The organism is Bacillus sp. JJ1609 (assembly GCF_036967045.1).
Lineage (GTDB): Bacteria > Bacillota > Bacilli > Bacillales > Cytobacillaceae > Mesobacillus.
Genome location: NZ_JBALSS010000001.1, coordinates 137,549 through 195,219, shown reverse-complemented (window position 1 = coordinate 195,219; position 57,671 = coordinate 137,549). Strand labels below are relative to the sequence as shown.

The following is a 57,671-nucleotide window of genomic DNA, read 5'->3' as shown; positions in this document are numbered from 1 at the left end:
AAAGCCGGCAGTTGGGCTTTTTCATAATTCTTTCGCGGAAAGCGAGTGCCTGGAGCGGAAATCAACAGTCTAATTTAACATAGTTTTAAATATACGATGCTCACACAGGAATCCATCAATGATATATTTAGATATTTCAGAAGGCTTTAACCTGCAAAATTACAATCAAAGATGTTAGTCTTTTATGGAATGGGTACAGCCGGTAAAGAGGGGATTGAAAATGGACAAGGGGAAAATCGTCTCAATAGAAGACCGAATTCCAAAACTAAAACATCAAAGACGCAAGAAAGCAAATCGTAGGCTAATCATGCTGCTGGCTTTGTTTTTTGTATTGATTGCCGGTGTAATCTATTTTCAATCTCCACTCAGCAAGGTGAAAAGCATTACAGTGTCAGGCAATGAATCCTATACCATTGAACAAATTGTCGAGGAGAGCGGGATTTCACTCCAAACGAATGTATGGCAGATAAACAAGGAAGAGACTGAAAAAAAACTGGAGAAGATCCAGGAAATCAAGAACGCAACAGTCAAAGTCAAGCTTCCCAATACTGTTGCGATTGAGCTTGTAGAATTCAGACGTCTTGCTTACATATCAAAAGGCAAGAATTTTTATCCGGTCCTTGAAAATGGACATATTCTTAGTGAAAAACAAATCGATGAAATTCCTGTCAACGCACCAATTTTAATTGGCTTTAAAGAAGGAAAAGTTTTGGATGAAATGATTGATTCACTCGAGACCCTTCCCGGAGTGGTGATTAATTCGATTTCGGAAATTCATTCAAAGCCGGACAAGACGGATAAGTTCCTAATTAAGCTGTATATGAATGACGGTTTTGAAGTGAATGCTAGCTTGAGGACTTTTTCGGAAAAAATGGCACACTATCCTTCGATTGTCAGCCAGCTCGACCCTGATAAAAAGGGTGTGATCGACCTCGAGGTTGGCTCTTATTTTAAAGCTTATGAAGCAGAGGAAGCTGAGGAAGTTGAAATTGAAAAAGAAAGTGAACAGTAATCGTGTGATCCTTTCGCTCGTTTCCCTGGTGCTTGGCTTTATGGTCGCTTTTTCATATCGTGTTACACAGGATGAAAGTAACAATGGCAAAGGCTTGACAAACAAGCAGTGGGAGCAGCATTTAAACCTGAGGAACGAATTAATTGATCAGGAAGAGAAAAACCGCGAACTGCAAAAAGAGTTAAATGCTAAGCAAGAAAAGGTAAGGAAAATTGAAACAAACCTTTCGAAAGAAGCACAGGTATTTTTTAACATGGCAGAAGATGCAGAAAAATACCGAATGTTTCTTGGCAAGGTGAAGGTCAGTGGAAAAGGTGTCAAAGTAACTCTTGCAGATGGAGAGTATGATCCTGACGAAGAGAATATCAATAACTATCTCGTTCATGAGCACCATGTTTTCAAGGTAATTAATGAGCTTTACATTTCAGGAGCAGCTGCTATCGCCGTAAATGGGCAAAGAATTTCTCATAATTCCTATGTCTTATGCACCGGGCCTGTCATTACTGTAGATGGCTACCAGCATCCTGCCCCCTTTGAAATTACTGCTATTGGAGACCCCAATGTTCTTTCTTCCGCATTAAATATTACCGGTGGGATAAAAGATCAGCTTGTAAACGATCAAATTGTTTTTTCAATGGAAGAAATGGATGATATCAAGATGGATCCGATTCTTGGGAATTGATGCCTGAAAGATCATCATGCTTCCTAATTGCGGAATTAATGTATGGTTATGAATGTTTATAGAGGCTTTTTCATACGGAGGATCCATTTCAGAGCAGCATTTTGCAGAATTGGCATCGTATATAGCCTTACAGAAAGCAAGGTGAATACTTTTGGGCCGCCCTAAAAATCTAAGTTTTAGCATCATTGCCGCTATAATCGGATTGATGGTCGCCATCCAGTTTCAGACCGTAAGGGAACCTGAAGTCAGGGACACGAGGGACACCTGGCAGCTTCGAGAGGATTTAATGAAAGAGAAGGAAATTCAATCCAAGCTGCTTCTTGAAATCAGGTCAAATGAAGAGAAAATCGCGAAGTATGAAACTGAGCGGCAGCAGAGCAAAGAAGAAGTACTCCGGGAAACATTGAATGAATTAAAGGTTGAGGCAGGATTAACGGAGATAACAGGCCCAGGGATCACCCTGTCAATCGCCCCGGCTTTCAATTTGATTGTAGATGGAGACGATGCTCCTACCATTTCTCCGGACATGCTGAAAAGGCTTTTAAATGAGTTGAATATGTATGGTGCCCAGCATGTCTCCGTTGATGGGGAAAGGATTATCAATACAACGGTCATCCGTGACATCAACAGAGAAACGAAAATAAATGGGCACTCCCTGAACCGTTTTCCTATTGAGATCAAAGTTATTGCCGAGAATGCCCAGACAGCTGAAAAGTTATACAATCGTATGAAGGTATCGACAGTTGCCGAGGATTTCTTCATTGATAACCTTGAAGTAAAGGTGAACAGGCCAGAAAGCAAATTGGTTGTTCCTGCTTATCAGGATACAATCAGGATTCGGTACATGGATCCCGTTAATAAAGATAAAGGAGGAGGCAACGGATAATGTGGCTTCCAATAATGGGGTTGATAATCGGTGTGATCATCGGGCTGTTGACCGATATAAAAATTCCGGATGAATACTCGAATTACTTGTCGATCGCAATCCTTGCTGCCCTCGATACTTTGTTCGGAGGAATTCGTGCCCAGCTTCAAAATATATACGATGAAAAGGTTTTTGTATCAGGTTTCTTTTTTAATATAGTATTAGCTGCAAGTTTAGCTTTTCTAGGTGTTCATCTTGGTGTAGACTTGTATTTAGCAGCAGTTTTTGCCTTCGGGGTGAGGCTGTTTCAAAATATCGCCGTGATTAGGCGGATATTATTAACAAAATGGTCCACTACAAGTGAAAAGTAGAAAAAAAAATGATATTTTAAAAGGGAAATATTTAATTGTGACGAATAAAGTAATGTAATTAAATGTGAAACGAAATTAGAAGTGCGGCAGCAAATTGTTGTTCAAACATTAGGAATTGTTGAAGGAGGTGCCACAGAATGAACAGCAATGATATATATGTCAGTCTTGACATCGGTACATCCAGTGTGAAAGTTATCATTGGTGAAATGGTCAACGACTCTTTAAACATAATTGGTGTTGGCAATGTGAAGTCCGAAGGATTAAGAAAGGGCTCCATTGTTGATATAGATGAAACCGTTCATTCTATTAAACGGGCAGTAGAGCAAGCTGAAAGAATGATAGGTATGAAGATTAACCAGGTGATCGTAGGAGTCACCGGGAACCATGTATCGCTCATGCCATGCCATGGCGTGGTTGCAGTATCAAGTGATAATCGCGAAATCACGAATGAAGATGTTGCGAGAGTCATTGACGCTGCACAGGTGGTTTCAATCCCGCCTGAGAGAGAGATAATAGACGTGATTCCAAAGCAATTTATCGTGGATGGCCTTGATGAGATCAATGATCCAAGAGGCATGATCGGTGTAAGGCTTGAAATGGAAGGAACGATTATTACAGGTTCTAAGACCATCTTACATAATACACTTCGCTGTGTAGAGCGTGCTGGCCTTGAAATTTTGGATATTGGCCTGCAGCCGCTTGCAGCTGGAGCTTTCGCCCTTTCTAAGGACGAAAAAAATATGGGTGTCGCGATGATTGATATCGGCGGTGGTTCTACAACAGTCGCTGTTTTTGAGAACGGGCATTTAAGAGGGACATCTGTTATTCCTGTAGGCGGGGACCATATTACAAAAGACTTGTCAATCGGCCTGCGTACAACAACGGAAGAAGCAGATAAATTGAAAATTAAACATGGACATGCTTTTTATGACCATGCTTCCGAAGATGAATTTTTTGAAGTCCCAATCATTGGCAGTGACCAGCAGCAGCAGTTCAACCAGCTGGAAGTTGCCGATATTATTGAAGCAAGGATGGAAGAGATATTCTCCTTGGTTCAGGACGAATTGAAAATCATGAACATCAGGGACCTTCCTGGGGGGTTTGTCCTTACGGGAGGCATAGCAAATATGCAGGGTGTTCTGGAGCTTGCCCAAGATATATTCCAGAGCCGTGTGAGAATTGCGATTCCTGATTATATCGGTGTAAGAGAACCACAATACACGACTGCAGTCGGATTGATACAATTTGCGTATAAAAACGCAAAATTAAAAGGAAAGAAAATGGAAGCTGTTTTCAGTGAATTAGAACCAAAAGAAAAAAGAGTTCAGAAACAGCCGCATCCAAAATCGAAGCCTGAGAAACAGCCTGAAGAAAAAGTGTCATCAAGAATGAAGAAATTTCTTGGCTACTTTTTTGAATAATCAGTGCTAACAGGAGATCGACGAATTAGGAGGATTTGTCATGTTGGAATTTGATACTAATTTAGATTCACTTGCTACTATAAAAGTTATCGGTGTTGGCGGCGGCGGAAATAATGCGGTTAACCGAATGATTGAACACGGTGTTCAGGGTGTTGAATTTATCGCGGTAAATACAGACGCACAGGCATTAAATCTTTCCAAAGCTGAAATCAAAATGCAAATCGGCGCAAAGCTCACTCGTGGACTTGGTGCTGGCGCTAATCCTGAGGTTGGCAAAAAGGCTGCCGAGGAAAGCAAAGAGCAAATCGAAGAAGTGCTTAAAGGCGCAGATATGGTATTTGTTACTGCTGGAATGGGCGGAGGAACAGGAACTGGAGCAGCCCCAGTAATTGCTCAGATTGCAAGGGACCTAGGCGCCCTAACAGTTGGTGTAGTTACACGTCCATTCACGTTTGAAGGACGCAAGCGCGCTGGGCAAGCTGGCGGCGGAATCGGCGCAATGAAGGAAGCGGTAGATACGCTCATCGTCATTCCTAACGACCGTTTGCTTGAAATCGTTGATAAGAGCACTCCTATGCTCGAGGCATTCCGTGAAGCGGATAATGTTCTTCGTCAAGGTGTACAGGGTATCTCCGATTTGATCGCTACTCCAGGATTGATTAACCTTGACTTTGCTGATGTTAAAACAATCATGTCCAATAAAGGTTCAGCCTTGATGGGTATTGGTGTAGCAGCTGGTGAAAACCGTGCTACAGAAGCAGCTAAAAAGGCTATTTCATCACCATTGCTTGAAACATCACTTGATGGAGCACAAGGTGTACTTATGAATATTACTGGCGGAACGAACTTAAGCTTATATGAAGTTCAGGAAGCTGCAGATATTGTTGCATCCGCTTCAGACCAGGATGTAAACATGATCTTCGGTTCCGTAATTAATGAGAACCTAAAGGATGAAATCATTGTTACTGTTATCGCAACAGGTTTCAATGAAGAAGTCGTCCAGCCTAAGCCAACAAGACCAGGTTTTGGTGGCCAGCAGAAGCCTCAGATCGGTGCAATTAAGCGTGAACAGCCAAAGCGTGAAGAAATCCAGCAGGAAGCACCAAGAAGCAACCCTTCACCACAAGGCGAAGACGCTCTTGATATCCCAACATTCCTTCGCAACAGAAACAGAAGACGCTAATAGTCAGGATATATTGTAAAAAGGCACAGCCAACAGGCTGTGCCTTTTTCGCTTTAAAGCGCCGGGGGTCAGACCCCCGGCGCGGTGGTGCGTTAAAGTGGGTCTTTTTTATTTCTTCTACAAAACCTTAAAAAAAAGTTTTTCTTTCCTTAGTTAGGTAGTGATCTACTTTAAAAGTTAATAATCTGAAAATTGACAAAATCCGAATGTAAAAGTGAAAATCTCTGTTGTTTTGTATACATAATGTGACACACTTCATGAAGCAATGACGATATACTTTTTCGTAACGGAATGATAGAGCAGTCAGCGAAGGGACATTCACCTTAAAAATGTTTTTGGTTTTGGACTGGGGGAGGCAAGGTGAAGATCTATCTTGATGTAATTTGGGCTCTGAATCTATTATTTGATGCATTCCTCCTGTATTTGACTGCCTTGATCCTGAAGAGGCAGGTTAAGCTTTGGCGAGTTGCAATTGGAGGGTTCATTGGTTCATTGCTCATTATATTGTCTATTACTCCGTTACATGCAGCAGCGGGGCACCCTGCAGGAAAATTATTTTTTTCGATCTTTATGGTGCTATCAGTATTTGGGTACAAGAGATTGCGATTTTTCTTTAAGGCTTTAATGACATTCTATGTAACGACCTTTTTGCTCGGAGGGACGCTGACGGGTGTCCATTATTTTATCCAATTTGATATGGATCTCGCCTCGAATGTGGCTCTGAATCATATAAAAGGTTATGGCGATCCGATTAGCTGGCTGTTTGTACTATTAGGGTTCCCGCTGGCATGGCATTTTTCCAGGAGAAATATAGAACAGTTCGAAATGACCAAGATTCAATATGAGTCATTGGCTGACGTGGAGATCCAGTTCATGGGAATGTCATTTAATATCAGGGGTTTGATAGACAGCGGGAATCAGCTGTATGATCCAATCTCTAAAATGCCGGTGATGATCCTGTCCATCGTCAAATTAATGGAACAGATGCCTAAGGATATCAGGAGGATTGCTGAGAACCCTGATTGTGTTTTGTCAGGGGAAGGGGATTTTTCTCAAGAGCTGGAAAATAAGATGAGAATAATTCCGTGCAAGGTGGTTGGACAAGAACATCAATTAATCATAGCTTTTCATCCAGAGAGCATCAAAATCACAAATGGCAATGAAATTTATATTGCAGAAAAGGGGCTGATTTCATTTACCGCCCAGGAACTGTCTGCTGATGGCAGCTTCCAGTGTATCATTCACCCGAAGATGATGGCAGGTATGGCAAAGGCTGATTCAACCGTGAAGGTAAGTTAATATTACTATACTCAGAAATACATAATTTAGAAGGAGGACAATCAATGAAAAATTTACGGCTTCGGTTATCCTATTACTGGTATAAACTATTAATAAAACTTGGATTGAAAACAGATGAAATATACTATATCGGCGGAAGCGAAGCGTTGCCACCTCCTTTAACGAAAGAAGAGGAAGAAGTACTCCTAAACAAACTTCCCAATGGGGACAAAGCTGCGAGGTCTATCCTGATCGAGAGAAATCTGCGGCTGGTTGTTTACATTGCCAGGAAATTTGAAAACACTGGCATTAACATTGAAGATTTAATCAGTATTGGAACGATTGGTCTAATTAAAGCAGTCAACACCTTCAATCCTGAAAAGAAAATCAAACTCGCTACGTATGCATCTAGATGCATAGAGAATGAAATATTGATGTATCTGCGCAGGAACAATAAACTGCGTTCAGAAGTGTCTTTTGATGAGCCATTGAATATTGACTGGGATGGGAACGAACTTCTTCTTTCAGATGTTCTCGGAACAGATGATGATATCATCACGAAGGACTTAGAATCGAATGTTGATAAAAAATTGCTTGTAAAAGCACTCCAGCAGCTGTCAGACCGAGAAAAACAAATCATGGAATTGCGGTTCGGACTTGGAAGCGGCGAAGAAAAGACGCAAAAAGATGTAGCTGATATGCTGGGCATCTCCCAGTCTTACATTTCACGCCTGGAAAAAAGAATCATTAAGCGTCTTCGAAAAGAATTCAATAAGATGGTATAGCAATATAGGGTTTTTCATTCGACGTAAAAAAATTTTTTTCTTGCTTAACATTGATAATCTGCGGTTTTTCTGGTGGTTTCTTCCTTTTGACTGCCAGGCACCCGGTAAATAGTGCATATTTTTCCTTCCTGCGGAGATACTGAATTTTGACAGCAGCTCCTGTGAGGAGGGAAAAGATTGACACGAAACAAAGTTGAAATTTGCGGTGTTGATACATCAAAGCTTCCCGTTCTAAAAAACGAGGAAATGAGAAAACTGTTTAGAGAAATGCAAAGCGGTGACATCACAGCTAGAGAAAAACTTGTGAATGGGAACCTAAGGCTTGTTTTAAGTGTAATCCAGCGTTTTAACAACCGGGGCGAGTTTGTCGACGATCTGTTTCAGGTCGGATGTATAGGCCTTATGAAATCCATTGATAATTTTGATTTGGGACAGAATGTAAAGTTTTCAACATATGCCGTCCCGATGATAATAGGCGAAATCAGAAGGTATTTAAGAGATAATAACCCAATCAGAGTATCACGCTCGTTAAGGGATATAGCCTATAAAGCTTTGCAGGTAAGGGAAAGGCTGATGAGTGAGGCATCAAGGGAGCCAACTGCTGAAGAAATCGCAAAAGTTCTTGAGGTTCCCCATGAAGAAATTGTTTTTGCGTTAGATGCAATCCAAGATCCTGTTTCTCTTTTTGAACCAATCTATAACGATGGTGGAGATCCAATTTTTGTGATGGACCAGTTAAGCGATGAGCGGAACAAGGATACCCATTGGATTGAAGAAATAGCGCTAAAAGAAGGAATGAGACGCCTGAACGAAAGGGAAAAACTAATTTTAAGGAAAAGGTTTTTCCAGGGGAAAACGCAAATGGAGGTTGCTGATGAAATCGGCATCTCACAGGCCCAGGTTTCCCGGCTTGAGAAGGCGGCAATTAAACAAATGAATAAAAATATCCAAAGCTAAAGCTGCCTCCCCGGCAGCTTTTTATTTTGCCTGCGCTTCCCCCGTAAATCATACATCCTATTTCTCCTCATATATTTTATATAGGCTCAATTTTTAAAATGAAGGATGAAGAAGATGGATTGTAAAATCGATGGCGGCGATACTTTCATTTTGATAAATGTTATTTTCTAAAAGGTTGCTGTTTTAAATGGATTGTTTGAAAGCAAAACATTGATAAATAAGTTGGTTGGATCGGATATGGGAGACTCCTGCGGGAGCGGCGGGACAGGTGAGACCCACAGGCGCTATAGCGCCGACGAGGCTCACCGCCCGCCCCGTGGAAAGCGAGCATCCTGGAGTGGAAATTAACTTATTTAAAGCAACAAAGTAAACGAAAACAGACATGAATGTTAAGACGAAATCCGGGGGGATCTGAATGGTTAAGGTAACTGAATTCCAGGTGAAAGATGTCGTTAATGTTTCTGATGGAAAAAGACTTGGGAATATTGAGGATTTCGAAATCAATTTAAATACAGGGAAAATTGAAGCAGTGGTCATTGGAAGTTCTGGTAAAGTCCTAGGTTTTTTTGGTAAAGAAGATGAGGTCATCATTCCGTGGAAGAACATTCTTAAAATCGGAGAAGACGTTATACTTGTCCGCTACAGGGACAGCGGAGAATACATTGAACATGATGGAGGGGGACAATAGCCGTATCACTGTTGTGTTACAGCCTTGTTATGATAAACTAGACAAAAACAGCGAGAGGTATGAAAAAATGGAACCATTCATCTTAACCAATAAAGAATACTTTTCCATTAAAGAGTGGATGGACCGTTATCCCGGCCTTGAAGTTGGTTTTACGACGAAAAATGGCGGTGTCAGTGAGCAGGCTTTCTCTGGATTGAACTTTGGGTTTCATGTTGGAGATCAGAAGGATGCTGTATGTCAGAACCGCCTCCTGCTGGCGAATAAGATTTACTTTCCACTTGAAAGCTGGGTTGGCGCGGAGCAAACCCATGAAATTCACATCGAAAAAATCTCCAAAAACGATCAAGGAAGAGGCTCTGATGACTATGCTACCTCTTTTTCTGGAACAGATGGTTTTTTAACAAATGAGGCAGGTATTTTGCTTACACTTTGCTATGCTGACTGTGTCCCGCTTTATTTTATCGAGCCGGATAAGAGACTGATTGGTGTGGCCCATGCTGGCTGGAAAGGCACGGTCAACGGTATTGGAGCTGAGATGATTAGCAAATTTCAGCAAAATGGGGCAAATTTAGAAAAAATTTCTGCAGTAATTGGCCCATCAATATGCAAAAAATGTTATATTGTTGATGAGAGAGTGATTCTTTTAGTAAAAAATGTACTAGAAGGTGTCGAAAATTTACCATATAATCAAGTAAGTGAAGGGCAATATTCTCTCGACCTAAAGGAAGTCAACCGGCAGATCCTATTAAAAGCCGGCGTAAAAAGTGAAAATTTATTTGTCACCGATTATTGCACAAGCTGCCACAGTGAGCATTTTTATTCTCACAGGCGGGATAAGGGCAATGCGGGCAGAATGATTGCCTACATAGGGTGGAAGGAGGATAGCCGTCCATAAATGAAAGTATCTAAAAATCTGGAGGTTATCCAGAGTCAAATAGCAGAAGCCTGTCAAAAGGCCAATCGCAGTCCGGAAGATGTGAAGTTAATCGCGGTCACTAAATACGTATCGGCGGAACGGGCTCAGGAAGCCATTGAAGCTGGTGTTGTCAATTTAGGTGAAAACCGTGATGAGGGACTCCTTGAAAAGATTAGCCTTCTAAAGGACAAGCCCGTCTGGCATTTTATCGGTACGCTGCAGACCAGAAAAGTAAAGAATATTATTGAACATGTTACATATATCCACTCGCTTGACAGACAGTCGCTTGCAATGGAAATTGATAAGCGTGCTAGCGCTAAAATAAATTGCCTGATTCAGGTCAATGCATCTGGAGAGGAAAGCAAGCACGGATTAAAGCCTGAGGAGGTAGCGGGATTCATCTCTGAAATGAAAGATTACCCAAACATCATTGTTAGTGGATTAATGACAATGGCTCCTAATACAAAGGACGAGCTAGTTATCAGAGAGTGTTTTAAAACACTTAAAAAGCTTCAGGGAGAAATCCAGGGTCTAAACCTTGATTATGCTCCTTGCACTGAGCTGTCAATGGGAATGTCAAATGATTTTCAAATCGCAGTTGAAGAAGGTTCTACCATGGTCCGCATCGGCACTGCGCTGGTAGGTAACGAATCGGAGGTGCAATAATATGAGCTTAAAATCAAAAATTAAGACATTTTTTTTCCTGGAAGATGAATATGACTATAATGATGAGGAAATGCTCGAAGAGGAAGCTGAGCCATTTAAGCCAAGCAAGCAGCCGGCTCAGCAAAAGCAGAATGTTGTAAGCCTCCAGAGTGTACAAAAATCATCTAAAGTAATCCTGATGGAGCCTAGGATGTATGCAGAGGCTCAGGAAATCGCTGATCACCTGAAAAATCGCCGAGCCGTAGTTGTTAACCTTCAGCGGATTGACCACGATCAGGCTAAGCGGATTGTGGATTTCCTTAGCGGAACAGTCTATGCGATCAGCGGTGATATTCAGCGTATTGGCATGAATATCTTTTTATGTACCCCGGATAATGTGGAAGTGACAGGGAATATTTCTGAACTGATGCAGGAGCGGGATATTCAAGAGTCGAGGTGGTAGGAATAAATGGATGTAGTAGTTGGTATTGTAGCTCAATTAATAAGTCTTTACCAGTGGGCATTGATTATCTATATTTTCATGTCATGGTTCCCTAATGCAAGAGAGACTGCGATTGGCCAGTTTTTAGCCCGAATTTGTGAGCCATTTCTTGAGCCGTTTCGCAGGATTGTCCCTTCAATCGGGATGATCGATATTTCTCCGATTGTAGCATTCCTTGTTTTAAAGTTTGCAGTTTCTGGTTTATATCAGCTTGCAAATTGGTTTTAACAACTGGTTGTGATTGCGAATTTTTTTATAGTAACCATTATTACAGGGTCTGAATCAGACCCTGTTTATTTTCTATTAAGCTGTTTTTGATAACAATACGGGTGGCCAAAATTCATCAGTTATGTGACAGGAGCCATTGTAAGTGCAACTTTATGTTATTGATATAAAAGGAGATCGAAATGAATATATACCAGCATTTCCGTCCGGAAGAGCGGGAATTTATCGACCAGGTGATCAACTGGAAAGAATATGTGGAACAGAGTTATGCTCCTAAGCTGACCGATTTTTTAGATCCTAGGGAACAGCAGATCCTGGCTACAATAATCGGTAAGCATCCTGAGGTGAAATGGGAGCTTTTTGGCGGAGCGGCATGCGCGGAAAGAAAGCGGGCTTTACTTTTTCCAGAATATTTGGAAGTCCAGAGCGCGGATTTTCAAGTAAAGCTTTTTGGAATCGAATATGCAAAGAAATTCATAAACATAGAACATAGGCAGGTGCTTGGAAGCTTAATGTCTCTTGGCCTTAAGCGGGGGAAATTTGGCGATATCCTGATTGAAGGTGAAAATGTTCAATTTTTTGCCGCTACAGAAATAGCTGAATACATACGTCTGCAGCTTGAGTCGATTGGAAGGGCATCAATCAACCTGACTGAGCTTCCGCTCGAGCAGGCAGTGGCAATTGATGACGAATGGAATGAAATGAACGAAACAGTATCTTCCTTAAGGCTAGACACAGTCATGTCATCGCTCTTTAATCTTTCGAGGCAAAAATCCCAGATGCTGATCCAGCATGGCCATGTGAAAGTCAACTGGACGGCTATTGAAAACACGGCCTTTGAATGTGGTGAAGGCGACATCCTATCTGCGCGCGGATTTGGCCGTGCGAAAATTATCAGTATAGAAGGCAAAACGAAAAAAGATAAATATCGAGTTATTGCCGGAAGGAAAAAATAATTATATAGTAATAGAAGAAGGATATTTAGTTTTTTTGTCGAATCATAGCTTTAAGTACATATAGGATTATAACTTAATGGGAGGTGGCGTCATGCCTTTAACGCCGTTAGATATACACAACAAAGAATTCAACAAGGGTTTTCGCGGGTATGATGAAGATGAAGTAAATGAGTTTCTTGATCAGGTCATCAAGGACTATGAGCTAATTATCCGTGAGAAAAAAGAGCTTGAAGAAAGGCTCAACGAAATGAATTCCAGGCTTGGCCATTTTACGAATATTGAAGAAACCCTCAATAAATCAATCGTAATTGCCCAGGAAGCCGGAGAAGAAGTTCGCCGCAACGCGCAAAAAGAGGCAAAGCTGATCATTAAGGAAGCAGAAAAGAATGCTGACAGGATCATCAATGAATCACTATCCAAAGCACGTAAAATCGCCTTGGAAATTGAGGAATTGAAGAAGCAGTCAAAGGTATTCCGGACCAGGTTCAAGATGTTGATCGAAGCGCAGCTTGATATGCTGAACACAGATGACTGGGACCACTTGCTGGAATACGAACTTGATTCAACTGAATTAAAGACTGCACAGAGAGAAGAAGAAGATTCACTGGCTTGACGCAAGCGGGTCATTTCGCATATAATTTCATAACAAAGTGCAATACATGAAAGAAACGATGATAGGGACAGTATGGCTGTTCAAATGCTTGCTAAAAGCGAAATGGGGAAGGTGGAAGCCCATTGCGAGCGAGTAGCCTGAAAATCACCCTTTAGTTCCGAGCTGAACATTCGATTTGAATAAGTAAGCGCAGGCGTGACATTCGCGTTAAGAATGCTAAGAGGACAGAATGATTCATTCTTGTCTATTTAGGGTGGTACCGCGGGAATAAACCTTCTCGTCCCTTTTCAGGGATGAGGAGGTTTTTTTATTTTCCTTAAACATCGCTATCATGATTGCCAGGGTAAAGAATAGGGAGGATTAATTTAATGGAGTACAAAGATACTTTGCTTATGCCGAAGACCGAATTTCCAATGCGCGGAAACCTTCCGAACAGGGAACCGGAAATCCAGGCAAAATGGGAAGAAATGAATATTTACGAAAAAGTGCAGAAACACACCGCAGACCGTCCGCTGTTCATCCTGCATGATGGCCCTCCGTACGCAAACGGAGACATCCATATGGGCCATGCATTGAATAAAATTCTTAAAGATTTCATCGTACGTTACAAGTCAATGAGCGGTTTTTGTTCACCATATGTACCTGGATGGGATACACATGGTTTACCAATTGAACAGGCGCTTACCAACAAAGGTGTAAAGCGTAAAGAAATGACTGTCGCTGAATTCAGGAAGCTCTGTGAAGAGTATGCCTACCAGCAGGTCGACAACCAGCGCGAGCAATTTAAGCGCCTTGGTGTAAGGGGCGACTGGGAAAATCCATACATCACATTAAAGCCTGAATATGAAGCACAACAGATCAAGGTCTTCGGTGAGATGGCAAAAAAAGGCTATATCTATAAAGGCAAGAAACCTGTTTACTGGTCACCTTCTAGTGAATCTGCTTTGGCTGAAGCTGAAATCGAGTACCAGGATAAGCGTTCTGCATCCATCTATGTTGGCTTTAAAGTAAAGGATGGAAAGGGTGTTCTTGACCAGGAGACGGAAATTGTCATCTGGACAACAACACCATGGACAATTCCAGCAAACCTGGGAATTTCTGTCCACCCAGAACTTTCATACGTTGTAGTTGAAGCAAACGAAAGAAAGTTCCTTGTTGCTGAAGCATTGCTTGAAGCAGTTTCGAATGAAATAGGCTGGGAAAACCCAGTAATCGTTAAAAAGGTTGCCGGTAAAGAGCTTGAAGGCATTCTTGCAAGCCATCCTTTATATGATCGAGACTCACTCGTTATGCTTGGTGAGCACGTCACGACAGATGCTGGTACGGGATGCGTACACACTGCTCCAGGCCACGGGGAGGATGACTTCTATGTTGGTCAAAAGTATGGTCTAGAGGTTCTATGCCCTGTAGATGATAAGGGTGTTATGACTGCTGAAGCTGAAGGCTTCGAAGGATTATTTTATGATGAAGCGAACAAGCCAATCACAGAAAAGCTTGAAGAAGTTGGCGCGTTGCTAAAACTTTCTTTTATCAAACACTCTTATCCGCATGACTGGAGAACGAAAAAGCCAGTAATCTTCCGTGCGACAGCTCAGTGGTTCGCTTCCATCAAAGATTTCCGCAATGAACTGCTTCAGGCTGTTGAGGAAACGAAATGGGTTCCAGCATGGGGAGAGACAAGATTATTCAATATGGTCCGCGACCGCGGTGACTGGTGTATCTCAAGACAACGTGCATGGGGTGTACCAATTCCTGTTTTCTATGCAGAAAATGGTGAAGCGATCATCACGGACGAAACGATCGACCATGTCTCGAATCTTTTCCGTGAGCAAGGATCGAATATCTGGTTTGAAAAGGATGCAAAGGACCTCTTGCCTGCAGGATTCAGCCATCCTGGAAGCCCTAACGGAACTTTCACAAAGGAAACAGACATCATGGATGTTTGGTTTGATTCCGGTTCTTCACATCAGGCAGTGCTTTTAGAGCGAGATGACCTCCAGCGTCCGGCAGACCTTTATCTTGAAGGCTCTGACCAATATCGCGGCTGGTTTAATTCATCACTTTCCACAGCTGTAGCGGTAACTGGCAAGGCGCCATACAAGGGAGTCTTGAGCCATGGTTTTGCTCTTGATGGCGAAGGACGCAAAATGAGTAAATCCATCGGAAACGTCGTAGTGCCTGCAAAGGTCATGAACCAGCTTGGTGCAGATATTCTTCGCTTATGGGTTGCTTCTGTAGACTATCAGTCAGACGTTCGTGTATCTGATGCAATCCTTAAACAGGTTGCTGAAGTGTACAGAAAAATCCGGAATACTTTCAGATTCTTGCTTGGCAATTTGTCTGATTTCAACCCTGAAACAGATGCGGTTCCGTTTGAGCAGCTTCGCGAAGTGGACCAGTTTATGCTGGTTAAGCTTAATAAATTAATTAAATATGTACGGAATGCTTATGATAACTATGAGTTTGCAGGCGTTTACCATGCGGTGAACAATTTCTGTACACTAGACTTAAGTGCTTTCTATTTGGATTTCGCTAAGGATGTACTTTACATTGAAGCCGCTGATAACACTGAGCGACGCGCAATCCAGACTGTATTGCACGAGAGCTTGCTTGCACTGGTTAAGCTGACTGCACCAATTCTTTCGCATACAGCGGATGAGGTTTGGGCATTCATTCCTTCTGCCAAGGAAGAAAGCGTCCAACTGACCGATATGCCAGAATATAAAGAAATTCCGAATGCAGAGGCACTTGAAACAAAGTGGAATTCATTCATGAAGCTTCGTGATGATGTCCTCAAGGCACTTGAAGAAGCAAGGAATGAAAAAGTAATCGGCAAGTCATTGACAGCAAAGGTTTCTTTATATGTAAATGACAACACTAAAGAGCTTCTAGACTCCATTTCTGAAAATCTGAGCCAGCTATTCATCGTTTCAGGTTTTGAAGTGGCAGGCAGCTACGACCAAGCACCCGAGAACGCAATTAAGCTTGAAAATGCAGCTATCGCTGTAACTAAAGCTGAAGGTGAAACATGTGAAAGATGCTGGGTTGTCACTCCTGAAGTAGGCCAGGTTGAGGATCATCCAACACTATGCCCACGATGTGCAGCTGTAGTAAAAGAAAATTATTAGAATGACTAAAACTCCGGGCTTGCCCGGATTTTTTTTTTACGAATGTCTTTATTTCACGCGAATTGACACGCATGTGGATTAGGGTAAATAAAGAGGTCTTGCCATTGTCAGAAAGGCTTTGTTAGAGGTCAATGTTGATTTTTTTTTTGCCCCTGTTCTTTGGAGTGGAGGGCACTCGACTCCAGCGGGAAAGCGAGTGCCTGGAGCGGAAATCAACAGACAAGTTAAACAAAGCCGTCAGAAATGGTATCTCTAAATGAAAAAGGTAAATAAAAACTAAACCAACTCACAAAAAAAGGCATAAAACCCTAAGTCAAAACACTCGCCAATTTTTATAAAACCTTGAACAAACAAATATCTTCCACCTTCGGGAATTCCTGCAGTACATGTAAAAAGTTTTTCTGAGTCAGCATTATGCGTGGGGAAATAATAGCTGTAAACAGGAACGGGGGCAGATATATGGAAGGTAATCTTGATTACATTTACAATGAACTCCGTGAAACGAAAACAGAACTGTTAGCGTACCTGAATTCTGATAACACCAATGAAAGGATCTTGCAGTATATCAATGCTGAACTTGATGATATCGATTCGGCGCTCCAGAAAATTGAAAATGGTGAGTATGGAAAATGTGAGATATCCGGTGAGATTTTGCCACCAGAGATTTTGCAAAGTATACCAACAGCAAAATCTTCATATGAAATTGCCCAGTTGGAACAATATTGCCGCAAGCCGCTATATTCTTAAAAACATCCGCCTCCATATATGAGGATGGTTTCGTACTGTAGCTCTAATAAATGTGAATTTAGGATTAGTTAACACCCATAATCATGACCAGTCCTAGAGAATATCTGTCGTTTTTGTCTTATATGTGCTAAAATGCAAAGGTAAATGAATTGCTGTGAATGTGGAGGTTACCTTTGTGTTTTATTACATAATTGCACTTTTTGTTATTGTGCTTGACCAGCTGACAAAATGGATGATCGTTAAAAACATGGAACTTGGTGATAGCATCCAGGTTATTGAAAACTTTTTTTACATCACCTCTCACCGCAATCGTGGTGCAGCATGGGGAATCCTGCAGGGGCAAATGTGGTTTTTTTATGTTATAACCATCGTTGTAATTGTTGGCCTTGTCATTTATATTCAGAAAGCGGCTAAAGGAAAGATCTTGCTTGGTGTTTCGCTTGGCTTCATGCTGGGGGGAGCGATTGGGAACTTTCTAGACAGGCTGTTCCGAAAAGAAGTTGTTGATTTTATCAATACCTATATTTTCGGGTACGATTTCCCTATTTTCAATATAGCTGATTCTGCACTTGTTATTGGCGTAGGTTTGCTGATGATTGATATGATCAGGGAAGAGAGAGAGGCGAAAAGAAAAGCATATGGAGAAAATGGAACACATCATCAGTGATATCCAGGCTGGTGACAGAATAGATAAAGTTGTATCAACACTTGATCCTGAATGGTCAAGAAGCCAGGTGCAGCAATGGATCAAGGATGGCAATGTCCTTGTTAACGGTGCTCCGGTAAAAACAAATTATAAATGCAGCTTTGAAGACAGGCTTGTAATCAGCATTCCTGAACCAGAAGCGTTGGATGTCGTACCGGAAGAAATGAATCTAGAGATTTTTTATGAGGATCAAGATGTCCTTGTTGTGAACAAACCTAAGGGAATGGTCGTTCACCCTGCTCCAGGGCATTTGACAGGAACACTAGTTAACGGCCTGATGGCACACTGCAAGGATTTATCTGGGATTAATGGCGTCCTCCGTCCGGGTATTGTCCACAGAATTGATAAAGATACTTCAGGTTTGCTTATGGTTGCCAAAAATGATTTAGCTCATGAAAGCCTCGTGAACCAGCTTGTTGCCAAGACTGTAACCAGAAAATACAAGGCACTCGTACATGGTAACATACAGCATGATTTTGGCACGATCGACGCTCCGCTTGGACGGGATACGAAAGACCGCCAAAGTATGACGGTTGTTGATAATGGTAAGCATGCCGTTACTCATTTTAATGTACTTGAGCGTTTCAACGATTTCACGTTTGTGGAATGCCAGCTTGAGACTGGCCGTACGCACCAAATCCGCGTCCATATGAAATATATTGGATATCCGCTTGCTGGAGACCCAAAATACGGACCGAAAAAGACTCTTGATATCGGGGGACAGGCTCTTCATGCTGGACTCCTTGGCTTTAATCACCCAAGAACCGGTGAGTACATCGAATTTGAGGCCCCGCTGCCAGCTTATTTCGAAGAGCTTTTAAATGATATAAGAGAAAATCATTGACAAAGTTCTACAAGTATCTTAAGATGACTATAGTTTAATAAGTCCTTTAAAAGACAGTCCCGTGAGGCTGAGAAGGAAACGGATTTGCAACAGGCATCATTGTATGTTCTGCTGCATACTTACAACGTCGTTTACCCTCTTGCCTGTTCAGGCAGGAGGGTTTTTGGTTTTTAGATCCGTTTTCAATCGTAAAGAGAGAAGGAGTGAAAACAAATGACTGAAAAAGCAGTTGTGTTGGACAATCAGGGAATAAGAAGAGCACTAACGAGAATAGCCCATGAGATCATTGAAAGGAACAAGGGAATTGAAGATTGTGTCCTTGTTGGTATTCGCACTAGAGGGATTTATATTGCGAAAAGGCTGGCAGATAGAATCCGCGAGATTGAAGGAGCAGAAATGCCGGTCGGAGAACTGGACATCACGCTTTATCGCGATGACCTGACGAAAAAGACAAATGACCTTGAACCAGAAGTAAGAGGTTCTGACATCCCGGTTGAAATTGGGAATAAGAAGGTTATTCTTGTGGATGATGTACTGTATACAGGCAGGACAGTCCGCGCTGCAATGGATGCATTGATCGACATTGGCCGCCCTGCAACAATCCAGCTTGCGGTGCTTGTGGACCGAGGACATAGGGAACTGCCGATCAGAGCAGACTTTGTTGGAAAAAACATTCCGACTTCCAGCTCAGAAAAAATCGTTGTCGAACTGCTGGAAGTGGATGAAGAAGAACGCGTAAGCATTTACGAAAAATAAATAGTGCCCTTTTAATACAGTCCAGAGAGGCTGAAAAGGGGGAGCACAGGCTGTTAGCTTTGTGCGGGTTTCTTACCCATACCCTCTTTGCACCTTCTGGCAAAGAGGTTTTTTTGTTTGAAAAGTGTTTTAAATGAGAGGGGAAATAACAATGAACAAACCAATACTCGATATCCAAGACAGACCAGCACCCATTCAATGGTTCACACTAAGCCTTCAGCACTTATTCGCCATGTTTGGCGCCACAATCCTTGTACCTTATCTAGTCGGTTTAAGCCCGGCAATCGCCTTGATTTCAAGCGGACTTGGAACAATCGCCTTCCTGATTATCACCAAGTTCCAAGTCCCAGCTTACCTTGGCTCTTCATTCGCTTTTATCGCGCCGATCATCGCAGCGAAAGCAAGTGGCGGACCAGGCTCGGCGATGGTTGGAACCTTCCTTGCGGGTCTTGTTTACGGAATCGTTGCCTTGATAATCAAAAAGGCAGGCTACCGCTGGATCATGCGATTACTGCCGCCAGTTGTAGTCGGTCCAGTCATCATCGTCATTGGCCTTGCACTAGCGGGTACAGCAGTAAACATGGCAATGAACGCTCCTGGAACAACAGAATACAGCCTGCTTCATTTTTCAGCTGCTCTTGTAACGCTTGCGGCAACCATCATATTCTCAATATACGCAAAAGGAATGCTGAGCATGGTTCCAATCCTTGCAGGGATCATCGTTGGTTATGTCTACTCACTAGCAATTGGTATCGTAGATTTCTCAATCGTACAAAAAGCTGGCTGGTTTGAAATGCCTGACTTCATCTTCCCGTTTGTAGATTACAAAGTAAGCATCAACCTGGATATCATCCTCCTGATGGTACCTGTAGCAATCGTAACTTTATCTGAACACATTGGCCACCAGCTTGTCCTAAGCAAGGTAGTCGGCCGTGACTATATCAAAGAACCAGGCCTGCACCGCTCCATTCTTGGAGACGGAATGGCGACAATGATCTCAGGATTGATCGGCGGACCGCCAAAAACAACATATGGTGAAAATATCGGTGTGCTGGCAATCACAAGAGTGTACAGTGTCTATGTGCTGCTAGGAGCAGCGATTATCGCAACTGTTTTCGGATTCATCGGTAAAATTACGGCTCTAATCAGCTCAATCCCGACACCAGTGATGGGTGGCGTATCCATCCTGCTTTTCGGAATCATCGCTTCATCTGGACTAAGGATGCTGGTCGACAGCAAAATTGATTTTGGAAATACGAGAAACTTGATCATCTCTTCCGTCATTCTTGTTATCGGAATCGGCGGAGCATTCATAAAGGTATCAGAGCAATTCCAAATCCAGGGTATGGCGCTGGCAGCGATCATTGGAGTAGTGTTGAACATCATCCTGCCAGGCCGCCCGGAAATTGAAGAAGATATGTTTGAAATTGAAGCGGAAAAAAAAACTGAGAAAAAGAACGATGTAGCATAGTATCGCCTTTTAAAAAAGTCCAGAGAGGCTTAGAAGGGTGTTATGAGCGAACCGGCTTATTCGACTACACATAAAACCAATTCTAACTGGTTTTATGCCGGCAAGTTCATGCAAAACACCCTGTCTAAATGACAGGGTGTTTTTTTATGGGAGTTAATGCTGAACGGGAGGATTTTAAAAATGAAAAAAGACCTGCTAACCACCTCACAGTTGAGTACAAAAGAGATCCAGGACATCTTAATGTCAGCGAGTGAATTTTCAAAGGGGCGAGCATGGCAGCCAAGAGAGAAAACATTTATCAGCAATTTGTTTTTCGAGCCAAGCACGAGGACAAAATCGAGCTTCGAAATGGCAGAACGGAAGCTTGGTCTAGAAGTGATACCATTTGAGGTTCAAACGTCAAGTGTCCTTAAGGGTGAAACACTATATGACACGGTCCGGACGCTCGAAGCAATTGGCCTGGATGCCCTGGTTATCAGGCATAGCGCAGACAATTATTTCAATGAGCTGGAAAAGGGCATCTCCATTTCAATAATTAATGCCGGGGACGGAAGAGGGCATCATCCAACCCAATCATTGCTTGATTTAATGACGATCCAGCAGGAGTTTGGAAAGTTCACGGGCCTTAAGGTGGCGATTATCGGCGATATTCTTCACAGCCGTGTCGCAAGGTCAAATGCTGATGCGCTTGTAAGACTGGGGGCCAAAGTGATTTTTTCAGGACCGGAAGAATGGGTAGGAAGAGAGCTTCCTGCTGGCTGCAGTTATATGGAGACAGATGAGGCAATCCAGAAAGCAGACGCAGTAATGCTTCTTCGCGTCCAGCATGAACGACATGATGGCATGGTTCTTTTTGAAAAAGAAGCTTACCATAAAAGGTTCGGTTTAACGATTGAAAGAGAAAAACAGATGAAGCCTGAAAGCATCATCCTTCATCCAGCTCCAGTCAATCGCGGAGTAGAAATCGCTGATGAATTGGTTGAAAGCAAAAAATCAAGGATTTTTAAGCAAATGGAAAATGGTGTCTATGTAAGAATGGCTGTCTTAAAACGAGCACTCGAAAATAGGAACGGGGGAAACGTACATGTCGATGTTAATCAAAAATGGCAAATTGCTTACTGAAACCGGATTTGAAGCAATAGATATCTTAATAAAGGACGGGAAAATAGCACATATAGGTGTTAACCTGACAACCAATGCCAACCAGATTATCAATGCTGAAGGAAAGCTCATAGCACCAGGATTTGTCGATCTTCACGTCCATTTGAGAGAGCCGGGCGGCGAAAAGAAAGAAACAATCGCTACAGGTACGCTTTCTGCTGCAAAAGGTGGGTTCACCACTTTGGCTGCAATGCCAAACACAAGGCCCGTTCCCGATTCAAAAGCCCAGCTGGAGTGGCTGCAGGAAAAAATCAAGGAAACAGCTTCAGTCAGAGTCCTGCCATATGCATCGATTACGGTAAGAGAACTGGGACAGGAACTTACTAACTTTGCTGAATTGAAGGCCGCGGGTGCATTCGCCTTAACGGATGATGGAGTAGGAGTGCAGTCAGCAGGAATGATGCTGGAGGCAATGAAAAAGGCAGCGAAGCTGGACATGGCAATCGTTGCGCACTGTGAAGACAATACATTAATAAACAAAGGCTCGCTCCACGAAGGGAAGAAATCTGCAGAGCTTGGAATCAACGGAATTCCTTCGGTTTGTGAGTCTGTACATATCGCAAGGGATATCCTGCTTGCTGAAAAAGCAGGATGCCACTACCACGTATGCCATATTAGCACAAAGGAATCTGTCAGAGCAGTAAGAGATGCCAAGAGATATGGCATTAAAGTCACTGCGGAGGTCACGCCACATCATTTGCTTTTAAATGAGGAAGATATTACGGGTAACGACGCTAATTTTAAAATGAATCCTCCTTTGAGAAGCAAGGCGGACCATGAAGCATTAATTGAAGGCTTACTCGATGGCACGATTGATTTTATCGCCACTGACCATGCACCGCATACGAGCGAGGAGAAAGCAGAAGGCATGGAGCTGGCACCGTTCGGAATCGTCGGACTGGAAACAGCATTCCCGCTCTTGTATACACACTTAGTGGAAACAAAGATCATTACATTAAAACAGCTAATCGACTTTTTGACGGTAAAACCTGCAGCTGCTTTCGGGCTGCCTTACGGTGAAATAAAGGTCGGGGCTGCTGCGGACTTAGTATTGATTGACCTTGAAGAAACAAGAGAAATCAATCCAGATGAATTTTTATCAAAAGGAAAAAACACACCATTTGCTGGCTGGAGCTGTAAGGGATGGCCAACTTTAACGATTGCCGAAGGAAAAATAGTCTGGGATAAAGGATGTGTGACAGCATGAAGAAACAGCTGATATTAGAGGATGGCACGATATTTATTGGAGAAGGATTCGGGAGTGAAGCATCGACTGCAGGCGAGGTTGTTTTTAACACTGGCATGACTGGTTATCAGGAAATCCTGTCAGATCCATCTTACTGCGGACAGATTGTTACCCTTACGTACCCGTTGATTGGAAATTACGGAATTAACCGTGACGACTTTGAGTCGATCAGTCCGGCTGTCCACGGACTCGTAGTAAAAGAAAATGCTGAATTCCCTTCAAACTGGAGATCCGAATTGCCGCTCGATACGTACCTGAAAATGAAAAATATCCCTGGAATCGCAGGTATAGATACAAGGAAACTGACAAAAATCATCCGTCAGCACGGTACATTAAAGGGTACGATTTGTGGAATAGAAGAAAATCGTGAAGAAATTATTGCATCACTAAGAGGCAAGACACTTCCAAACGATCAAGTAAAGCAAGTATCAACAAAAACTCCATATCCAAGCCCAGGCCGCGGGCACCGAATTGTCCTGGTTGACTTCGGCCTGAAGCACGGCATTTTAAGAGAATTGAATGATCGGAATTGTGATGTGATTGTCGTTCCGTACAATACAACCGCTGAGGAAATTCTTAGTCTAAGTCCGGATGGCATCATGCTCTCTAATGGACCTGGGGATCCCAAGGATGTTCCAGAAGCAATCGAAATGATCAAGGGCTTGATTGGCAGAGTACCGCTGTTCGGAATATGCCTGGGTCATCAGCTATTCGCGCTGGCATGCGGAGCTGACACGGAAAAAATGAAATTCGGTCATCGCGGATCAAACCACCCAGTCAAAGATTTAAGTACCGGAAAAGTTGCCCTGACATCACAGAACCATGGCTATACCGTTAAAGAAGATTCAATTTTAGGGACAGAGCTTAAAGTGACACATATTGCCCTGAATGATGGAACGATAGAAGGCCTAACGCATAAAAATGCTGCGGCATTTACGGTTCAGTACCATCCAGAAGCATCCCCAGGACCGGAAGATGCAAACGGATTATTCAATCAATTTTTAGACATCGTAGAAGCAGAGAAAAGGGAGGCTGTCGCAAATGCCAAAGCGTAAAGATGTAAACAGTATTTTAGTAATCGGGTCAGGACCAATCATCATCGGTCAGGCTGCAGAATTTGATTATGCAGGAACTCAGGCGTGCATCGCTTTGAGAGAAGAAGGATATAAGGTCATCCTCGTCAATTCCAATCCAGCGACAATTATGACTGATACTGAGATTGCCGATGTTGTATACATCGAGCCGCTTACTCTCGAGTTTGTGTCGAGAATCATCCGCAAGGAACGCCCTGATGCCATCCTGCCAACATTGGGTGGGCAGACTGGACTGAATCTGGCGGTTGAACTGGCAAAGGCAGGAGTGCTTGAAGAATGCGGTGTTGAAATACTTGGTACAAAGCTTGAAGCGATCAACCAGGCCGAGGACAGAGAGCTATTCAGAAACCTGATGAATGAGTTAGGCCAGCCTGTCCCTGACAGTGACATCATCCATAACCTTGAAGAGGCATATGCTTTTGTAGAAAAAATCGGATATCCGGTCATTGTCCGCCCTGCGTTCACTATGGGCGGAACTGGCGGTGGAATCTGCAGCAACGAAAAAGAATTGATTGAAATTGTCACTAGCGGTATTAAGAACAGTCCAGTAGGTCAATGTTTATTAGAAAAAAGCATTGCCGGATTCAAGGAAATTGAGTATGAAGTGATGCGCGACAGCAATGACAATGCCATTGTTGTCTGCAATATGGAGAACTTTGACCCTGTCGGAGTCCATACAGGAGACTCCATTGTCGTTGCGCCGAGCCAAACGTTAAGTGACCGGGAATACCAGCTGCTGCGTAATGCGAGCCTGAAAATCATTAGGGCCCTCAAAATTGAGGGGGGCTGTAACGTCCAGCTGGCACTCGACCCAGACAGCTTCAATTATTATGTCATTGAAGTGAATCCGCGCGTCAGCCGGTCATCAGCACTTGCATCAAAAGCAACTGGCTATCCAATCGCAAAGCTTGCGGCAAAAATCGCGGTAGGGTTGACACTGGATGAAATGCTGAACCCGGTTACAGGTAAAACCTACGCTTGCTTTGAGCCGGCGCTTGACTATGTGGTCACAAAAATCCCGCGCTGGCCATTTGATAAATTCGAGTCTGCCAATCGTACACTAGGTACGCAGATGAAAGCCACTGGGGAAGTTATGGCGATCGGCCGTAATTTCGAAGAATCCCTTTTAAAGGCAATTCGATCCCTCGAAGCGGATGTCACCCATCTTTCTTTGAAAAATAGCAGCGACATTAATGATGAACTGCTGGAAAAAAGAATCCGCAAAGCTGGGGATGAAAGATTATTTTACCTTGCAGAGGCAATCAGAAGAGGAATATCGATTGAAACCTTGCACAGCTGGAGCAAAATTGACCTGTTCTTCCTTCATAAATTAGAAAGATTAATAGCTTTTGAGCAGGTAATTACTCAAAATCGGTTCAATCTTGAGTCAGCCAGAACAGCAAAACAGAAAGGTTTTTCAGATAAAGTTATCTCCCAGCTTTGGGAAGTAGACGAAAAAGAAGTTTATCAGTGGCGTTTGGAGAATGAACTGATTCCTGTCTTTAAAATGGTAGATACTTGTGCTGCGGAATTCGAGTCTGAAACACCATATTTTTATAGCACATACGAGGAAGAAAATGAGTCTTCAGTGACCGACAAACCTAGCGTAATTGTTCTTGGGTCTGGCCCGATTCGCATTGGCCAGGGCATCGAGTTCGACTATGCGACTGTCCATTCTGTAAAAGCTATTAAGGAAGCCGGCTACGAAGCGATCATTGTAAATAACAATCCGGAAACAGTATCCACTGATTTCAGCATCTCGGATAAATTGTATTTCGAACCGCTGACAATCGAGGATGTTATGAATATCATCAACCTGGAAAATCCAATCGGGGCGGTTGTCCAATTTGGCGGGCAAACAGCTATCAATCTAGCTTCAAAGCTTGTAGAGCGAGGCGTAAAGATACTTGGAACGAGCCTTGAGGATCTTGATCGTGCCGAGGACCGTGATAAATTTGAATATGCACTTGCAGACCTTAACATCCCTCTGCCAAAGGGGAAAACGGCAATGTCTGTTGAAGAAGCAGCGGAAATCGCTGCTGAAATTGGCTATCCGGTGCTTGTCCGCCCATCCTATGTGCTCGGCGGCAGAGCAATGGAAATTGTCTACAAAGGAGCAGAGCTGCTGCATTACATGAAGAACGCTGTAAAAATCAATCCGGAATATCCTGTATTGATCGACCGTTACCTGACAGGCAAAGAGGTAGAGGTGGATGCGATTTCTGATGGCGAAACAGTGCTGATCCCTGGAATCATGGAGCATATTGAGAGAGCCGGAGTCCATTCCGGGGATTCAATCGGTGTTTATCCTCCGCAAAGTCTAAGTGAGAGTGTGAAACAAAAGCTGGTTTCCTACACGATGGATCTTGCAAGGGGATTGAATATCGTCGGACTGTTGAATATACAGTATGTCATCAAAAATGAGGAAGTTTACGTATTAGAGGTAAACCCACGCTCAAGCCGCACGGTGCCATTCCTAAGCAAGATCACGAACGTGCCAATGGCAAAAATCGCAACAAAGGTCATACTTGGCCAAAAGCTAAAAGAGCAGGGATATGATTCAGGCCTAGTGCCGGAACAAGACGGAGTATTTGTTAAGGTGCCAGTGTTTTCTTTTGAAAAACTGCGCCGCGTTGATATTACGCTTGGACCTGAAATGAAATCGACTGGCGAAGTAATGGGTAAAGATACCACGCTTGAAAAAGCTCTTTATAAAGGAATGATTGCTGCCGGAATGAAAATTCAGGAATTCGGCACTGTCCTGTTGACCGTATCTGATAAGGATAAGGAGGAAGCCTTGTCTCTTGCCAGAAGATTTGCGAATATCGGCTATCAATTGATGGCGACAGAAGGAACGGCGAAATATCTGGAAAATGCAGGGGTACGTGTTAAAACGGTTGGCAAGATTGGTTCAGAAGGCCATAACCTATTAGATGTCATCCGCAGTGGGGAAGCGCAGTTTGTCATCAATACACTGACTAAAGGAAAACAACCTCAGAGGGATGGCTTCCGAATCCGCCGTGAGTCGGTAGAAAATGGTGTGCCATGCTTAACCTCACTTGATACAGCTGCAGCAATTCTCAAAGTCATTGAATCGATGACATTCTCAGCGGAAGCACTAGCGCCTATGAAGGCGGTTAAAGAAGGTGTCCTTTCATGATCACGCAAGAAAAGTGCATGGTTGTAAGTAACAGGCAAATTGCTGAAAGTATCTATGAACTAATTTTAAAAGGTGAGATTACTTCTGAGATGTCAGAGCCGGGACAATTTGTCCATGTGAAGGTGGCGGATGGGTTTGATCCGCTCCTTCGCAGGCCGATCAGCATTGCTGCAATCAATAAGGAAAGCAAATCATTCACAATCATATACCGCAAGCAGGGCAGGGGCACATCCCTGCTTGCTGAAAAAAGAGTTGGAGAAGAAGTTGATGTACTTGGACCATTAGGAAATGGATTCCCTGTAAATGAGGCGAGGTCGGGAGGCACTGCAGTCTTAGTTGGAGGAGGAGTTGGAGTACCTCCAATGTTCGAACTGGCTAAACAGCTTGCACAAAACGGTGTCTCGGTCATCAGTATCATAGGATTCCAGTCAGCAAGTAATGTTTTCTACGAAAAGCAATTAGCGAAATACGGGGAAGTTTATGTTGCGACAGTAGACGGGTCATATGGAAAGAAAGGTTATGTAACCGATATTCTTTCAGAAATCCATGCAGACATCGTGTTTGCCTGCGGCCCAACTCCGATGCTGAGGGCAATTGAGCCGGGAGTATATGCGCCTAAAACCTATCTATCTCTAGAAGAACGTATGGGCTGCGGAATTGGGGCATGCTTCGCTTGTGTCTGCCATACGAAAGAGGATCCACATGGCTTCTCGTATAAAAAAGTATGCAGCGATGGTCCGGTATTCGCGGCAGGGGAGGTTGTAATATGAGTTCACTATCCATTCAATTGCCGGGTTTGAATTTAAAAAATCCAATCATGCCTGCGTCAGGCTGCTTTGGTTTTGGCAAAGAATTCAGCCAGCTATATGACCTAAGCAAGCTTGGGGCAATCATGGTAAAAGCAACTACTCCAGAGCCGCGGTTTGGCAATCCAACACCAAGGGTAGCAGAAACTTCCGGTGGAATGCTGAATGCAATTGGCCTGCAAAACCCTGGTTTAGAAAAAGTTTTTAATGAAGAATTACCCTGGCTTGAGCAGTTTAATGTGCCAATTATCGCGAACATTGCTGGATCGACAGAAGATGATTATGTAGCTGTTGCTGAAAAACTTTCAAAGGCTCCAAATGTAAAAGCTCTTGAGTTGAATATTTCTTGTCCAAATGTGAAAACAGGCGGGATTGCATTTGGCACTGACCCGGAAATGGCCAAGGCACTCACCAAAAAAGTAAAGAACGTTTCAGAGGTCCCTGTGTATGTGAAGCTTTCGCCAAATGTCACAGATATCGTAAAAATTGCAAGAGCAGTAGAAGATGGCGGTGCTGACGGGCTAACAATGATTAACACATTGCTTGGTATGAGGATTGACTTGATGACAGGTCAGCCAATTCTAGCTAATAAGACCGGCGGGTTGTCAGGTCCTGCAGTAAAACCAGTGGCGATCAGGATGATTTACGAGGTAAGCCAGCATGTATCGATTCCAATTATCGGAATGGGAGGAATTCAGTCTGCAGAGGATGTAGTCGAATTTTTCCTGGCAGGGGCAAGTGCTGCAGCAGTAGGAACACAAAATTTCGTAGATCCGTTTATTTGCCCGAAAATCATTGATGAGTTGCCAGAAATCCTTACAAGGCTTGGGGTAGACCATATTTTAGAATTAATAGGGAGGAGCTGGAAAAAGAATGAAAGACTCGATTATTATCGCTCTTGATTTCCCAAATAAAACTGAGGTACTGGAGTTCCTTAAACCATTTGAAAACGAGCAGCTTTTTGTGAAGGTCGGAATGGAACTGTTCTACTCAGAAGGACCAGCGATCATTGAAGAATTGCAGTTGCGGAATCACAAGATATTCTTGGATTTAAAGCTTCACGACATACCTAACACTGTTAAAAGTGCGATGAAGGTAGTGGGGGGGCTTGGATGCGATTTAGTCAACGTGCATGCAGCAGGGGGCTCATCCATGATGGCTGCAGCAGTAGAAGGACTGGAAGCAGGTACTCCAGCCGGAAAAAAGCGGCCGTATTGTATTGCTGTCACCCAGCTCACTAGTACGTCAGAAGCTCAAGTGAGCCAAGAACAGCTGATTGGAGTGTCCTTGTTGGATTCGGTTATGAACTATGCCAAACTTGCTCAAAGTTCTGGACTTGATGGAGTGGTTTGTTCTCCGCATGAGGCGCAATTGATTCATTGCCGGTTAGGATCACAATTTTTGACGGTAACTCCTGGAATCCGTCCAGCAGACAGTCAGCTGCAGGACCAGAAGAGGGCCGCAACTCCAGAGTTTGCCAGAGAACAGGGAATATCGGCGATTGTCGTCGGCAGGCCAATCACAAGGTCTGCTAATCCTCTTGAAAGCTATTTGACTATCAAAAATGAATGGAAGGGTGTATATAAATGAAAAAAGAGATAGCAGGAGCATTGCTCGAAATTGAAGCCGTTAGCCTACAGCTTGAAGCTCCATTCACATGGTCGTCTGGCTTAAAGTCCCCAATCTATTGCGATAACCGTCTGACCCTTACATACCCAGATGTTCGAAGAAAAGTAGCTGAGGGATTAAAAAACCTAATAGTAGCGAATTTTCCAGGAGCAGAAGTAATCGCAGGAACTGCAACAGCGGGAATTCCACATGCAGCATGGGTCAGTGAACTCATGGACCTCCCAATGAGCTATGTACGTTCTAAAGCGAAAGGACATGGCAAGGGCAACCAGATAGAGGGCAGGGTCACTGCAGGACAGAAGGTTGTTGTTATCGAAGACTTGATCTCAACAGGCGGCAGCGTAATCGAAGCAGTTGAGGCTTTGCGTGAAGCAGGCTGTGAAGTGCTTGGAGTAGTATCCATCTTTACATATGAGCTTGAAAAAGGTGAGCAACAGTTAGAGTCAGCTGGTATAACAGCTTATTCCCTGACTGACTTTACTACTCTCTCAAACTTAGCCGAGGAAAAAGGGCTAATCTCAAAAGAGAATTTGGAAAGCCTGGCAGAGTGGCGAAAGAATCCTGCTGAGTGGGGCGCAGCGAGTAATAAACGATAAAAATGAGGAAATGCAGTCCAAAAAAGGGCTGCATTTTTATTTATTGTCTAATGGACCAGGAAATCACCGACCGGGTGATTTTGAAAGGCTGTTTTCTAAAAGATCGTTGTTTTTAAATGGATTGTTTAAATCAACTTATTAAAAGCAACTAAGAATACGAAAACAGACTTTTGAAAAAACACATTTATTCCGAAATTTTCACGTTTATTCCGAAAAAATAAGATTATATTCCGGAAAATACGATTATATTCCGAAAAAGAAAATAATATTCTGAAAAACCCAGAAATAATCCGAAATTCAATATTTAAAATGCCAAAAACCCGCCTGAACTTATTTCTAGGCGGGTTTTGCAAATATTACTGTTTTAATTTCAAAATCATATCTTCATCAGGTGTGACGTACACAGTCTGTTGCTGGTCATAAATCACAAATCCTGGCTTGGCACCAGCCGGTTTTTTTACATGGCGAACCTTTGTGAAGTCTACTGGCACAGAGCTTGAATTACGTGCTTTGCTAAAATAAGCGGCAATCTGTGCTGCTTCAAGAATGGTTTCTTCAGCAGGCTCCTTGCTGCGGATGACAACGTGCGATCCAGGGATATCTTTAGTATGGAGCCAAATATCATCTCGAGCAGCTGCTTTATTGGTTAAATAATCGTTTTGCTTATTATTTTTGCCGACAATAATTTCTGTTCCGTCTGAAGATTGATATTTCTCGAGCACTGGCTTTTGATTTAGCTTGTTTTTGTTTGATTTTTTCTGACGTGCCCGGATGTAACCGCCTTCGACAAGCTCTTCTCTTATTTCCTCGATATCCTTTGGTGATGCTGCTTCTACCTGCTGGAGAAGGGTATCGAAATAAGCGGCCTCCGCCTTTGCAAGCTCTATTTGCTCCATAACGATATTGACCGATTTTTTGGCCTTTTGATATTTAGTAAAATATTTTTGTGCGTTTTCAGAAGGTGTTTTCCTTGGCTCCAGTGGGATGGTAATGGAAGCCCCATCTTCATCATAATAATTCACCACTGAAATTTCCTTCATGCCTTTTTGAGCCATGAATATATTCGCAGTCAGCAGTTCACCATATAACTGAAATTGCTCAGCCTTCTTTGCATCCTCCAAAGTAGACTCAAGTTTTTTAATTTTCTTCTCGTTTTTCTCTTTTTCATTAATGATCAAACGTTCAAGATCATTCCCCTGCTGTTTTACCCGGTCACGTTCTGCCTTGCCAAAATAAAAGCGATCAAGAAGACTGCTTAACGAATCGTAAGTTTTTACTTCCCCTTTCAGATGTTCGAGGGGAAGGAGATAAAAAGCTTCCTTCGTATTTCCGTAAGTTATAGAAGGCTTGTAAATATGATTCTTTATATCATTCATAACATCGATAAACGTATTTGGAAGTGTCAACCGGTTTGCAAGGCCGGTCTTGAAGACTATCTCCCTAGCTAAAATAGGCGAGATTCCAGCAAAGCTCGAGACAAGCTGTTTATCAAGATTGCCTGAATTAAAATCAATCGATCTCAACACATTATCCACATTTGCTTCCAAAGGATTCAACTTATCCTGTTGAGGAGGCATGATATATTCCTGCCCAGGCATGATTGCGCGGTGTGTATTTAACGCAAAGGAAATATGCTTGATGCTATCGAGGATAACATTCCTGTTTTTATCAACAATGATTATATTGCTGTGGCGGCCCATGATTTCTACGATCAGCTGCTTGTAAGAAATGTCTCCGAGTTCATTTCTTCCTTTTACTTCAAAAATAATCATTCGGTCAAGACCGACCTGCTTAATATCTTCGATAATGGAGCCTTCGAGATGCTTCCGCAATAACATGCAGAACATTGGCGGCTCATTTGGATTGTCATATTGCTCATTTGTAAGCTGGACCCTTGCATAGCTCGGGTGCGCAGACAACAGCAATTTATGGTTCACTCCGTTCGCTCTGACAGCCATGATAATTTCATTTTTATAAGGCTGGTGGATTTTATTGATACGCCCTCCTTTTAGAAGGGAAGAAAGTTCATTCGTTATAGCTCTTGTAAACAATCCATCAAATGACATTGGCAATACATCCTTTTTGTATATGTCTGGCTCCATCACCGTTTCACAAAGTGGTTGAGCTTTTATTAATTTATCTTACCTACCATATTAGCATTTTTTAGGACAGGGCTGAATATGATTTCTGTATATGAGGACAAACAGGTTCTATTTTGAAGGAGGAAGTGTGATGGCCCCATGAAGTTCCATGAAATGAATGAAAAAGAAATTGCCAGCGCCTTAAGAACAGATTTTACAGAAGGATTGGATGAAAAGGAAGTAAAAAGCAGACGAGAGCAGCATGGGCCTAATGCATTAGCTGAAGGGGAAAAGCAATCAGCACTATTATTATTCTTTAGCCAGTTCAAGGATTTCATGGTGCTTGTATTGCTAGCGGCCACCTTGATCTCTGGCCTTCTGGGTGAAATGGTTGATGCCATCGCGATTATTGCTATTGTGCTTGTGAATGGCATTTTAGGTTTTTTTCAGGAAAGGAAAGCGGAAAAATCACTCGATGCTCTTAAAGAATTGTCTGCGCCGCAGGTTCACGCTTTAAGGGATGGCGGGTGGGTTAAAATCCCATCAAAGGATGTTGTGCCAGGTGACATAATAAAATTCACCTCTGGTGACCGGATTGGTGCAGATATCCGGTTGATTGAGTCATGGAGTCTGGAGATAGAAGAATCAGCTCTGACGGGTGAATCCGTTCCGGTTCAAAAAAATACAAGCCCATTAAGAATTCCTAATCCAGGTCTGGGTGATATGGAGAATATGGCTTTCATGGGTACGATGGTTACAAGGGGAAGCGGTACTGGCGTTGTTGTAGCCACAGGGATGAAAACAGCAATGGGCCAAATCGCGGATCTTCTACAGACAGCTGAAATCCAGGAAACTCCATTGCAGCGGAGACTTGAACAGCTGGGAAAAATACTGATAACTGCTGCTTTATTCCTTACTTTATTAGTGGTAGGAATCGGTGTCCTTCAGGGGCACGATTTATACACAATGTTCCTTGCAGGTGTCAGTTTGGCGGTTGCTGCGATACCAGAAGGCCTGCCGGCAATCGTTACTGTTGCATTGTCGCTTGGCGTGCAGAGGATGATCAGGAAGAATGCCATTGTCAGGAAACTGCCTGCAGTAGAAACGCTTGGCTGTGCTTCTGTTATATGCTCCGATAAAACAGGCACGATGACTCAAAACAAAATGACCGTAACACATTTGTGGAGCGGCGGTAAAACTTGGACTGTCGATGGTGTAGGATATTCACCAACAGGCTCATTCTTCTACAAAGAAAGAAGCATTGATCCTCAGTCTGAAAAATCACTTCAGCAGCTTTTGACATTTGGCATGTTATGCAATCATTCTGAAATCATTGAGAAAGATGATGAATATGCCATCGATGGCGATCCTACGGAGGGTGCACTTTTAGTGGCAGCAATGAAAGCTGGCTATCGAAGACCAAGCCTGCTGAATCAGTTTGAAATTGTTAATGAATTCCCATTTGATTCAAAGCGGAAAATGATGAGTATGATTGTTAAAGATAAAAACGGAAGAAAGTTCGCTGTAGTTAAAGGAGCTCCCGATGTGTTGATCGGTTTGAGTGAATCGATTCTTTGGGATCAAAGACAGCAATTACTTTCCAAGGAATTGACGTCCAAAGTCCAGGCAGCGATTGATGAACTCGCTGGAAACGCTCTGAGGACAATTGCAATCGCATTCAAGCCTATTTCTGAGAATACCGTGGTCCTTCATGAAAATGAAGCTGAAAAAGGGCTGACATTCATCGGTTTGCAGGGAATGATTGATCCGCCGCGACCAGAGGTTAAACAAGCGGTAAAGGAATGCCGTGATGCTGGAATTAAAACGGTGATGATTACCGGGGACCATGTTATAACTGCAAAAGCAATTGCAAAGCAGCTTGGAATTCTGACTAAGGACAGTAAAGTCATTGATGGCAAGACACTGACCGAGATGTCTGTTACCGAGCTTGAAGATATCGTTGATGATGTTTCCGTTTTTGCGAGAGTATCACCAGAACATAAGCTGAAAATCGTTAAGGCTCTTCAGAATAGAGGACATATTGTTGCCATGACAGGAGATGGGGTCAATGACGCCCCGGCGATTAAGGCTGCTGATATCGGAGTAGCCATGGGGATCACAGGTACAGATGTAGCAAAAGAAGCATCATCTCTGGTGTTGCTCGATGATAACTTTGCAACCATAAAGGCTGCGATCAAAGAAGGTCGAAACATCTATGAAAATATTAGAAAGTTCATCCGGTATTTGCTTGCATCAAATGTCGGTGAGATTCTGGTCATGCTTTTCGCGATGATTTTGGGCTTACCGCTTCCGCTCGTACCGATTCAAATCCTTTGGGTAAATCTTGTGACAGACGGATTGCCTGCTATGGCACTAGGTTTGGACCAGCCGGAAGAAGATGTAATGAAGCGCTCGCCACGCCATCCAAAAGAAGGGGTATTTGCCCGGGGGTTAGGCTGGAAAGTGGTTTCAAGAGGATTCTTAATCGGTTTAGTGACGCTGATCGCTTTTATGGTTGTTTACGGAAGAAATCCAGAAGAGCTGGCCTATGCCCAGACAATTGCGTTCGCAACACTTGTTATGGCCCAGCTAATCCATGTGTTCGATTGCAGAAGTGAAAAATCTGTATTTGCCCGCAATCCACTTGGCAATAAATATCTCGTATGGGCGGTAATTTCTTCACTTGTTATGGTTCTTGCTGTCATTTACTCTCCAATGCTCCAGCCGATCTTCCATACCGTATCCATCCTGCCTGCTGACTGGCTGTTGATCATTGGATTATCTGCAGTTCCTACATTTTTGCTTGCCGGAACATTTTTTGCAAGAAAAACAAAAAGAAATATGATATAATCCGTTAGGTAATAGAGAAGGCTCTATTGCCTTTCTTTTTTTTATTATTAAATTATCACTTAAAATAAAGGCACTGTCATAGGTCAATGTTATTTTAAGCCTTTTGATTGAAGCGGAAATCAACAGCCTTGCTTAACAGAGCCTATGAAAAAAAAAAATTTTAAAAAACCTTCACGAATCAACTCGACTTTTTATAGAGAATGGATGTGTCTTGAATGGTCGTCAGTATGACTGGATTTGGAAGGAGTAGGGCTGATTCGGAAAGGTTCAGCGTCAATGTTGAGGTGAAGACGGTAAACCACCGTTTTTGTGAATTTCATATACGCATGCCTCGCCAGCTCCTGAAAACGGAAGAAAAAATAAAAAAGAAACTTGGCGAACACATAAAAAGAGGGAGAGTCGAAGTATTTGTAACTTTGGAGGGTGAAGGCATAGTAAGCCGAAGTGTACATATTGACTGGCAAGCCCTGGACGAATTAGTCCATCACATATCTGAAATCAAAAACAGGTACGGCATTACCGGTGAGATTGAGCTTCGTGACCTTGTCAACCGGGACGAAATCATTCATATTGAAGAAAAAGAGACAGAGAATGAAGAACTCGAACAGCTTGTATTGGCTGCAATACAGGACGCGGGAAATCAGTTGGTCCAGATGCGCTTGCTTGAAGGTACGGCTCTTGAGAGCGATGTTTCTCAAAACATCCAGCAGCTAAAAGGCAATCTCAGCAAGGTAAAACAATTTGCCCCAGATGTTGTGGAGCAATACAGGGACAGGCTGAATAAGAAAATGGCTGATTTTTTGGATGGGCAGGCTGATGAGGACAGGATTCTCACTGAAGTCGCGTTTTTTGCAGACAAAGCCGATATCAGTGAAGAAATCACCAGGCTTGAAAGCCATGTCGTTCAATTTACAGAAATAATGAAGTCGAATGAACCTCTTGGCAGAAAACTTGATTTTTTGCTTCAGGAAATGAATCGCGAGGTCAACACGATTGGATCCAAAGCCAATGATTCTAGAATTGCCAGAGAAGTTGTCGAAATGAAAAGCCTCCTTGAAAAGGTTAAAGAACAAGTACAGAATATTGAATAGCGTTTAGAATGAGCTTTGCAAGGCAAAAATAAATAACTGATGATTGGGGGACCATCATGGCAATAAAGCTTATAAATATAGGCTTCGGCAATATTGTTTCAGCGAACAGGATCATTTCGATCGTGAGTCCAGAATCCGCTCCGATTAAAAGGATCATTCAGGATGCGCGTGACCGAGGGTCATTAATAGATGCTACATATGGAAGAAGGACCAGGGCTGTTATCGTAATGGACAGCGACCACGTCATTCTCTCTGCGGTACAGCCAGAAACAGTTGCCCACCGCTTGAATGACAGGGATGATATTATTGATGAAGGGTAGGACTTTTTAATGCAGGAAAAAGGATTGTTGATTGTTCTTTCAGGGCCATCAGGAGTTGGAAAAGGAACGGTCCGGAAAGAATTGTTTTCCCAGCCGGATACAGCTTTTGAATACTCCGTTTCAGCTACGACCAGGCTCCCGCGGGAAGGCGAGAGAAATGGAGTAGATTATTTCTTCAAATCAAGGGAAGAATTCGAAGAGATGATCCAGCAGGACCAGCTTCTTGAATATGCAGAGTTTGTCGGTAATTATTACGGAACTCCTGTAGAGTATGTCCGCGAAACTCTTGATGCTGGGAAGGATGTTTTCCTGGAAATTGAAGTCCAGGGCGCAAGCCAGGTCCGCAGGAAGTTTCCGGAAGGTTTGTTCATTTTCCTTGCGCCGCCTAGCCTTTCAGAGCTTGAAAACCGAATCGTTACTAGGGGAACCGAGACGGAGGATATCATTAAAGGCAGAATGAGAGCCGCAAGAGAAGAAATCGAAATGATGGAATTATATGATTATGTTGTTGAGAACGACCAGGTGGAAAGTGCTGCTGAGCGTGTGAAAGCAATCGTTGTTGCAGAGCACTGCCGCAGGGAACGAGTTCAACATCGTTATAAAAAAATGCTGGAGGTAGATTAAATGCTTTTTCCTTCTATTGATTCATTAATGACAAAAATTGATTCAAAATATTCATTGGTGTCAGTTGCTGCAAAGCGTGCACGCAGCATGCAGGTTCACATGGACCCGAAAATCGATAAGTATGTGTCACATAAATTCGTTGGTAAAGCACTCGAGGAAATCAACGCTGAAAAGCTTCATTTCAAAACAGCTGCCAGCCATGAAGAATTAAATATCAACGAATAATTCCATGATAACAACCTATTTATTGGGTTGTTATTTTTTTGTTTTTGTATAAGTGATTTGAAAATCTATCGATCCAAGCATCTGCTTGCGCATTTCATGCTTAATCTGTGAAAAAATGTTATAGTTCAATCATAATGAAAGTTTGTGTACAATGGGGGTTCTCTGACATGATGAACGGTAAAAAAATCTTGCTTTGTGTTACTGGCGGTATCGCCGTATATAAAGGGGCTGCGCTGACAAGCAAATTGACCCAGGCCGGTGCGGAAGTGAAGGTCATCCTGAGTGAATCAGCCGCAAAATTTGTTACTCCGCTCACTTTCCAGGCGCTGTCCGGAAGTGAAGTTTATACAGATACATTTGATGAAAAACACCCTGACAAAATCGCCCATATTCACCTGGCAGACTGGGCGGACCTGATCATTGTCGCACCAGCTACAGCCAATATAATTGGAAAACTTGCAAATGGGATTGCTGATGATATGATTTCGACTACTCTCTTGGCGGCTACTGCCCCGATTTGGATTGCGCCTGCAATGAATGTACATATGTACAATCATCCTGCTGTAAGAAAAAATATGGAGACATTAAGAAGCTTTGGCTGTGATTTCATTGAACCAGCTGAAGGATATTTGGCCTGCGGCTACACAGGCAAGGGACGGCTTGAGGAACCTGAAACGATTGTTGATCTTGCTATCAAGTTTTTTAATAGGGAAACCGCGGAGCTTGCGGGCAAGACGGTTCTAATTACAGCAGGTCCTACCCGGGAGAAAATTGACCCCGTGCGATTTCTTACCAATCATTCAACCGGTAAGATGGGCTATGCGATCGCATCGGAAGCAGAAAAGATGGGTGCGCGGGTCATACTTGTTTCCGGTCCAGTCTACCTGGAAGCACCAAAAGGAGTAGAGCTTGTTTCGGTAGAAAGTGCTGAGGAAATGTACCTGGCAGCAATGGATCATTTCGAACAGGCTGATGTCATCATTGGAACAGCTGCGGTAGCAGATTACCGTCCTAAATATGTGTATGAAGAAAAAATGAAGAAGAAGGAAGGCGAGGAGTTCCTTGAGCTTGAACGTACAAAGGACATCCTTTTCGAGTTAGGCAAAAGGAAGACTACTCAAGTGGTAGTTGGATTTGCAGCCGAAACCACGAATGTAGAAGAACACGCAAAAGGCAAGCTGGTGAAGAAAAATGCTGATTTGATCGTTGCGAACGATGTGAAACAAGCGGGAGCGGGATTCGGCACTGATACGAATATTGTCACGATCTACAATAAAAATGGAACCAATGTCAAATTACCGTTAATGGCAAAAACCGAGGTTGCCAGAAACCTCCTTTTAGAGGTCACTCAACTGTTATCAAAGGATGAACGCCTATGAATATAGCCAGTGTTATTGTCGATGTGCCCGCAAAGCAGACAGACAAAACCTTTGACTATAAAATTCCAGATAAATTCAAAGATGTCATTAAGCCTGGAATAAGGGTGATTGTCCCATTTGGCCCTAGGAAAATCCAGGGCTTTGTCACGGAGCTTAAAAATGAATCCGGCTTTTCTAAATTACGTGAAATTGTAGAGCCGCTTGATTTGAATCCTGTATTAAATGAAGAATTGCTAGAACTGGGAGAATGGTTAACGGAGCATACATTAAGCTATAAGATTTCCTCCTATCAGGCAATGCTCCCGGCAGCTCTGAAGGCGAAGTACGAGAAAAAAATTGTACTCGCAAGAGGTGCTGATCTTGCTGGTGTCCACGAAAAGCTTAAGGATCTTTTCATGGAAAGCCGTGAAATAAAATGGGATGACGCTGTCTCACAAGGGCTTGTCCAGCAGCTTCATAAGGAAGCCTCAGAAGGCAGGATTGAAGTCATCTATCAAGTAAAGGACAGGGTACGCAAAAAGCTCCTCAAACATGTCTCCCCGGCTGCAGAGCCTGGACAGCTGAAAGAAATCAGGGGCAGTCTCCCGGCACAGGCATCGGGCCAGCAAGCAATTATAGATTTCTTTCTTGAACATCCTGAACCGGTGGAACAAAGACTCATCCTCACAACACTTGGTATTTCACAGGCATCTGTAAATTCGCTAGTAAAAAAAGGCGTTTTAAAGGTAGAAGAATTAGAGGTTTACAGAGATCCGTACGCTGAAAGAGAATTTGCCCGGAAAACCGCGTTGACGCTGACGGTGGAACAGGAAAAGGCAATTAGTCCTATTCTTTCTTCGATCGAGAATGAACAGCATGAGGTTTTCCTTTTATATGGAGTGACAGGTAGCGGGAAGACGGAAATATACCTTCAATCCATTCAAGAGGTATTGAACAACGGAAAAGAAGCGATTGTACTTGTACCAGAAATTGCGCTTACACCGCAGATGGTCACTCGCTTCAAAGAGCGGTTTGGGGATTATGTTGCGGTCATGCACAGTGGTCTATCTGCCGGAGAAAAATATGATGAGTGGCGGAAGATTCAGCGCAAAGAAGTAAAGGTTGTAGTAGGTGCCAGGTCAGCGATCTTTGCTCCGTTTGAAAACCTGGGAATCATCATTATTGATGAGGAGCATGAAACAAGCTATAAGCAGGAAGAAAATCCTCGCTATCATGCAAGGGATGTTGCAATCCAGAGAGCTAAAACGTATAACTGCCCGGTAGTCCTAGGCAGCGCAACCCCATCACTTGAATCATTCGCTCGCGCGCAGAAGGGGAGATACACAATGCTGTCCCTTCCAAAGAGGATGAACAACAGGGATCTTCCAACTGTCGAAATAGTCGACATGAGAGAGGAGCTCCGCACAGGCAACCGGTCAATGTTTTCTGTTAAGCTTTTTGAAAAATTAAAGGACCGGATTGAGAAAAAAGAACAGACTGTCCTGTTTTTAAATAAACGAGGCCACTCATCATTTGTCATGTGCCGGGACTGCGGCTATGTGATGAACTGTCCGCATTGTGACATCACGCTGACCTATCATCGGTATAATGAACAGATGAAATGCCACTATTGCGGTCATGAAGACAGGGTTCCAACTATATGCCCTGAATGCAATAGCGAGCATATCCGCTATTTTGGAACGGGAACGCAAAAGGTGGAGGAAGAACTCAATAAGCTGCTGCCAGAAGCGCGGGTCATCCGTATGGATGTGGATACAACAGGAAGGAAGGGCTCTCACGAGAGGCTTTTGACTGCTTTTCAAGAAGGCCAGGCGGACATTTTGCTTGGCACTCAAATGATCGCTAAAGGACTTGATTTTCCCAATATTACGCTAGTTGGTGTTCTTTCTGCTGATACAATGCTGCATTTGCCAGACTTTCGCTCGTCAGAAAAAACATTTCAGCTGCTTACCCAGGTGAGCGGGAGGGCAGGCAGACATCAGCTTCCCGGTGAAGTTGTCATACAGACTTATACACCGGAACACTACAGTGTCGAGCTTGCCGGCACCCAGGATTACGACCGGTTTTACCAGCAGGAAATGATGGTAAGGAAAGTACATCAGTATCCGCCATTTTATTATCTTTCACTAGTTACAGTCAGCCATGGAGAATTAATGAAGGTAGTGTCGGTCACCGAAAAGATCGCCAAATTCATATCGTCCAGGCTTTCGAAGGAAGCAGTCGTCTTGGGGCCAGTCGCATCCCCCATTCCCCGTATCAACGATAGATATCGGTATCAATGTTTGATAAAATACAAAAAGGAACCAGAACTGAATAGTGCGCTAAAGTCCATTCTCGATCATTATCAGCATGAGATGGGGACAGGCGGACTGCAAATTTCCGTTGATCTGAACCCTTATATCTTGATGTAAAAGATTTTGATGACCAGATTAATCAGTTTTTGCATTTGCTGAAAACGTGAAGTTTACGGTAAAAGGCTCTTGAACAAACTAATAGTTAAACGAAAAATATATTTAATGGATTTATTGGAGGATTTATTTTGGCAGTACGTAAAATAGTTAACTACCCGGCAGATATTTTGGAGCAGGAATGCGAATTGGTTACAGTTTTTGATAAAAAGCTCGCAAAGCTGCTGGATGATATGTATGATACAATGATTGAATTTGATGGAGTTGGCCTTGCTGCTCCACAAATTGATATAAATAAGCAAATTGCCATCGTTGATATTGACGATGAGCACGGAACGATTGAACTGATCAATCCAGAAATCATTGGAAGTGGCGGTGAACAGACTGGGCCAGAAGGCTGTTTAAGCTTTCCTGGTTTATACGGTGTGGTCACACGTCCAAATTATGTAAAAGTCAAAGCACAAAACCGTAAAGGTAAAAGCTTTGAAATAGAAGCGGAAGAATTTCTGGCCAGGGCGATCCTGCATGAAATCGACCATTTGCATGGGGTGTTATTTACCTCAAAGGTTACTAGGTATTTGGAAGAAGCTGAATTAGAGGAGCTGAACCAGGAATGACAAAAATAGTTTTTATGGGAACTCCGGATTTTTCCGTTCCTGTTTTAAGAAGGCTGATCGGTGACGGTTATAATGTAATCGCCGTAGTCACCCAGCCTGACCGGCCAGTTGGCAGGAAACGAGTGCTTACACCGCCTCCGGTTAAGGAAGAGGCGCTGAAGCATGATATTCCTGTTTATCAGCCGGAAAAAATCCGTCAGCAGGAAGATCTGGATAAAATTCTTGCATTGGAGCCGGATTTAATCGTGACGGCTGCCTTTGGGCAGATTTTGCCAAAACAATTGCTCGAGGCTCCAAAATATGGATGTATAAATGTCCATGCATCGCTGCTCCCTGAGCTTCGCGGCGGCGCGCCAATCCATTATGCGATCATCCAGGGCAAAGAAAAAACAGGGATTTCGATCATGTATATGGTTGAGAAACTGGATGCTGGTGATATCCTTACACAAATTGAAGTACCATTAACCGAAACAGATACGGTTGGAACGCTTCATGATAAAATGAGTGCTGCAGGTGCGGACCTATTATCAGAAACTATTCCAAAGCTGTTAAAAGGTGAGCTTACACCTGTCCCTCAAAACGATGAAGAGGCAACATTTGCCTGGAACATCAAACGTGAACAGGAGAAAATTGACTGGACGAAGCCGGGAGAACAAATATATAACCATATCCGCGGCATGAATCCCTGGCCAGTTGCCTATACGACAATGAATGGTTCGGTACTGAAAATATGGGGCTCCGAGAAGGCTGCTCATTCAATAAGCCAAGAGCCTGGAACGATTGTCAAACTTGAAGAAGATGGTTTCATTGTCGCTGCTGGTAATGGAACTGGAATAAAAATAACTGAGCTGCAGCCTGCGGGCAAGAAGAAAATGGATGCAAGGCAGTTCTTGCTTGGTGCAGGTTCGAACATCGAGCCTGGAATTAAGTTAGGAGATCAAGATGAGTAAAAAGAAAAATGTAAGGGACGCTGCAGTCCAATTATTGGAGTCGGTCGAAAAGAACCAGGCATACAGCAATTTGCTGCTGAACAGTGCAATTGAAAAAAATGAAATCAGTCCTATCGATATTGGTTTACTGACTGAGTTGGTCTATGGCACACTCCAGCGGAAAATGACACTCGATTATTACCTTAAACCTTTTATTGAGGAGAATAAGAAGCTGCAAAGCTGGGTCATCAATCTGCTTCGCATCACGGTTTACCAGATGGTGTATTTAGATAAAATTCCAGATAGAGCTGCGATATTCGAAGCAGTAGAGATAGCTAAGCGCCGCGGACACAAAGGCATAGCCAGCCTTGTTAATGGAGTTCTTCGCAGCATCCAGAGAAAAGGGCTGCCGAGCTTGGATAGTATTAACGACCCCGCAGAAAGAATTTCAATGGAGACAAGCCACCCATTATGGCTCGTCAAGAGATGGGTCAGCCAGTTCGGAATTGAAAGAACCCGTGAAATGTGTGAGGTGAACCTGACTGCCCCGCTGCAAACGGCAAGAGTCAATTTGACAAGAATAACGCGTGAAGAGTGTCTTGTACTGCTTGAGGACGAAGGCTTTGAAGTTGAACCAAGTCCGATCTTACCAGAAGCAATCAAATGTCTGCGCGGGAACCTCGCATCCTCAAAGGCCTTTAAATATGGATTATTGACTATTCAGGATGAAAGTTCAATGCTGGTTGCGTATGCTCTTGATATTAAAGAAGAGGAAGTAATCCTGGATGCTTGCGCGGCTCCTGGAGGGAAATCTTCACACATAGCTGAAATGCTTGGCAACAGTGGGAAAGTAATCTCTCTAGACCTTCATGAGCATAAAGTTAAGCTGATTGTAAAGAATGCGGAGCGTCTTGGATTAGAAAACATCGAAGCTAAGAAAATGGACAGCAGGCAAGCTGCAGAGCATTTTGAAAAGGAATCTGTTGACCGGATTTTGCTTGATGCTCCATGTTCTGGTCTCGGTGTAATGAGACGTAAACCCGATATGAAGTATACTAAAAAAGAAAATGATTTATCTCAGCTTCAATCAATTCAGCTTTCATTGCTAGAATCAGTAGCGCCGCTGCTAAAAGCGGGAGGCACGCTTGTATATAGTACTTGTACTGTTGATAAAGAAGAAAATCAAGAAGTCATAAGTAAATTTTTGCTTGAGCATCATGAATTTGAAGGAGATCTTGAATTTGCGAAAAGAATGCCGGATGCAATCAAACCATTGATTAATGGCATAGATGTTCAGATTCTTCCGCAGGATTTTGGCTCTGATGGATTTTATATTGCTTGTTTAAGAAAGAAGGTAGAATAACATGGAACAGGAAAATTCAACGAGAAATGCTGCAACAGAAGATACAGGGAAACAGTCCATCTATTCACTTCAGCTAGAAGAGCTGAAAAATTGGTTGAAGGAGCAAGACGAAAAACCATTTAGAGCTGAACAGATCTTTGACTGGCTCTATAAAAAAAGAGCTGCCTCCTTCGAGGACATGTCGAACCTTTCGAAGGAATTAAGGGACAAGCTCAGCCAGCATTTTGTGCTGACCACCATGAATACAATTGTCCAGCAGACATCTTCTGATGGTACAATTAAGTTCCTTTTTGAGCTGCATGATGGTGTTTCAATTGAAACAGTGCTGATGAGGCATGAGTATGGAAATTCTGTCTGTGTCACGACACAGGTTGGCTGCCGCATCGGCTGTACATTCTGTGCATCTACGCTTGGCGGATTAAAAAGAAACCTGGAAGCAGGAGAAATCGTTGCCCAGGTCGTAAAAGTACAACAGGCATTAGACGAAACAGATGAAAGAGTAAGTTCAATTGTTATCATGGGAATCGGCGAGCCGTTTGACAACTATGACCATATGCTTTCATTCCTGAAAATCGTCAACCATGAAAAAGGCTTGAATATCGGTGCACGCCATATCACCGTATCAACAAGCGGAATCATCCCAAAGATTTATCAATTCGCGGATGAAAATATGCAGATCAATTTTGCGATCTCCCTGCATGCGCCGAATTCGGAGCTTAGAAGCAGGCTAATGCCGATCAACCGTGCGTACAAGCTTCCTGATCTAATGGATGCGGTCCGTTATTACGTAAATAAAACGGGCAGAAGGATCAGCTTTGAGTATGGATTATTTGGCGGTGTCAATGATCAGGTAGAGCATGCAGAAGAGCTGGCAAACCTGGTAAAGGGTCTTAAGTGCCATATCAATTTGATTCCTGTAAATTATGTTCCTGAGCGAGATTACGTAAGGACTCCGAAAACCCAGATCTTTAAATTTGAACGCACGCTCCGTGACAGGGGTGTGAATGTTACAATTAGAAGAGAACAAGGGCATGACATTGAAGCGGCATGCGGACAACTTCGAGCGAAGGAAAGAAAAGAAGAGACGAGGTGAAAAGATGAAGGCTGTTTTCATGACGGACAGGGGAAAAGTTCGTCTGCATAATGAAGACAACGGCGGCATCTTTATCAATCCTGACGGGCAGCGCCTTGCCATCGTAGCAGATGGCATGGGCGGCCACCGTGCAGGAGATGTTGCCAGTGATATGACAATCAAACATTTAAAAGGCCTTTGGGAACAATCATCTAAGATACATACAGCAGGAGAAGCAGAAAAATGGCTCAAAGAAGCGGTGTTAGAAGTTAATAAGCAATTATTCCAGCATTCTTTAAATAATACAGAGTGCGAAGGCATGGGGACGACTGTAGTCGGTGCCATCTGCACAAATATTTTTGCCACAGTCGTGAATATCGGGGACAGCCGCTGCTATTTATTGAATGAGTCAGGTTTCAAGCAATTGACTGAGGATCATTCACTCGTCAACGAGCTTGTACGTTCAGGCCAAATCACAAAGGAAGACGCCGAACATCATCCGCGGAAAAATGTACTGTTAAGAGCACTGGGTACTGAGGAATCCGTAGAAATGGATTTAAAAACCATTACCTTTGAAGAAGGCGATGCATTACTGCTATGTTCAGACGGTCTATCTAATAAAGTATGCCTTGAGGAAATGCAAAGTGTCATAATGAATGAACTGCCTTTAGAAGAGAAGGCAGCAGAATTTATCAAAAGGGCCAACCAATACGGCGGCGAAGATAATATCACTCTTGCTATCGTCGAATATCAGGAATTCAACGAGGGCAGGTGAAGAAAATGATTATCGGAAAAAGAATCAGCGGACGCTATAAAATATTGGATATGATTGGCGGCGGCGGTATGGCGAATGTCTATCTAGCCCACGACATGATTCTTGACAGAGATGTCGCTGTTAAAATGCTGCGTCTGGATTTTGCCAATGATGAAGAATTTATCCGCAGATTTCACAGGGAAGCTCAATCAGCTACCAGTCTTGCTCATCCAAACATTGTTAGTATATATGATGTGGGAGAAGAGGACGGGCTATACTATATTGTAATGGAATATGTCGACGGGCAGACGCTAAAACAATACATACAGCAGCATGCTCCTGTCCCGGTTCAGGAAGCACTGGATATTATGAAGCAGCTGACTTCAGCGATTTCACATGCTCATCATAACCATATCGTCCATCGTGACATTAAGCCGCACAATATATTGATTGACAGTAATGGAACAGTGAAAATCACGGACTTTGGTATTGCGATGGCCTTGAGTGCCACTAGCATTACTCAGACAAATTCGGTGCTCGGATCTGTTCATTATCTTTCACCTGAACAGGCAAGGGGTGGAATGGCGAATAAAAAGTCGGATATTTATTCGATCGGTATCGTCATGTTTGAGCTGCTTACAGGCAGGCTGCCATTCTCTGGAGAGTCGGCTGTATCCATCGCTCTGAAACATTTGCAATCTGAAACTCCTTCTTTAAAGCGATGGAACCCGCAAATACCTCAAAGTGTGGAAAATATCGTTTTGAAGGCTACGGCTAAGGATCCCTTCCATAGATATGACAATGTAGATGAAATGGAAGATGATTTGCGGACTGCACTTGATGCCAATCGCCTTAATGAAGGGAGATTTTTTATTCCTGTAGATGATGAAGCAACAAAGGCAATACCTATTATAACGAACGATCGACCATTCCATAACATGGATGCAACGATTGTTAGGAAGGAACAGGCTGTTCCACCAGACAAAACGAACCAGTCAAAGCCAGTTAAAAAGAAAAGCAAAAAATGGCCGATCATCTTAACTCTATTATTTTTACTGATTGCGGCTGCAGGAATTGTAGCAGTGACAATGGGACCTGATTTGTTCGGGCCAAAAGAGGTTGCAGTTCCCGAAGTAAGCGGAATGGAACTGGAAGAGGCAGTCGCAGAATTGATGGCTGCTGGCTTTACCATTGGGGAACAGAAGGAAATCAGCGATGAAGAAGTTGAGGAAGGTCTAATCATAAAGACTAATCCGAAAGCTGGTAAGATGATCAAGGAAGGCAATGAAATAGATCTTTATATCAGTTCCGGGAAAGAGGAACTGGAGCTTTCGGATTACCGCGGCCGATTATTCGATGACGTAGTACCGCTTCTCGAAAATAAAAACTTCAAGGATATCGAAAAAACTGGAGAACATGATGATAGTGAGCCAGGAACCATTCTGGATCAATATCCTCCTGATGGTGAATCAGTGATTCCTGAGGAAACTACTATTGAATTCACCGTCAGCTTGGGGCCTGAGCTAATTACTCTTGACGATCTTAGCGGATCCAATCAGAAAGGGCTGCAAGTATACGAGGATACTTACGGACTCGAGATTGAGACAACAGAAGAGTTCAATGACAAAGTTCCAGAGGGAGAAGTCATTTCTCAAGACCCAGCACCGGGAACTCAATTGGAGAAAGGCAGCACGGTGAATGTTGTCATTTCTAAGGGAATTGAGGAGCTTCCAAAAAGAGTGAAGCATACTATTAATATTCCTTACGATACGACTTTAGCCGGGCAGCCGCAAGAGGTCCAAATTTTCATCAGTGATTTAGATCATGATGAAAATGTTCCAGCAGAGATTTTGAAAATTATGGAAGATACAAACCGCACTGTAGAATTTCATATCCCACCTGGTGGAGAAGCCTATTATAGAGTAATGAGTAACGGTTCAGTCATCGAGGAGGATGCAGTAGATTATCCAAAAGATTAACAGACAGGGAGTGTTGCTATGCCTGAGGGCAAAATCATTAAGGCGCTGAGCGGGTTTTATTATGTTGCGAACAAGGATGGAATAGTACAATGCCGCGGGCGGGGTGTGTTCCGAAAGAATAAGGTGAATCCGCTGGTAGGGGATGAGGTCGTTTTCCAGGCAGACAATAATACCGAAGGCTATATTCTTGAGGTAAAAGGGCGGAAGAATGAACTGGTCCGCCCTCCAATTGCCAACGTAGACCAGGCGATCCTTGTTTTTTCAGCAGTTGAACCTGATTTTAGCACTGCCCTGCTTGATCGGTTCCTAGTGTTAGTTGAGTATAATCATATCCAGCCGGTCATTTGCATTACGAAAATGGATTTGACTTCTGAAGAGCAAAAAAAGCGGCTTGAATCATTCGCTGCTGATTACCGCAAAGCGGGGTATGAGGTTATCTTTACCTCATCTGAAACATCCTCTGGCCTTGAGGAGCTAAGTCCCCATCTCGAGGGGAAAATCTCCGTTTTTGCGGGTCAGTCAGGTGTTGGGAAGTCCTCCCTGCTTAATGCGATCCGCCCTGACCTGGAATTGAAAACAGATGATATCTCTTCCCATCTGGGACGGGGAAAGCATACAACAAGACACGTAGAGTTAATCACAATTAATAATGGCCTTGTTGCGGATACCCCTGGTTTTAGTTCATTGGAGTTTACCGAAATTGAGGCCGAAGAACTGAACCCCTGTTTTCCGGATATTTACGAAATCAGTGAGTCTTGCAAGTTTCGAGGCTGTCTTCACATGGCAGAGCCTAAATGTGCTGTAAAAGCAGCGGTTGAAGCCAGAACTCTGCCTGAGTACAGGTATGAGCACTATAAGGACTTTTTATTAGAAATAAAGGATAGAAAGCCGAGGTACTAATCATGGTGAAAATAGCACCTTCAATATTGTCAGCAGACTTTGCCAGGCTTGGCGATGAAATTAAGGATGTCGAGCAAGGCGGAGCAGATTATATCCATGTTGATGTAATGGATGGTCATTTTGTGCCAAATATTACGATCGGCCCGCTTATTGTGGAAGCAATCCGTCCCGTTACAAAGTTGCCGCTTGATGTACATTTAATGATTGAAAATCCTGACCAGTACATTGAAGCCTTTGCCAAGGCTGGTGCAGATTACATTACCGTTCATGTGGAAGCATCCAGACATTTGCACAGGACAATCCAATTGATTAAATCGACAGGTGTCAAGGCAGGTGTCGTAATCAATCCGGCAACACCCGTGGAAAGCCTGAAGCACATCATTGAGGATTTAGACATGGTCCTGCTTATGTCAGTCAACCCAGGGTTTGGAGGCCAAAAATTCATCTCTTCTGTCCTTCCGAAAATCAGGCAGGTAAAGGAAATGGCCGATGCGGTGAACCCAGATCTTGAAATTGAAGTTGATGGCGGAGTAAATGAAGAAACTGCCAAGCTTTGTGTTGAAGCCGGCGCAACAGTGCTTGTAGCAGGTTCTGCGGTCTTTAATAAGGAAGACCGGGCAGCTGCAATTGCCCAATTAAAGCAATGATTTAAAAGCCAGCCGGATTATCGGCTGGCTTTTCTTAAGGGATCTTTTGCATTTGTTGAATGGTAACCGAAACAAGAAAAGAAGGAACCAACAGAGCTAAGTCTTAATAGTGCGTAAAATTCAGGCGGTTTTAAAGTTCAATGTTGATTTTTAACACCTGTTGATTGAAGCGGAGGGCACTCGACTCCTCCGAAAATGCTACCGCATTTCCATCGTGCGTGGGCAGGTTAGAGGAGCTTTTCAAAGTCGTGCGGGCTCACCGGACGTCTAAGGAAGAATTCTTCCCCGCGGAAAGCGAGTGCCTGGAGCGAAATCAACAGTCAGATTTAACAGAGCTAACCAAATTGGAAACCATGTTAATGTAAGGAAAGTCCAGACATATTATTATAGTTAATGAATCATACTTGTTTAGCTTTGTAAAAGGAGAAGATACAATGAAAATTAATCTTGTAGCCGGAGGACCTTTAAACCTGATTCCTGATCTGCAGGCTTTTGATGATAAAGATGTCGAATGGATTGGAATTGACAGGGGTGTATTCTATTTGCTGAATGCGGGAATCAAGCCTGCTATGGCCTTTGGCGATTTTGATTCAGTGACCGAGGAAGAGATGGCGGATATAGAAAAGGAAGTTGAGCAGCTTAAGAAGTTTAAGCCGGAAAAAGATGAAACCGATATGGAACTCGCCTTAAATTGGGCAATAGCGCAAAATCCTGATTCAATCACTATCTTTGGTGCGACAGGCGGCAGGCTAGACCACCTTATGGCAAATGTGCAGCTTTTGACAAAGCCGCTGAATCAGGATATTGACACTCATATAGAAATTATCGATAAGAATAATATTTTATTTATAAAAAAACCTGGCACTTATAACGTTGAAAAATTAGCTGATTTTAAATATATTTCATTCCTCCCAGTTACGCCTGAAATCTGGGGGATGACGCTTGAAAATTTCAAATATCCTTTAAATGACTGTCATATTCCTATGGGATCGACACTATGTATTAGTAATGAACTTATTAGAGGTCATGGTACTTTTTCATTTTCTGAAGGCATATTATTAGTTGTAAGGAGCAGGGATTGAAAAGTCTTTAGCAAAGGCTCTTATCGTATTCTTTTTTAAGGAAATATGTGAAAAGAGCAAATTTTGTACATCCCGGAATATACTGATAGGGATACAAAAAAGAAGACTGGTTTGCGAGAGATGGTGAGGAGGGACGGTATGAGATTCTATACAATTAAACTGCCGAGATTTTTAGGCGGCCTCGTACGGGCGATGTTAGGTGCTTTTAAAAAGGATTAATAAAACGATAAGTGAAACAATATGCAGACTGAAAACATTATAATGTGCAAGTGATTTGGCGCCCTGGAGACAGGGTGCTATTATTTTGCCCTGATTGGGGAAGAATGGGCCATAGGAGCAGCTTTTAGCTTGTGAGTGACTAGAAATTCCCAGGAGGTCTTGACAAAAATATGGCCAAAAAAAAGGCACCCAATTAAGGATGCCGTGCATCTGTCCAGAGTGCCAAGCGGCCTTTCTAAACATCTGCGGTTTTTAATTATACGCGTTCAACTTTACCTGATCTTAGAGCTCTTGCAGATACCCAAACACGCTTAGGCTTACCGTCTACAAGAATACGTACTTTTTGAAGGTTAGCACCCCATGTACGCTTGTTAGCGTTCATTGCGTGGGAGCGTGCGTTACCAGAACGAGTTGATTTACCAGTTACTACACATTTACGTGGCATATGATTTCCCTCCTAACTCACAAAAGCTAAAACTATGATTTTTGCTGCAATTATTTGCATATCGTCAGAACTGCGAATTTAACAGGATAACCTTATTTCTGACATACTTTAATAATTTATCATAGAAATTTGGCATTTGCAATAGTTCTGGCGAAAGCTATAAAGAAAAAAACCTTGACATATAGTTAAGATTCTTGCTGAATAATAAGGGGTAGGGCAGAATAACTTTAAAAATTGCTTGGCTTATAGTAAAATAACTGTAGCATATAGCTATTTTTCCAAAGGGGGAACGATTCATGTCCATTGAGCTTAAAACGAAGTACGGACAAATTGATATATCAAATGATGTCATTGCAACGATTGCAGGCGGTGCAGCAGTTGATTGTTATGGGATTGTCGGGATGGCTTCAAAGAATCAGATCAAAGACGGATTAACAGATATTCTGCGCAGGGAAAATTTCACTCGCGGTGTCATCGTTCGCCAGGAAAACGAAGAAGTACATATCGATATGTATATTATTGTGAGCTATGGAACGAAGATTTCCGAGGTTGCCCACAATGTCCAGTCAAAGGTGAAATACATCCTTGATAAAACAGTCGGGCTGGCTGCTGACTCGGTCAATATTTACGTTCAGGGAGTTCGTGTAACGAACCCGTAGTGAGGAGGAAAGATTTGTGTCTATTAAAGTTCTAGACGGAAAACATTTTGCGGAGATGGTGATACAGGGTGCCAATCATTTGGCTGCAAATGCCCAGTATGTCGACGCGTTGAACGTCTTCCCTGTTCCTGATGGTGATACAGGAACGAATATGAATTTATCCATGACTTCCGGGGCTAAGGAAGTAAAAAGTAATGTACAGGAGCATATTGGAAGGGTAGGATCTGCACTGGCAAAAGGCTTGCTAATGGGAGCGAGAGGAAACTCTGGTGTAATCCTGTCCCAATTATTCCGAGGCTTTGCGAAAGCAATTGAAGCTAAGCCGACCATTACTTCGCTGGAATTTGCTGCAGCATTGAATGCTGGAGTCGAAACAGCGTATAAAGCAGTTATGAAACCTGTTGAAGGTACGATTTTAACAGTGGCAAAGGACGCTGCCAAGCATGCTGTTGCTGTTGCCAAAAACCACGAAGACTTAGTCGGTCTGATGGAAGAGGTTCTAAAAGAAGCTAAAGCATCCCTTAGCCGTACCCCGGACTTGCTGCCAGTATTAAAGGAAGTAGGAGTAGTGGATAGCGGCGGACAGGGACTTGTGTTTGTCTATGAAGGATTCCTTGCCGAACTAAAAGGAGAAAAGCTTCCTGATTCTCCTGCAACAATGCCTAATATGAATGAGCTAGTAAGCGCTGAACACCATAAAAGTGTACAGAGCCATATGAATACAGAGGATATTGAATTCGGATATTGTACTGAATTCATGGTAAGGCTTGAAGGGAAAAATTCTTTTTCTGAGGAAAATTTCCGTCAGGACTTAAGCAAGTACGGTGATTCTTTACTAGTCATTTCTGATGACGAGGTTGTTAAAGTACATATCCACTCTGAGCAGCCTGGCGAAGTACTTACTTATGGCCAAAAATATGGAAGTCTCATCAACATGAAAATTGAAAACATGCGTCAGCAGCATTCAAATATCGTTGGTGAATCAACTACACCACTTCGTACAGAAGGTAACCAGCCAAAGAAAGAAAAGCAGGAATACGGAGTCGTAGCTGTATCGATGGGTTCAGGAATTGCCGAGCTCTTCCGCAGTATCGGTGCGAACGCTGTAATTGAAGGCGGCCAGACGATGAACCCAAGTACAGAGGATATCGTCAAGGCGATTAAGGAAGTCAACGCCCGCAAGGTGATTATCCTGCCTAACAATAAAAATATCATCATGGCTGCTGAACAGGCTGCTGAGGTTGCGGAGGAAGAAGTAGTTGTCATTCCTTCCAAGACAGTACCTCAGGGTATGACTGCATTGTTGTCTTTCAACCCATCTGCAGACAGTTCTGCAAACAAAGACACCATGACTGAAGCGATGCAACATGTAAAAACGGGCCAGCTGACATACGCTGTCCGCGACACAAGCATCGATGGTCTTGAAATCTCAACAGGAGATTTCATGGGTATTGCCGATGGTAAAATTGTTTTGAAGGACCAGGATAAAGTTAAGGCGGCTAAAGACCTCTTAAGTGAAATGCTTGATGAAGATTCAGAAATCCTGACAATCCTTAAAGGGGAAGACGCTTCCGAAGAAGATGTCGATTCAATTGTCGAGTTTGTTGAAAGCGAATTTAAAGATGTCGAGATCGAGGTTCATAATGGGGAACAGCCATTATATGCCTTTATCTTTGCGATTGAATAGTAAAAAAACTTTTCCAGTGCTGATACTCCCGCTGGACAAATAAAATTATAATATGTTACTAAGGAATAGAAGGGGAATACCCTTCTATTTCGTTATGTATAAATGTTTTTTCATTTTTCACAGCTTTCCTTTAACAATATGAGTAAAGGAGTGTGCGGTATGAAATACAAAAGTGTATTCGATATAATCGGGCCGGTAATGATCGGTCCATCGAGCTCCCATACAGCTGGAGCAGCAAGAATCGGAAGGGTTGCAAGGAGTTTATTTGGCCGGGAGCCAAAATGGGCAACGATTTCATTTTACGGTTCATTCGCTAAGACATATAAGGGCCATGGTACAGATGTAGCGATTGTCGGCGGCTTGCTGAATTTTGATACCTTTGATGAGCGTATAATCGGGGCAATTGATATTGCCAAAAAGTCCGGTATGAAAATTAAATTTATCGAAGAAGAAGCAATAACCGACCATCCTAATACGGCACGGGTACTCATTGGAGATGAGCAGGGTGAGCAAGAGCTAGTCGGAATATCGATTGGCGGCGGGAAAATAGAAATCATTGAGCTGAATGGCTTTGAACTAAAGCTTTCAGGTCACCATCCAGCAATTCTCGTTGTTCATAATGACCGGCACGGAGCTATTGCCGCGGTTTCAAACATTCTTGCCAAGGAAGAAATCAACATTGGCCATATGGAAGTGTCTCGCAAGGAAAAAGGGAAAATGGCGTTGATGATAATTGAGGTAGACCATAATATCGACGAGCATATCATTAAACAATTAGAACAGCTGCCGAATGTTTTGCAGGTCACAAAGATTGTCGACTAATTTGCAGGAATAGGAGGGAAGGCTAATATGTTTCGAAATGTAGCAGAGTTAGTGGAGCTAGCCACCAGTAAGAATAAAAAGATTTCCGAATTGATGATTGAACAAGAGGTAGAAGTGACCGGACGGAGCCGAGAAGAGGTCCTTACGATGATGGACCGGAATCTGACTGTCATGGAGCAGGCTGTCGAGAGAGGAATTAAAGGTGTTAAATCTCATTCTGGCCTGACTGGCGGGGATGCCGTCCTCCTTCAACAATATATTGAAAAAGGAAATTTCCTTTCTGGTGAAACGATTTTGGATGCTGTCAGCAAAGCTGTGGCAACAAATGAAGTGAATGCAGCGATGGGAACAATTTGTGCAACGCCCACAGCTGGCTCTGCCGGTGTCGTACCGGGAACTTTATTTGCCGTAAAAAGCAAATTGAATCCTACAAGGGAACAGATGGTTTCTTTCCTGTTTACAGCCGGTGCTTTTGGCTATGTAGTTGCCAACAATGCCTCAATTTCCGGCGCAGAAGGCGGATGCCAGGCAGAGGTTGGTTCAGCATCCGGGATGGCTGCTGCTGCAATAGTTGAAATGGCGGGTGGAACACCAGAACAATGTGCAGAGGCGATGGCGATCACGCTTAAAAATATGCTGGGATTAGTCTGTGATCCTGTTGCAGGCCTTGTTGAAGTTCCATGTGTAAAAAGAAACGCGATGGGGGCCGCGAATGCAATGGTTGCAGCTGATATGGCGCTCGCAGGGATTACGAGCAGGATACCTTGTGACGAGGTGATCGATGCCATGTATAAAATCGGCCAGTCCATGCCATCCGCACTTAGAGAAACAGCGCAGGGAGGGTTAGCGGCAACACCGACAGGCCGTGAGCTTGAGGCCAAAATTTTCGGCATACCGCTTGATAAACGTGAATGATATTCTAAAACAGCCAGTTACGGCAGTTAAAGGAATCGGCGATGAAATGGCAGAGACACTCGCAGACATGAATATCTGGTCTGTCAGTGACTTGCTTGAGTATTTCCCATACCGTTATGAAGATTACCGCCTAAAGGACTTGGCGGAGGTCAAGCATGACGAAAAAGTAACGGTTGAGGGGAAGGTTCACAGTGAACCTTCTCTTATCTATTATGGACGCAAGAAAAACCGCCTTACCGTCAGGGTTCTTGTGGGAAGGTATCTTATCATCGCAACCTTTTTCAATCAGCCGTATTTAAAACAAAAAATAAAAATAAACGAAACAGTGACTGTTACCGGCAAATGGGACCAGCACCGACAAACGATTACCGCAAGTGAAATGTCAGTAGGAGAGAATGCGAAAAGCCAGGATTTTGAACCAGTTTATGCTGTAAAAGGGAAAATGACCGTAAAAACGATCAGAAGACTGATCAAGCTGGCCTTTTCCCAATTTGGTCATGAAATATCTGAAATTCTGCCTGCTGAACTGCTGCAAAAATATAAATTGTTAAATCGAAGAGAAGCGCTGAGAATCATGCATTTTCCTGCTGGGGCAGATGAGATGAAGCAGGCAAGAAGAAGATTTGTATATGAGGAATTCCTATTGTTCCAGCTGAAGATGCAATCACTAAGAAAAATTGAGCGTGAACAGACTCCAGGAATAGCAGTTTCATATAAATTGGACGAGCTAATGTCGTTCATAAACGGATTGCCATTCCCGTTGACAGGAGCGCAAAAACGAGTTGTTAACGAAATTCTTGGCGACATGAAATCACCATACCGTATGAACCGCCTGCTCCAGGGGGATGTAGGGTCAGGTAAGACAGTCGTCGCGGCTATAGCGCTCTATGCAGCAAAGACTTCAGGCTACCAGGGTGCATTGATGGTGCCGACGGAAATCCTTGCTGAACAGCACTCCCAATCTTTGTCGCAGCTGCTTGAACCTTTTGGCGTAAAAACCGCACTCTTGACAAGCTCTGTAAAAGGAAAGCGAAGAAAGGAAATTCTTGAGCTTTTAAAGCAGGGAGAAATCCATGTCCTAATTGGTACGCATGCATTGATACAAGATGAGGTTGATTTTAATAACCTTGGATTAGTCATCACGGATGAGCAGCATCGCTTTGGGGTGGAACAAAGGCGGGTCTTACGGGAAAAAGGTGAAAATCCCGATGTCCTGTTCATGACGGCCACACCGATCCCAAGGACTCTTGCCATCACCGTGTTCGGGGAGATGGATGTTTCGGTCATCGACGAGATGCCGGCAGGAAGAAAGACGATTGAGACATATTGGGCTAAGCACGAAATGCTTGAAAGGGTGCTCGCTTTTATGGAGAAAGAGCTGGCTAAAGGCAGACAAGCCTATGTCATTACTCCGTTGATAGAAGAATCCGATAAGCTGGATGTCCAGAATGCCATCGATGTCCACAGCACTTTAAGCTTCTATTTTCAAAATCGCTACAAAGTCGGTCTTATGCACGGTCGCCTGCATTCTGATGAAAAAGATCAAGTAATGAAAGCTTTCAGTGAAAATGAAGTCCAAGTCCTTGTATCGACTACAGTTGTCGAGGTTGGTGTTAATGTGCCAAATGCGACTGTCATGATGATTTATGATGCTGAGAGGTTTGGGCTTGCACAGCTCCACCAGCTGAGAGGCCGAGTTGGCAGGGGAAGCGATCAATCCTATTGTATTTTGCTTGCGGATCCAAAAAGCGAAGTTGGGAAAAAACGAATGAAAATCATGTCCGAAACAAATGATGGATTCGTTTTAAGTGAAAAGGACCTTGAGCTTCGCGGACCAGGGGATTTCTTTGGAAAAAAACAAAGCGGACTTCCAGAGTTCAAGGTAGCGGATATGGTCCATGACTACCGTGCTCTTGAAACTGCAAGAAATGACGCAACATTACTAGTGCAATCATCTGCTTTTTGGCAAGCTGACAAGTACCATTCTCTCAGGGAATATCTGAAGGAGACTGGCGCGCTTGCAAGTGAAAAGCTTGATTAATCTACAATACTATATTTATTTGAAAGATTAATAGGGTCTGCTCAATTTGTCGACAAAGATACAGTTCACCGATCAGATATTGATACCCTGTTGATTGGAGTGGAAGGCGCGAAGACTCC

General features: G+C 43.2%; 54 protein-coding genes and 1 other annotated feature. Of the genes, 52 read left to right on the top strand and 2 right to left on the bottom strand.

All coding sequences use genetic code 11. The annotated features are described in order from the left end of the window. The first annotated feature begins 220 nt into the window (after positions 1-220). From V7654_RS00955 to pyrE, 30 genes are all read left to right on the top strand, one after another. On the top strand, positions 221-1,012 hold the full coding sequence (locus V7654_RS00955) for a cell division protein FtsQ/DivIB (protein ID WP_335427771.1): 792 nt from the start codon (positions 221-223) through the stop codon (positions 1,010-1,012). After that, on the top strand, positions 960-1,694 hold the full coding sequence (locus tag V7654_RS00950; RefSeq protein WP_335427770.1) for a DUF881 domain-containing protein: 735 nt from the start codon (positions 960-962) through the stop codon (positions 1,692-1,694). The genes V7654_RS00955 and V7654_RS00950 overlap by 53 nt, the downstream gene beginning before the upstream one ends. A gap of 151 nt (positions 1,695-1,845) precedes the next feature. Continuing rightward, positions 1,846-2,580, top strand: a complete 735-nt coding sequence (locus V7654_RS00945; RefSeq protein ID WP_335427769.1) for a DUF881 domain-containing protein — start codon at positions 1,846-1,848, stop codon at positions 2,578-2,580. Further along, the gene (locus V7654_RS00940) at positions 2,580-2,930 is read left to right on the top strand and encodes a small basic family protein (protein ID WP_207498512.1); all 351 of its coding nucleotides are present in this window, start codon (positions 2,580-2,582) and stop codon (positions 2,928-2,930) included. Before V7654_RS00945 ends, V7654_RS00940 begins: the two co-directional genes overlap by 1 nt. A 137-nt stretch (positions 2,931-3,067) precedes the next feature. Then, on the top strand, positions 3,068-4,351 hold the full coding sequence (ftsA, locus tag V7654_RS00935; protein WP_335427767.1) for a cell division protein FtsA: 1,284 nt from the start codon (positions 3,068-3,070) through the stop codon (positions 4,349-4,351). A gap of 40 nt (positions 4,352-4,391) precedes the next feature. Continuing rightward, on the top strand, positions 4,392-5,534 hold the full coding sequence (gene ftsZ, locus V7654_RS00930) for a cell division protein FtsZ (protein WP_335427765.1): 1,143 nt from the start codon (positions 4,392-4,394) through the stop codon (positions 5,532-5,534). Between the two features lie 360 nt (positions 5,535-5,894). Continuing rightward, complete coding sequence (gene spoIIGA, locus V7654_RS00925) at positions 5,895-6,833, top strand: sigma-E processing peptidase SpoIIGA (protein WP_335427763.1); 939 nt, start codon at positions 5,895-5,897, stop codon at positions 6,831-6,833. A gap of 44 nt (positions 6,834-6,877) precedes the next feature. Then, complete coding sequence (gene sigE, locus V7654_RS00920) at positions 6,878-7,597, top strand: RNA polymerase sporulation sigma factor SigE (RefSeq protein ID WP_207498508.1); 720 nt, start codon at positions 6,878-6,880, stop codon at positions 7,595-7,597. A 177-nt stretch (positions 7,598-7,774) separates the two neighbouring features. Continuing rightward, positions 7,775-8,554, top strand: a complete 780-nt coding sequence (gene sigG / locus V7654_RS00915; protein WP_335427762.1) for an RNA polymerase sporulation sigma factor SigG — start codon at positions 7,775-7,777, stop codon at positions 8,552-8,554. A gap of 415 nt (positions 8,555-8,969) precedes the next feature. Next, a complete protein-coding gene (locus V7654_RS00910; protein WP_207498506.1) occupies positions 8,970-9,242 on the top strand; it encodes a YlmC/YmxH family sporulation protein in 273 nt (90 codons plus the stop codon). Positions 9,243-9,309: 67 nt separating this feature from the next. Then, complete coding sequence (gene pgeF, locus V7654_RS00905) at positions 9,310-10,137, top strand: peptidoglycan editing factor PgeF (RefSeq protein WP_335427761.1); 828 nt, start codon at positions 9,310-9,312, stop codon at positions 10,135-10,137. Then, on the top strand, positions 10,138-10,824 hold the full coding sequence (locus V7654_RS00900) for a YggS family pyridoxal phosphate-dependent enzyme (protein WP_335427760.1): 687 nt from the start codon (positions 10,138-10,140) through the stop codon (positions 10,822-10,824). A gap of 1 nt (position 10,825) precedes the next feature. Further along, entirely contained in the window at positions 10,826-11,266 is a 441-nt protein-coding gene (locus tag V7654_RS00895; protein ID WP_335427759.1) for a cell division protein SepF, read from the top strand. Between the two features lie 6 nt (positions 11,267-11,272). Beyond that, positions 11,273-11,533 (top strand): YggT family protein, encoded by a 261-nt coding sequence (locus V7654_RS00890; RefSeq protein WP_335427758.1) that lies wholly within the window; start codon positions 11,273-11,275, stop codon positions 11,531-11,533. Positions 11,534-11,712: 179 nt separating this feature from the next. Further along, a complete protein-coding gene (locus V7654_RS00885) occupies positions 11,713-12,486 on the top strand; it encodes an RNA-binding protein (protein ID WP_335427756.1) in 774 nt (257 codons plus the stop codon). Between the two features lie 91 nt (positions 12,487-12,577). Continuing rightward, the gene (locus V7654_RS00880) at positions 12,578-13,099 is read left to right on the top strand and encodes a DivIVA domain-containing protein (RefSeq protein WP_207498500.1); all 522 of its coding nucleotides are present in this window, start codon (positions 12,578-12,580) and stop codon (positions 13,097-13,099) included. A 49-nt stretch (positions 13,100-13,148) separates the two neighbouring features. Further along, positions 13,149-13,387: a binding site (T-box leader), on the top strand. A gap of 80 nt (positions 13,388-13,467) precedes the next feature. Beyond that, positions 13,468-16,227, top strand: a complete 2,760-nt coding sequence (ileS, locus tag V7654_RS00875) for an isoleucine--tRNA ligase (RefSeq protein ID WP_335427755.1) — start codon at positions 13,468-13,470, stop codon at positions 16,225-16,227. 459 nt (positions 16,228-16,686) lie between these two features. Then, a complete protein-coding gene (locus V7654_RS00870) occupies positions 16,687-16,974 on the top strand; it encodes a TraR/DksA family transcriptional regulator (RefSeq protein ID WP_335427753.1) in 288 nt (95 codons plus the stop codon). A gap of 175 nt (positions 16,975-17,149) precedes the next feature. Then, entirely contained in the window at positions 17,150-17,641 is a 492-nt protein-coding gene (lspA, locus tag V7654_RS00865) for a signal peptidase II (protein ID WP_335427751.1), read from the top strand. Further along, complete coding sequence (locus V7654_RS00860; protein ID WP_335427750.1) at positions 17,613-18,524, top strand: RluA family pseudouridine synthase; 912 nt, start codon at positions 17,613-17,615, stop codon at positions 18,522-18,524. Before lspA ends, V7654_RS00860 begins: the two co-directional genes overlap by 29 nt. Before the next feature lie 213 nt (positions 18,525-18,737). After that, positions 18,738-19,280 (top strand): bifunctional pyr operon transcriptional regulator/uracil phosphoribosyltransferase PyrR, encoded by a 543-nt coding sequence (pyrR, locus tag V7654_RS00855; RefSeq protein WP_335427747.1) that lies wholly within the window; start codon positions 18,738-18,740, stop codon positions 19,278-19,280. Between the two features lie 151 nt (positions 19,281-19,431). Next, the gene (locus tag V7654_RS00850) at positions 19,432-20,751 is read left to right on the top strand and encodes a solute carrier family 23 protein (RefSeq protein WP_335427746.1); all 1,320 of its coding nucleotides are present in this window, start codon (positions 19,432-19,434) and stop codon (positions 20,749-20,751) included. A 180-nt stretch (positions 20,752-20,931) separates the two neighbouring features. Further along, entirely contained in the window at positions 20,932-21,873 is a 942-nt protein-coding gene (locus tag V7654_RS00845) for an aspartate carbamoyltransferase catalytic subunit (RefSeq protein WP_335427743.1), read from the top strand. Then, positions 21,836-23,119, top strand: a complete 1,284-nt coding sequence (locus V7654_RS00840; protein ID WP_335427741.1) for a dihydroorotase — start codon at positions 21,836-21,838, stop codon at positions 23,117-23,119. Before V7654_RS00845 ends, V7654_RS00840 begins: the two co-directional genes overlap by 38 nt. Then, positions 23,116-24,213 (top strand): carbamoyl phosphate synthase small subunit, encoded by a 1,098-nt coding sequence (locus V7654_RS00835; protein WP_335427739.1) that lies wholly within the window; start codon positions 23,116-23,118, stop codon positions 24,211-24,213. Before V7654_RS00840 ends, V7654_RS00835 begins: the two co-directional genes overlap by 4 nt. Beyond that, the gene (gene carB, locus V7654_RS00830) at positions 24,200-27,412 is read left to right on the top strand and encodes a carbamoyl-phosphate synthase large subunit (protein WP_335427737.1); all 3,213 of its coding nucleotides are present in this window, start codon (positions 24,200-24,202) and stop codon (positions 27,410-27,412) included. The genes V7654_RS00835 and carB overlap by 14 nt, the downstream gene beginning before the upstream one ends. Beyond that, a complete protein-coding gene (locus V7654_RS00825) occupies positions 27,409-28,182 on the top strand; it encodes a dihydroorotate dehydrogenase electron transfer subunit (RefSeq protein WP_335427736.1) in 774 nt (257 codons plus the stop codon). Before carB ends, V7654_RS00825 begins: the two co-directional genes overlap by 4 nt. After that, on the top strand, positions 28,179-29,120 hold the full coding sequence (locus V7654_RS00820; RefSeq protein ID WP_335427734.1) for a dihydroorotate dehydrogenase: 942 nt from the start codon (positions 28,179-28,181) through the stop codon (positions 29,118-29,120). Before V7654_RS00825 ends, V7654_RS00820 begins: the two co-directional genes overlap by 4 nt. Next, positions 29,092-29,808: an orotidine-5'-phosphate decarboxylase gene (pyrF, locus tag V7654_RS00815; protein WP_335427732.1), complete on the top strand. Its 717-nt coding sequence runs from the start codon at positions 29,092-29,094 to the stop codon at positions 29,806-29,808. Before V7654_RS00820 ends, pyrF begins: the two co-directional genes overlap by 29 nt. Continuing rightward, positions 29,805-30,443, top strand: a complete 639-nt coding sequence (gene pyrE, locus V7654_RS00810; protein ID WP_335427729.1) for an orotate phosphoribosyltransferase — start codon at positions 29,805-29,807, stop codon at positions 30,441-30,443. The genes pyrF and pyrE overlap by 4 nt, the downstream gene beginning before the upstream one ends. A gap of 356 nt (positions 30,444-30,799) precedes the next feature. Here pyrE and V7654_RS00805 read toward each other — a convergent pair whose 3' ends face one another. Continuing rightward, positions 30,800-32,509 carry an Rqc2 family fibronectin-binding protein gene (locus V7654_RS00805; RefSeq protein ID WP_335427727.1) on the bottom strand — a complete coding sequence of 570 codons (1,710 nt, stop codon included), beginning with the start codon at positions 32,507-32,509 and terminating at the stop codon, positions 30,800-30,802. A gap of 174 nt (positions 32,510-32,683) precedes the next feature. Between V7654_RS00805 and V7654_RS00800 the strand changes: the two genes are divergently transcribed. From V7654_RS00800 to spoVM, 17 genes are all read left to right on the top strand, one after another. Then, on the top strand, positions 32,684-35,374 hold the full coding sequence (locus tag V7654_RS00800) for a cation-translocating P-type ATPase (protein WP_335427724.1): 2,691 nt from the start codon (positions 32,684-32,686) through the stop codon (positions 35,372-35,374). Between the two features lie 215 nt (positions 35,375-35,589). Beyond that, positions 35,590-36,465: a YicC/YloC family endoribonuclease gene (locus tag V7654_RS00795; protein WP_335427722.1), complete on the top strand. Its 876-nt coding sequence runs from the start codon at positions 35,590-35,592 to the stop codon at positions 36,463-36,465. A gap of 56 nt (positions 36,466-36,521) precedes the next feature. Then, a complete protein-coding gene (remA, locus tag V7654_RS00790; protein ID WP_023614949.1) occupies positions 36,522-36,785 on the top strand; it encodes an extracellular matrix/biofilm regulator RemA in 264 nt (87 codons plus the stop codon). A gap of 9 nt (positions 36,786-36,794) precedes the next feature. Beyond that, positions 36,795-37,409 carry a guanylate kinase gene (gmk, locus tag V7654_RS00785; RefSeq protein WP_335427719.1) on the top strand — a complete coding sequence of 205 codons (615 nt, stop codon included), beginning with the start codon at positions 36,795-36,797 and terminating at the stop codon, positions 37,407-37,409. Then, complete coding sequence (rpoZ, locus tag V7654_RS00780) at positions 37,410-37,634, top strand: DNA-directed RNA polymerase subunit omega (RefSeq protein ID WP_335427717.1); 225 nt, start codon at positions 37,410-37,412, stop codon at positions 37,632-37,634. It abuts the gene before it with no gap. Between the two features lie 167 nt (positions 37,635-37,801). Beyond that, positions 37,802-39,013: a bifunctional phosphopantothenoylcysteine decarboxylase/phosphopantothenate--cysteine ligase CoaBC gene (gene coaBC / locus V7654_RS00775; protein WP_335427715.1), complete on the top strand. Its 1,212-nt coding sequence runs from the start codon at positions 37,802-37,804 to the stop codon at positions 39,011-39,013. Continuing rightward, entirely contained in the window at positions 39,010-41,424 is a 2,415-nt protein-coding gene (priA, locus tag V7654_RS00770) for a primosomal protein N' (protein ID WP_335427714.1), read from the top strand. Before coaBC ends, priA begins: the two co-directional genes overlap by 4 nt. Positions 41,425-41,552: 128 nt before the next feature. Then, positions 41,553-42,038 carry a peptide deformylase gene (def, locus tag V7654_RS00765; protein WP_335427712.1) on the top strand — a complete coding sequence of 162 codons (486 nt, stop codon included), beginning with the start codon at positions 41,553-41,555 and terminating at the stop codon, positions 42,036-42,038. After that, entirely contained in the window at positions 42,035-42,988 is a 954-nt protein-coding gene (gene fmt / locus V7654_RS00760; protein WP_335427710.1) for a methionyl-tRNA formyltransferase, read from the top strand. Before def ends, fmt begins: the two co-directional genes overlap by 4 nt. Beyond that, positions 42,981-44,330 carry a 16S rRNA (cytosine(967)-C(5))-methyltransferase RsmB gene (gene rsmB, locus V7654_RS00755; RefSeq protein WP_335427708.1) on the top strand — a complete coding sequence of 450 codons (1,350 nt, stop codon included), beginning with the start codon at positions 42,981-42,983 and terminating at the stop codon, positions 44,328-44,330. The genes fmt and rsmB overlap by 8 nt, the downstream gene beginning before the upstream one ends. Position 44,331: 1 nt before the next feature. Then, positions 44,332-45,423: a 23S rRNA (adenine(2503)-C(2))-methyltransferase RlmN gene (gene rlmN, locus V7654_RS00750; RefSeq protein WP_335427706.1), complete on the top strand. Its 1,092-nt coding sequence runs from the start codon at positions 44,332-44,334 to the stop codon at positions 45,421-45,423. Positions 45,424-45,427: 4 nt separating this feature from the next. Continuing rightward, positions 45,428-46,177: a Stp1/IreP family PP2C-type Ser/Thr phosphatase gene (locus tag V7654_RS00745; protein ID WP_335427704.1), complete on the top strand. Its 750-nt coding sequence runs from the start codon at positions 45,428-45,430 to the stop codon at positions 46,175-46,177. A 5-nt stretch (positions 46,178-46,182) separates the two neighbouring features. Beyond that, complete coding sequence (gene pknB, locus V7654_RS00740) at positions 46,183-48,135, top strand: Stk1 family PASTA domain-containing Ser/Thr kinase (protein WP_335427702.1); 1,953 nt, start codon at positions 46,183-46,185, stop codon at positions 48,133-48,135. Positions 48,136-48,153: 18 nt separating this feature from the next. Beyond that, on the top strand, positions 48,154-49,035 hold the full coding sequence (gene rsgA / locus V7654_RS00735) for a ribosome small subunit-dependent GTPase A (RefSeq protein ID WP_335427701.1): 882 nt from the start codon (positions 48,154-48,156) through the stop codon (positions 49,033-49,035). A gap of 2 nt (positions 49,036-49,037) precedes the next feature. Further along, the gene (gene rpe / locus V7654_RS00730) at positions 49,038-49,682 is read left to right on the top strand and encodes a ribulose-phosphate 3-epimerase (protein WP_335427700.1); all 645 of its coding nucleotides are present in this window, start codon (positions 49,038-49,040) and stop codon (positions 49,680-49,682) included. 434 nt (positions 49,683-50,116) lie between these two features. Then, positions 50,117-50,764 carry a thiamine diphosphokinase gene (locus V7654_RS00725; protein ID WP_335427697.1) on the top strand — a complete coding sequence of 216 codons (648 nt, stop codon included), beginning with the start codon at positions 50,117-50,119 and terminating at the stop codon, positions 50,762-50,764. Positions 50,765-50,902: 138 nt separating this feature from the next. Beyond that, the gene (gene spoVM, locus V7654_RS00720; RefSeq protein ID WP_144475002.1) at positions 50,903-50,983 is read left to right on the top strand and encodes a stage V sporulation protein SpoVM; all 81 of its coding nucleotides are present in this window, start codon (positions 50,903-50,905) and stop codon (positions 50,981-50,983) included. A 256-nt stretch (positions 50,984-51,239) separates the two neighbouring features. Here spoVM and rpmB read toward each other — a convergent pair whose 3' ends face one another. After that, entirely contained in the window at positions 51,240-51,428 is a 189-nt protein-coding gene (gene rpmB / locus V7654_RS00715) for a 50S ribosomal protein L28 (RefSeq protein WP_023614934.1), read from the bottom strand. A 296-nt stretch (positions 51,429-51,724) separates the two neighbouring features. Here rpmB and V7654_RS00710 point away from each other — a divergent pair, with 296 nt between their 5' ends. The 5 genes from V7654_RS00710 to recG all read left to right on the top strand — a co-directional run bounded on the left by V7654_RS00710 (position 51,725) and on the right by recG (position 57,552). Further along, positions 51,725-52,087 (top strand): Asp23/Gls24 family envelope stress response protein, encoded by a 363-nt coding sequence (locus V7654_RS00710; protein WP_335427695.1) that lies wholly within the window; start codon positions 51,725-51,727, stop codon positions 52,085-52,087. Between the two features lie 16 nt (positions 52,088-52,103). Continuing rightward, positions 52,104-53,774 (top strand): DAK2 domain-containing protein, encoded by a 1,671-nt coding sequence (locus V7654_RS00705; RefSeq protein WP_335427692.1) that lies wholly within the window; start codon positions 52,104-52,106, stop codon positions 53,772-53,774. A 159-nt stretch (positions 53,775-53,933) separates the two neighbouring features. After that, positions 53,934-54,596, top strand: coding sequence for an L-serine ammonia-lyase, iron-sulfur-dependent subunit beta (gene sdaAB, locus V7654_RS00700; RefSeq protein ID WP_335427690.1), 663 nt, complete (start codon positions 53,934-53,936; stop codon positions 54,594-54,596). A gap of 27 nt (positions 54,597-54,623) precedes the next feature. Then, entirely contained in the window at positions 54,624-55,511 is an 888-nt protein-coding gene (gene sdaAA, locus V7654_RS00695; protein WP_335427688.1) for an L-serine ammonia-lyase, iron-sulfur-dependent, subunit alpha, read from the top strand. Then, positions 55,504-57,552, top strand: a complete 2,049-nt coding sequence (gene recG / locus V7654_RS00690; RefSeq protein WP_335427955.1) for an ATP-dependent DNA helicase RecG — start codon at positions 55,504-55,506, stop codon at positions 57,550-57,552. The genes sdaAA and recG overlap by 8 nt, the downstream gene beginning before the upstream one ends. Positions 57,553-57,671: the final 119 nt, after the last annotated feature.

Excerpts from the sequence above, each read along its gene's own strand:
- V7654_RS00870 (WP_335427753.1), top strand. The coding sequence starts at position 16,687 with ATGGAAGGTAATCTTGATTACATTTACAATGAACTCCGTGAAACGAAA.
- rpoZ (WP_335427717.1), top strand. The coding sequence starts at position 37,410 with ATGCTTTTTCCTTCTATTGATTCATTAATGACAAAAATTGATTCAAAA.
- V7654_RS00850 (WP_335427746.1), top strand. The coding sequence starts at position 19,432 with ATGAACAAACCAATACTCGATATCCAAGACAGACCAGCACCCATTCAA.
- V7654_RS00950 (WP_335427770.1), top strand. The coding sequence starts at position 960 with ATGAAGCAGAGGAAGCTGAGGAAGTTGAAATTGAAAAAGAAAGTGAAC.
- V7654_RS00805 (WP_335427727.1), bottom strand. The coding sequence starts at position 32,509 with ATGTCATTTGATGGATTGTTTACAAGAGCTATAACGAATGAACTTTCT.
- spoVM (WP_144475002.1), top strand. The coding sequence starts at position 50,903 with ATGAGATTCTATACAATTAAACTGCCGAGATTTTTAGGCGGCCTCGTA.
- V7654_RS00840 (WP_335427741.1), top strand. The coding sequence starts at position 21,836 with ATGTCGATGTTAATCAAAAATGGCAAATTGCTTACTGAAACCGGATTT.
- sdaAA (WP_335427688.1), top strand. The coding sequence starts at position 54,624 with ATGTTTCGAAATGTAGCAGAGTTAGTGGAGCTAGCCACCAGTAAGAAT.
- V7654_RS00795 (WP_335427722.1), top strand. The coding sequence starts at position 35,590 with ATGGTCGTCAGTATGACTGGATTTGGAAGGAGTAGGGCTGATTCGGAA.
- V7654_RS00940 (WP_207498512.1), top strand. The coding sequence starts at position 2,580 with ATGTGGCTTCCAATAATGGGGTTGATAATCGGTGTGATCATCGGGCTG.
- gmk (WP_335427719.1), top strand. The coding sequence starts at position 36,795 with ATGCAGGAAAAAGGATTGTTGATTGTTCTTTCAGGGCCATCAGGAGTT.
- rsgA (WP_335427701.1), top strand. The coding sequence starts at position 48,154 with ATGCCTGAGGGCAAAATCATTAAGGCGCTGAGCGGGTTTTATTATGTT.
- V7654_RS00955 (WP_335427771.1), top strand. The coding sequence starts at position 221 with ATGGACAAGGGGAAAATCGTCTCAATAGAAGACCGAATTCCAAAACTA.
- ftsZ (WP_335427765.1), top strand. The coding sequence starts at position 4,392 with ATGTTGGAATTTGATACTAATTTAGATTCACTTGCTACTATAAAAGTT.
- priA (WP_335427714.1), top strand. The coding sequence starts at position 39,010 with ATGAATATAGCCAGTGTTATTGTCGATGTGCCCGCAAAGCAGACAGAC.
- coaBC (WP_335427715.1), top strand. The coding sequence starts at position 37,802 with ATGATGAACGGTAAAAAAATCTTGCTTTGTGTTACTGGCGGTATCGCC.
- carB (WP_335427737.1), top strand. The coding sequence starts at position 24,200 with ATGCCAAAGCGTAAAGATGTAAACAGTATTTTAGTAATCGGGTCAGGA.
- V7654_RS00725 (WP_335427697.1), top strand. The coding sequence starts at position 50,117 with ATGAAAATTAATCTTGTAGCCGGAGGACCTTTAAACCTGATTCCTGAT.
- V7654_RS00860 (WP_335427750.1), top strand. The coding sequence starts at position 17,613 with ATGGAGAAAATGGAACACATCATCAGTGATATCCAGGCTGGTGACAGA.
- pyrR (WP_335427747.1), top strand. The coding sequence starts at position 18,738 with ATGACTGAAAAAGCAGTTGTGTTGGACAATCAGGGAATAAGAAGAGCA.
- remA (WP_023614949.1), top strand. The coding sequence starts at position 36,522 with ATGGCAATAAAGCTTATAAATATAGGCTTCGGCAATATTGTTTCAGCG.
- V7654_RS00825 (WP_335427736.1), top strand. The coding sequence starts at position 27,409 with ATGATCACGCAAGAAAAGTGCATGGTTGTAAGTAACAGGCAAATTGCT.
- rpmB (WP_023614934.1), bottom strand. The coding sequence starts at position 51,428 with ATGCCACGTAAATGTGTAGTAACTGGTAAATCAACTCGTTCTGGTAAC.
- V7654_RS00710 (WP_335427695.1), top strand. The coding sequence starts at position 51,725 with ATGTCCATTGAGCTTAAAACGAAGTACGGACAAATTGATATATCAAAT.
- V7654_RS00745 (WP_335427704.1), top strand. The coding sequence starts at position 45,428 with ATGAAGGCTGTTTTCATGACGGACAGGGGAAAAGTTCGTCTGCATAAT.
- V7654_RS00845 (WP_335427743.1), top strand. The coding sequence starts at position 20,932 with ATGAAAAAAGACCTGCTAACCACCTCACAGTTGAGTACAAAAGAGATC.
- sdaAB (WP_335427690.1), top strand. The coding sequence starts at position 53,934 with ATGAAATACAAAAGTGTATTCGATATAATCGGGCCGGTAATGATCGGT.
- V7654_RS00800 (WP_335427724.1), top strand. The coding sequence starts at position 32,684 with ATGAAGTTCCATGAAATGAATGAAAAAGAAATTGCCAGCGCCTTAAGA.
- V7654_RS00835 (WP_335427739.1), top strand. The coding sequence starts at position 23,116 with ATGAAGAAACAGCTGATATTAGAGGATGGCACGATATTTATTGGAGAA.
- pgeF (WP_335427761.1), top strand. The coding sequence starts at position 9,310 with ATGGAACCATTCATCTTAACCAATAAAGAATACTTTTCCATTAAAGAG.
- pknB (WP_335427702.1), top strand. The coding sequence starts at position 46,183 with ATGATTATCGGAAAAAGAATCAGCGGACGCTATAAAATATTGGATATG.
- pyrE (WP_335427729.1), top strand. The coding sequence starts at position 29,805 with ATGAAAAAAGAGATAGCAGGAGCATTGCTCGAAATTGAAGCCGTTAGC.
- fmt (WP_335427710.1), top strand. The coding sequence starts at position 42,035 with ATGACAAAAATAGTTTTTATGGGAACTCCGGATTTTTCCGTTCCTGTT.
- V7654_RS00895 (WP_335427759.1), top strand. The coding sequence starts at position 10,826 with ATGAGCTTAAAATCAAAAATTAAGACATTTTTTTTCCTGGAAGATGAA.
- rpe (WP_335427700.1), top strand. The coding sequence starts at position 49,038 with ATGGTGAAAATAGCACCTTCAATATTGTCAGCAGACTTTGCCAGGCTT.
- pyrF (WP_335427732.1), top strand. The coding sequence starts at position 29,092 with ATGAAAGACTCGATTATTATCGCTCTTGATTTCCCAAATAAAACTGAG.
- V7654_RS00885 (WP_335427756.1), top strand. The coding sequence starts at position 11,713 with ATGAATATATACCAGCATTTCCGTCCGGAAGAGCGGGAATTTATCGAC.
- V7654_RS00820 (WP_335427734.1), top strand. The coding sequence starts at position 28,179 with ATGAGTTCACTATCCATTCAATTGCCGGGTTTGAATTTAAAAAATCCA.
- V7654_RS00890 (WP_335427758.1), top strand. The coding sequence starts at position 11,273 with ATGGATGTAGTAGTTGGTATTGTAGCTCAATTAATAAGTCTTTACCAG.
- V7654_RS00910 (WP_207498506.1), top strand. The coding sequence starts at position 8,970 with ATGGTTAAGGTAACTGAATTCCAGGTGAAAGATGTCGTTAATGTTTCT.
- V7654_RS00900 (WP_335427760.1), top strand. The coding sequence starts at position 10,138 with ATGAAAGTATCTAAAAATCTGGAGGTTATCCAGAGTCAAATAGCAGAA.
- sigE (WP_207498508.1), top strand. The coding sequence starts at position 6,878 with ATGAAAAATTTACGGCTTCGGTTATCCTATTACTGGTATAAACTATTA.
- ileS (WP_335427755.1), top strand. The coding sequence starts at position 13,468 with ATGGAGTACAAAGATACTTTGCTTATGCCGAAGACCGAATTTCCAATG.
- V7654_RS00880 (WP_207498500.1), top strand. The coding sequence starts at position 12,578 with ATGCCTTTAACGCCGTTAGATATACACAACAAAGAATTCAACAAGGGT.
- ftsA (WP_335427767.1), top strand. The coding sequence starts at position 3,068 with ATGAACAGCAATGATATATATGTCAGTCTTGACATCGGTACATCCAGT.
- rlmN (WP_335427706.1), top strand. The coding sequence starts at position 44,332 with ATGGAACAGGAAAATTCAACGAGAAATGCTGCAACAGAAGATACAGGG.
- rsmB (WP_335427708.1), top strand. The coding sequence starts at position 42,981 with ATGAGTAAAAAGAAAAATGTAAGGGACGCTGCAGTCCAATTATTGGAG.